Here is a 57,671-nt window from a genome sequence, read left to right as displayed (position 1 = left end):
CGAGACGCTGGCGTCGGTCAATGGCGTACCTTGCTTGCGGCCGTTGGGCAACGCGCCGGTCAGAATGCCGAAGTAATTGTGGATGGAAAGCGAGAACGCCTCCAGATTGGCGCCGTTGTCGCCGAAAAAATTGTCCTGACCGTCGAGCGAGTGGAAAAGCGTCCACGCATCGTCATATACGCGGCGGATCAGCGCGTCGGTTTCGGCATCGCCATTGCCGTGTTTGGGAGCCTTCAGCAATTTGTTGTGCAACGCGTCGTAGCCCTCGAAATCGGCGGCCAGCGCGGCCAGCAATGCGTCCCATCCGACCTCTTTCTCGTCGTAAATCACCTGTTTGATTGCCGCCAACGAGTTGGCGACATCCACTCCCGCCGTCGAGATGACGAAATAGAGATAATAATCCGCCCCGCCTTTGTAGATGTCCTTGCCGCGCCGGCGGCTGCCTTCGTAAAGCGATGAACGGAACGGCACCGGCACCGTATCGCCCAACGCCTTGTTGGACAGCGATCCCAACGGCCGCACCTGCTGGAAAAGATGCAGAACCTGCTGCGAGTAGGCGGCGTAAAGCTGTTCGAAATCCGCAAAGTTGCGCGGATCGCCGGTTTTCGCGCCGACGGTCAGGCCGGTGGCGGGATCGACGCCGTCGTGCAGCGCCAGCTCCAGCGCCTTGGCCAGATTGAACGAGCCGCCTTCGTGCAGAAACGCCGTTTTGCCGGCGATGCCGGTGGCGACGCAGCTCATGTTGATGCAATTTCTGGCGTCTTCAATGGTGACGCCGACTTTGGCGTAACGGGTCAGCAGGCGTTCGATGACCACGCGGTTGTTCAGCCACTGCGGCTGTCCGAGTCCGGTGCGCTCAAGATCGACCGCCTTGAGCAGAAAATCCTCCGCCAGACCGTCATGGTAAAGGATCGTGATGGTGGGCTGAATGGTCTGCAACTCTATCTGCGTATCGAGCAGAATGTAATCCAGCTCGGTGGTGGCATCCCGGCCGCCGGCGTCCAGCCCGCCCAGATTGATGGTGTGGCCGGTGTGGCCCGATCCCTGTCGGGCGGCGATCACCCCGGAATAGAAACCGTAGGACAAAATCTTGACGAACAGCGCTTTGAGCCAGCTTTTCGCCTGTTCGGCGGTAAGGCCGTTGCGAGCTTTGTCCGCCTGGTAATATTTATCCAGGTACTGTCCCAGCCTGCCGGGGGACGAACCGCAGCCGCTTTGCTCGATCTGGATCCCCAGATGAATAAACCACCAGCTTTGCAGCGCCTCGCGGAAATTTCTGGGCGGATTTTCCGGCACGCGCCGCGCAACCTCGGCGATCTCCAGCAGTTCGGCGCGACGTATGGGATCGTCGGTTTTACCCGCTTCGCGTTCGGCCAGATCGGCGTAGCGGCGCGCCAGGGCGATCACCGCTCTGAAGGTAATCAGGATGGCTTTGTAGTAATCGATTCTGTCCGACTCCGCCGCCGTTCTGGGTACCGCGCGCAGGCGCTCTTCGGTTTCGCGGATGATATCGTTCAGCCCCCGATCGATAAAGCCGGCGTAATCGACGTTGCCGGCGCCGACGGTGTAGCGCGCCGATTCGGTGAACAGACCGGCCGCCACGCCTTCTTTGGGATCAAGTCCCAACAGCTCTCGCGCCAGTTCGCGGGAACGGGCTTCGGCGTTTTTATCTTTGAAATAGTCGGCGGCCGCGGCCAGCAGTTCCCGATCCTTGCTGGAAAGCGAAACCTCGCCGAGATGGGAGACGATCGGCTGGTCGAGCTCTTCGGCGATCCACTCCGAACCGTATTCTGGATAGACATAGACCCCGGCGGGATAAGAGGTAACCGATCCCACCAGCGGGTTGTCGTCGAGAAATAGCGTCTTCTGTTGCAAAACCTGTTCGAACACGCGGGCTCTTAGCAGTATGGCGGGTTCGGTGCCGTATTTCTGATACACATCCAGCAGATGGATCAGGCGTTCGGTATCCACCTTTTGAGGCGAATCCAGTAACTGCTCTTTAATTTTCAGCGCCGCCTGCAAGGCGCGCTCCGCTTTCTCGTCGTAAGTCAGCTTTCCATCCTCCTCGAAAATCGATGGGGAAAGCGCTATATCCTCTTTCAACAACGCGCTGCCGCTTGGTGGCATGATGATCTCCTCCATAATCAGGTAAAGATGTCGCAATATTATTGGCTATTTTGTATACAGATCTTGGATGTAGAGATCCCGACGATAAATATCATTAGGATGGGTTACAAATAAATCATTAACATTAGTATTGTTAATATTAACATTTGTATGCTTTTCAATCAGTTTGGCGTCGGCGCGCTCGGGGATTATGGCGGGAATGTTTAAAAGGTATGGCGCGGTCCGCGGCGGATGGCCATGGTGTTGGGATGAGTTATCCGTCTGAATTCCCCAGGCAGGCTGGGGAATGATTGAATTATTTTTATGCTTTCGCTTGTTATCTGCGCTTGTCGTCGGCTTATAGCGATTTATGCGCCGTTTCTTTGGCGGCCCATACCGCCCAGAGGGTGATAAACAGCGCCAGCGACACATACAGCGATATCGCCAGCGTACCGCCGTAAGCGCTGAACAGCGAGGTGATGATCAACGGCGCAAAACCGCCCCCGACGATCCCCGCCAGCGTATAGGCCAGCGACGACCCCGCATAGCGCACATGGGTGGGAAACTGCTCGGTGACGAATGCCGCCTGCGGCCCGTACATCGCCGCGTGAATCAGCAGCCCGACCACCACCGCGATGCAGATCTGCACCGGCTGCGCGCTGTCCAGCAGCACGAAGAAGACAAACGCCCAGATCACCGCCGCCAGCGCGCCGCCCATATACACCGGCCGACGACCGAAGCGGTCGGAAAGCATGCCGAACAGCGGCACGGCGATGGCGTTGCCGCAGGCCCCCAGCATGGTGGCCGTCAGCGCCAGCGGCCGCGGCAGGTGCAGCACCGTCGTCACGTAGGTCAGGGTAAAGACCACCACCAGCGCGTACAGCACGTCGGAACCGATGCGCGCCCCGCCGGCGATCAGCAGCGAGCGCGGATGCCGGCTGAACACCTCGCGGATCGGCGCCTGAGTAATGTCCTTGTTTTTTTCCAGCTTGAGGAAGGCGGGCGTCTCGCCGACGCCGCGGCGCAGCCACAGGCCGAAGACGACCAGCACCAGGCTCAGCAGGAAGGGAATGCGCCAGCCCCATTGCTGGAAACTGTCCGCCGACATCGACAGCGTAACCAGGGTGATAAAACCGGTGCCGATCAACGTGCCGCAGGACGGCCCGACCTGAGCGAACGAAGCGTTGCGCCCGCGCTGATGCGGCTTGCCGTGTTCCATCGACAACAAGACCGCGCCGGCCCATTCGCCCCCGAGCGCGATGCCTTGTACAAAGCGCAGCGTAACCAGCAGCAACGGACTCCAGATCCCCCAGGTGGCGTAGCCGGGCAGTATCCCCATCAGCGCCGTGGTCACGCCCATGATGATCAGCGTGGCGACCAGCACAAAACGTCGCCCCAGCACATCGCCCAGATGACCGAACACGATGCCGCCGATCGGCCGCGAAACATAGCCGACGGCATAGGTGGAAAACGCCAGAATGGTACCCACCAGCGGGTCGAACGAAGGGAAAAACACATGATTGAAAATCAGCGCCGCCATAATGTTGTAAACGGTAAAGTCGTACCATTCCAGCGCGGTGCCGATGGAACTGGCCGCGGCCAGCTTACCGGTATTCGGCGTCCCGACGTCCTGTTCCTGCGGCGTCACCCCTTGCGCCGTGTCGTTGGTAGCGGTATTCATCATTATCTCAGCTCCTGTTAACTCAAAGAAGACGGCGATGCCGCCGGAAAATTAGGCGTCGGCAAGACAACGCTCAATCGACAGCGCCCACCCCAGCAACGCGTCGTCGTGCAGCGGCAATCCCGCCGCCATCAGCCCGACCGGCGCATCGCCCGGCGGCTGACACGGCAGCGAAAGGGCGCAGCCGTCCAGGAAATTGATTACCGAAGGATTGCGCAGCGCCGCGCCGTTGATGCGGAAATAGGCGTCGTCATCCGCTTCCAGTTCGGCGATGGTCGGGGCGATAAAGGGGACGGTGGGCATCAGCAGCGCATCGTAGTCCTGAACTTCGGCGTTCACCCGCCGTTGCCAGTCGGCGCGCTGCTGCGCCAGCAGCAGCCGATCGTTTTCCCCCAGCGCGGCGCCGCGGCGAATACGCGACAGCACCCGCGGGTCGTACTCGTCCGCATGGCCGGCGATCAGCGGCTGATGCCAGCGCCATGACTCCAGCGCGGTGAAGCCGCCGGCGGCGTTGATGGCGGCCAGTTCGGCGAACGCCGCGCAGGGCAGGGCTTCAATGCGCGCTCCCGCCTGCGCCAGACGCCGCAGAGTCAGCTCGAAGGCCGCGGCGACCGCGTCGTCCAGTTCGTCCAGCACCAGCGTTTGCGGCACGCCAAAGCGCGCCTGCGCCAACGGCCTTGCCTGCGGCGTCAGCGGTTGCGCGGCGATTAGTCCGTCCAGCGCGATACAGTCGGCGACGCCGTGCGCGATAACGCCGATGGAGTCCAGCGACGGCGACAGCGGCAGCAGTCCTGTATCATCAATGCGGCGGGCGGTGGGCTTATAGCCGGTCAGGCCGCAGAATGCCGCCGGAATGCGCACCGAGCCGCCGGTATCGCTGCCGACCGCGCCGAAACACATGCCGTCCGCCACCGCCACCGCGGCGCCGGAAGACGAGCCGCCCGGAATCCGCCGCGCGTCGCGATCCCACGGATTGACCGGCGTGCCGTAGTGTGGATTGATCCCCAGACCGGAATAGGCGAATTCGGTCATATTGGTCTTGCCCACCACTACGGCGCCGGCCTGCAAGAGCCGCGTGACCACGGCGGCGTGATTCGAGGCGGGCGGAGCGGCCGCCAGCGCGCGGGATCCGGCGGCGGTCGGCTCGCCGGCGACATCAAACAGGTCTTTGATGGAAACCGGCACGCCGTCCAACGCCGAGAGCGGACGCCCCGCCGCGCGCCGCCGGTCGGCCGCCTGCGCCTGTTGTCTGGCCGTATCGGCGTATAGCCGGGTAAAGGTGCGCGCCCCTTCGCCCAGTGGGTCGGCGATGCGCGCCAGCGCGGACTCGGTCAGATCCATGCTGGTGAACGCGCCCGTCGCCAGCCCGGCGGCGGCCTGCTCTAAAGTGAGTCTTGCCATCACGCCACCACCGGCAGTTCAATGCTGCGATAGCTGTGGCTGAGGGTGCGGCCCAGTCGTTCGTCCACCAGCGCCATACGGAACTCCGCCGCCGGGCGAATGCCGCCAATCGCCGCCATGGTGCCGCAGGTCATGGCCAGACCGTCAGCCTGCGCCGCGCTGGGCGCGTCCGTCGCCAGATAGCGTTGCAGCAGCGTCATCGGCGGTTGCAGGCTGGCCAGCGTACCCTCCTGATAGAGACGGAAGTCGCCGTCCTCCTTGATCCACGAGCGCAGAATCAGGCTGTCCCAGTGCTCGATGACTTCGCGCAGCGACCAGGCGTCCCGCGCCACCGGCTTGACGCACAGCTGTTTCGACAGCGCGACGCTGTGCGCTTCCAGCCGACGATCGGTATGATCCGACGCCAGCGAAACATAGAGTTCGCCGCCGTGGGAGAAGATTAACGGTTCGGCCTCGCCGGAACTGGCGTCGCCGATCACTTCAACCACCGGGGATTGCGTGAGCTGATTCGCCGCCACGCGATAGAACAGCGGAATTGCACTAGGCTGAGGCACGCCGATCGCTTCCAACTCCCGAATATGGTGCAAAACCGCCTGACGATCGCGCCCGGTCCAGCCGGCGATCACCAGACGATCGATATCAACCTCCAGCGCCGTCGCGCCGCTTTTTTCCGCTAAGTTAAAGGCCAGTTTCATAAAATCCCCGCTCCAACTAAAATTACTGTGAAATTTCACACGACTTTCATTACGGTATTAAGCGATTTTCGTGCCATGTTTTGTGTACTATGTGTCTAAAGATTTTTTCGTTGCAGGAGCTATGGGTGAAGAGCGTGGAGGAGCGGCGTCAGGCATTGCCGACGGTGGAGGAGAGCGGACTGTCGCAAAACGAACTGGCCTACCGGCGATTTAAACAATCGCTGGTGACCTTGAATTACAAGCCCGGAGAGTATTTGAATACCGCGCAGGTGATGAATGACCTGGATATGGGCCGGACGCCGGTCAACCAGGCTATCCATCGTCTGGCGAACGAGGGGTTACTCCAGGTGATCCCGCGTAAGGGCGTGATGGTGTCTCCGCTGTCCATTAACGATGCGCTGGAGCTGATCGACGTGCGCCTCACCAATGAACGGCTGTGCATACGGCTGGCCAGCCAGCGCGTGACGCAGGCGCATATCGCCGAACTGCGCGATCTGAATCAGCAGATTGCCGAGGCCAGTCAGGCCCGCGACCGGATATTGATGATGACGCTGGATCATGAATTCCATCAGATGCTGGCGCAGATCGCCGGCAACAGCACGCTGAGCGATATCCTCAGCGTGCTGCACGCCCGTTCGCAGCGCTTTTGGGCCAGCACGCTCTCCCGGGAAGAACACCGGCAGGAGGTGGTGGAAGAGCATCGCGCCGTGATAGACGCCCTGGCGCAGCAGGATGCCGCCGCCGCGGAGGCCGCGGTGGAAGCCCATATCCTGTCGTTTCGTCACGCGCTGCTGCACGCTTACTGAGAGGCCGGGCGCGCCTTACCCCGTCTGACAAAATTGCAGGATAGCCCGGCCGACCTGCTGCGGGGCTTCCCGTTGCGGAAAATGGCCGATGCCTTCCAGCACCTGCCGCTGGTATCTGCCCTGAAAAAAATGCTCGCGGCCGCGTGAGCTATCGGGATGGTTGCAGGTATCGGCTTCGCCGTGCAGCACCAGGGTCGGCACCGACAGCACGGGCGCCGGATTCAGGCGGGCCTCGTCCTGCTCGTAGGCCCGATCGCCGGCGACAAAACCCCAGCGGTGACGATACGAATGCAGCACGACCTCGGCCCAGTCGTCGCCCTGAAACGCCTGCGCGGCCTCGTCGAAGTCGGCGTCCGTATACCAGCCCGCCGGCGCCCAGGTATCCCACATCTGGCGCGCAAAGGCTTCGCGTTCCTCCCGCACCACGCGCGCGCCGCGCGGCGTGGCCATCAGCCAGTGATACCAGTAGTTGCGCGCTTGCTGAAGACCGATCGTCTGATTCGGATCGTTGGTGCCGTAGCCGACGGACAGCATCACCAGATGCGAAGCGACGCCGTCGCGCAGACCGCAGGCGTTGGCGGCGGCCCGCGCGCCCCAGTCATGACCCACCAGCAGCGGGCGCGTCAGCCCCAACGCGTCGATGAACTCCAGCAGGTCGCGGCCGAGCGCCGACAATTGTCCGCTGCGCGGCGTCGCCGTGTCCCTGAAGCGCGTGGGCGCGAATCCGCGCAGCGCGGGGGCCAGCACGCGGTAGCCCGCGTCGGCCAGTATCGGCGCCACCGTCTTCCAACTGGCCGGGCTATCCGGCCAGCCGTGCAACAGCACTGCCGACCGTTCGCCGTGCGGGTTCAGTTCCAGATAGGCAATATCGAGCCGGGAGGTGGTGGCGATGTGTTGAGTTGGCATAGCGTCGTCTCCTGTGGGTTGCTCTGTCCCCTTGAGTCTGGCTGGATTATTCATCGCGATTGACGAATAATGTCGTTTAATTAGTGATTTTTTACGTTGAATGGAGCCGCCATGGAAATCTTACCCGCCGCCGAAGGCCAGCCGCTGGATATAGCGCTGCTGCGCACCTTCCTTGAAGTGGTGAACAGCGGGAGTTTTGCCGCGGCGGCCGAACGGCTGGCGCTGACGCCTTCGGCGGTCAGCGGACATATCAAGCGCCTGGAACTGATGACGGGGTCGACTTTGCTGGCGCGCACCACCCGCCGTCTGGAACTGACTTTAGCCGGCGAAACCTTGTGTACCTACGGCCGCAATATCCTGGATCTGGAACGCGAGGCGAGGGCGAAACTGCGCGGCGCGCCGCTGCGTGGACGCTTGCGGGTCGGCGCATCGGAGGACTTTGCCGCCGCCTGGCTGCCCCTGGCGTTACAGCGCTTTCGCGTTAGTCACCCGCAGGCGGAAATTGAGCTTCAGGTCGGCATCACCGCCGATCTGCTGCGTCAGCAGGAACATGGCCGCATCGATCTGGTCTTCGGCAAACAGTGCAGCCGCGTGGACGGAGTGGGCGAACTGCTGTGGGAGGAACCGCTGGTCTGGGCCTACGCCGCCGACCAGACGCCGGAGAACGCGGCGGCGCTGCCGCTGGCGCTGTTTCCCGAGCCGTGCATCTACCGGGAGTCGGCCATCGCCGCGCTGGGCAAGGCGGAACGGGCATGGCGCATCGTGTTCGAGAGCGGCAGCATGGCGGGCTGTCTGTCGGCCGCCTTGTCGGGCTTTGCCGTCACCGTTATCGCCCGCAGCCAGCTACGTGAAGGTCTGCGGGAATTGGGGCCGGACGAACAATGGCCGGCGCTGCCCGCGGCGCGCTTCTATGCGTTTGCCCGCGAGGAAACGCCCGCCGTCGCCGCTCTGATCGACGCCGCCCGCCGCATCGGCCGGCAGCGCCAATTTGGTGGGAAACCCTACTTACAGCGCTCATTTTAGCTCGCCGGGAAATTATGAGTGCCACCTGCCACTCCGTGCATATGTCGAGCATATTCCTATACTGAACGCCTCTATGAGGTAAGCCATATGTTTATCTCATAGGACTGGTTTGGCGCGAGGAGTATAACCATGCGAATTGTATCGATATTTAAAAACGGCAATAACCGTGCTACCCGCGTGCCGGGGCTGACGTTGCAAGACTGGATAAAATAAGCCAATTGTTCGGTTTCTATATAAGATATTGACGTCAACGCTTGCCGGCCAACGCCCGATTCATGGCGAACACCGTACCCAGCAGAGCGGCCGCGAGAATGACGATGACAACCCACGCGAAGGACGCCGGGCCGGGCCGTTGCAGCAAGATGCCTCCGGCAACGCCGCCGGCGGCGACGGCCATATTCCAGCCCGTGACGTACATGGATTGCGCCACATCAACCGACTCGCCGGCGAAGCGGGACAGGGCCGTCTGGGTGAGGGTGGCGAAGCCGCCGAAGGCGAGGCCCCAGATCAGCACGGAGGGATAGACCATCTGCGGCAGACGACTCCAAACGCCAAGCAGCAAAGCCGCGCAGGCAAAGACGACAATGCTTGCCGCCGCGAGGGATCGCAGCCGCCGATCGACCGTCGCGCCAACGAACCACAGGCCGATAATCGCACCCAGTCCGAAGACGAACAGCACGATATCCACCTGCGCCGACAGGCCCGAAAGGGCGAGGAAAGGCTCAATATAGATGTAGAAGATGTTGTGGGCGACGATAAAGGAAAACACCACAAACAGCACGGAACGAATGCCCGTCAGCAAAAAGATGCTGATGAGAGACCGGCGCTGTTCTTTGGCCTGACCGGGGAAATCCGGCACGATAGCGATTACCCATAGCATGAGCAGCAGCGCCAGCGCGCTCAACAGGCCGAAAGCGCCCTGCCAGCCGACGGCCCGCCCCAGCAGCGCCCCGAGCGGCACGCCCAGCACCAGTGCGATTGTCGCGCCGGCGCCGGAGATAGCGATGGCTCGTCCGCTGAGATGCGCCGGGGACATGCGCACCGCATAGCCGGCCAGCAGCGACCAGACGATGCCGCCGAACACGCCGGCAAAGAAGCGCGTGACCAGAGAGAGGGTATAGTTGCCGGAAATCGCGGTAATCAGATTGACCAGCGCAAACCCGAAGATCGCCGTCAACAGCAGCGGCCGCCGCCGCATGCCTTGCGTCAGTTTCGTCACGGGAATGGCTGCCGCCAGCGCGCCCGCCGCGTAGGCGGTGATGAACTGTCCCGCCAGACTTTCAGAGACATCCAGTCCTTGCGCGATGGAGGAGAGCATTCCCGCCGGCATAATTTCGGTCAGCAGCGTGAGAAAGGCCGCCATCGCCAGGGCAAGCAGTCCCGCCAGCGGCAGGCGTTCGCTGTTGTTGCGCAGATCCGCGCGCGTCGTTTCGTTCATTAATCGCATTTCTCCGGTTTGACGCTATCCAGCCTGTTGCTGAACGCTATTTCGTTATGCTGCCCATTCATGCACCGAAGAAAAATAGGCTACAGTGAATAACACTTATGACAAATATGTCAGCATTAAGGTGCTTTAGATGGACAGTATTGGCTCACTCCAGCTCTTCGTTCGGGTCGGCGACGCCCGCAGCTTCACCGCGGTTGGCCGGCAATTGGGCATCTCCGCGTCGGCGGTGAGCAAAGCCATTGCGCGGCTGGAAGAACGGTTGGGGGTGCGCCTGTTTCACCGTTCAACCCGCACCGTCAGCCTGACGTCGGAAGGCGCGCTGTTTCTGGAACGCTGTCGGCACATACTGAGCGAGGTGGAATCCGCCGAAGCCGAACTTTTGCAAACCAAAGAAAAGCCGCAGGGCAAGCTGCGCATCAGTCTGCCCTCGGTCGGTACGCTTTTTATGTCGCGGCTGGGGGAGTTCAAGCGGCGCTATCCCGATATTGAACTTGATATCGATTATTCAGATCGCCTGGTGGACGTTATCGAGGAAGGTTTTGATGCCGTCGTCCGCACCGGAACGCCCAGCGATTCCCGGCTTACCGCGCGTCGTCTGGGGGCTTGCCGCAAGCCGATCGTGGGGGCGCCCGCCTACTTCGACAAGGTGGGTATCCCGCTTACGCCGGAAGATTTGGCAAGCCATGCCTGCCTGATCTATCGCTTTCCCAGCACCGGCAAACTGGATGTCTGGCCCTTGCCGCGCCCGGACGGCATGCCCGCCATCGAACTGCCCGCCAGCATGGTGACCAATAGCCTTGACCCACAGGTCTGTTTCGCGGAGCAGGGGCTGGGCATCGCCTGTGTGCCGGAAATCGCGGTGCGCTCGCAGCTGCGGCAGGGCAGCCTGATAACGGTATTGGACGACTACAACCGGCAGGAGATGGTTTTCCATGTGCTTTGGCCGTCGGGCCGTCACTTGTCGCCCAAGATTCGGGTATTCGTTGACTTTATCGCAGCGAAGCTTTTTCCGCTTTAGCGGTGCGGTATGCACCGCTAAAGCGCCGGTTTCCCGGCGACTTAATTACCATTCCAGCGCGCCTTCGTCATTGGCGAATGAACCCGTCGGCCCGCTATCGTCCAGCAACGCAAACCTGATCGCCACTTGCGCCGCCATCTCAGGCGTTCTGTCGCCGTAATGATTGGTTGCGTCGGTCGCGGTCAAACCCGGACAGATCGCGTTTACCTTGATATTGCGATCGGCCAGCTGTCTGGCATAGCTGAGGGTCAGGGAATTCAGCGCCGCTTTGGATGCCTGATAGCTCGGCATGTAAACGTCGGCATAAATCCAGTCGGGCTGAGTGCGTTTGGTGAAAGAGGCCAGAATCGAAGAGACGTTGACGATGCGCGCCCGCTCAGACTTCTCCAGCAACGGGATCATCGCGTCCGTCAATGCGGCGGTGCCTACCACGTTGGTTTCGAAGGTGCGCGACAATTTCTCCCGAATAGGGGGCTCAGGGGAGAAATCCATACTGATGCCCGCGTTGTTGACAAGAATATCCAGACGGCCATATTTCTGCCGAATCAGCGCGGCCAGATTATCGATGGTCGTCTGATCGGTGGTGTCCAATTCGACGGCTTCTACCGATACATGCTGCGTAGCGATGCGCTCGGCAACCTCGCGTCCCGCCTGTAAGTTCCGTGCGCCCAGCAGGACTTTGACTCCCTGTTGAGCCAGTCCCTGCGCTATTGCTTTGCCAATACCTCTGGTCGCGCCGCTAACGAGCGCAATCGGCTGACTATTACTCATGATATCTCCATCTGATTATTGTGTGGCAAACAGTTAGTACATGCTGATGATGCGTAGATCCGTCACTTCCTGTGAAGATAAACGGAGAGAAGCAATAAGATGAGAACGACGCACGGGGCGATCGCATGCGTGTATTCTCCGTGGTAAATCACGGTGGCGACGGCTGAAGACATGATGCCGATGGCGATTACGCTGCCTGCCAGCCGACTGGTTTTTCTTGCAATCAGAAAAGCCGCGATCAACTCGAAACAGCCTGTCACATAGTGAAACCAATGGGGATAGCCCCACCTGGCGTAATCATCCGCAATAGGTTGCGGCGCGATGATGTTGCCGATGCCGCCGACCACGAAAAACGCGACTAATGCATAAGCAAGCCACTGCTTTGCGCTAATCTTACTCATTGTCTATATCCTTACTTGTTGCAGCCAGAAAGAGCGTAATGCTCATGGCGATCGTATTATCGTCCTGTTCCTCGGTTGTTTCCTGTCCGCCGGTCAGCATCTGCATCTGTGTTTCCGCGGTCACCATATGAATGAACGCATATGACAGCGCAGAGGCGTTCAGGCTCTCCCTTAATTTGCCTTGATCCTGTTGGCGCTGAATCCATGTCTCAAGTATCGACTTGGCATTCTGATGACCGGCGAGCCAGATCGCGCGCGACAGATGCGGAAAGCGTTTACCTTCGGCAATCATGAGGCGGTGTAATTCGAGCGTGCGGGGCTGTTTAATAATATGAAGCAGTTCCTTGCCGAATTTCTCCAGGGTTGGCCTGATAGCGGTATCAGACAGCGCCAGCGACTCCAGCGGGGCGGCCAGCTTCTTGCATTCTTCCGTGATAACCGCGGTAAACAGTCCCTCTTTCCCGCCGAAATGCTCATAAATATTGCGTCGCGATCCGCCGGCCTGCTGGATGAGTCTGTCCATGGAAGCCGCTTCATATCCCTGTGCAAGAAAAAGTTCGGTTGCTGAATCGGTGAGGTTTTTGAGTCGTTCCGCGCCTTTGGGTCGAAGTGTTTTGCCTGGCGAACCAGGACGTGTTGTTTCAATATCCATCATAATCAAACAGAACCCTTACATCTGTTACGGTACGGTAACGTACCATACCATAATTTTTTTCAAGGTGTTCACTCCCGGCAAAAAAATAACAGGCGATTTAGTTGCGGATAGCATTCATTGCCCCTTTTGTATTATTTGGTTTTTTCGCTGATTACGGCAGCGGGCGGGGCGGCTATTTTTGGCGCAGGCGCCGTCGGCGGGGGTGAGCACTATTCGGGGTGATTATTCCTTTTCGCTATACAAATAGTATTCAATATTATTATTCAACATTATGCATTTGGTTTAATAGTTGACGCCAGAGAGCCGCCTGATCCGGCGATATCGTCAGGGAGAAATTAGAGTGAAATCTAAAATACGACTGGTTTCGCTGGCGGTGCTGAGCGGCGTCGTCAGCACTCAGGCCGGCGCGACCAATGGCTATTTCATGCACGGCTACGGCATCAAGGCTCAGGGACAGGCGGGGGTCAGCATCGCCCAGCCGCAGGATGCCCTGGCGGCGGCCAATAATCCGGCCGGCACGGTGTGGATCGGCGATCGTCTGGATATCGGGGCAACGTTGTTCGCGCCGGATCGCAGCGCTGAGATCGAAGGGAATGCGGCGGGCGCCAACGGCCGGTACGACGGCAGCGAGCGGAAGTATTTTCTGCTGCCGGAGGTCGGCTATAGCCGGCAACTGAACGATCGCCTGGGCGTCGGCGTCGCCGTGTACGGCAACGGCGGCATGAATACCGACTATAAAGAAAACCCCTACGCCGCCTTTGGCGGCAACGGCAGCGCGGGCGTCAATCTGAGCCAGCTGTTTATCACCCCGTCGCTGGCCTACAAGTTTACCGAACGGCAGTCTTTCGGCGTCGGTCTGAATTTCGTCTATCAGCGCTTCTCCGCCAAGGGATTGAACGCGTTTTCCGGTTTTTCCAGCGATTCCGGCAATTTCAACGATCGCGGCAACGACACCTCCACCGGCTGGGGGCTGCGTCTGGGTTGGCAGGGCCGGTTGACCGACGACCTGACGCTGGGTCTGACCTGGGCGTCGAAGATCAAGGCCGAAGAGTTCGACCGCTATGCCGGGCTGTTTGCCGACGGCGGCAGTTTCGATATTCCGGAAAACTACGGCGTGGGGCTGGCGTACAAGGTGACGCCGGCGCTGACGGTGTCCGCCGACGTGCAGGAGATCAAATACGGCAGCGTGCGTTCCATTTCCAATGCGTTCAACGTGCAGTCGGTATTCGCGGGCGATAATTTCGGCTCGAAGAACGGCCCCGGTTTCGGCTGGCAGGACGTGACGGTGTATAAATTGGCCGTCAGCTATGCGCTGAGTCCGCAACTGACGCTGCGCGGCGGCTTCAGCCATGCCGACCAGCCGGTGCAAAAGAGCCAGACCTTCCTCAATGTGCTTGCCCCGGGGGTGATTCGCAACCACCTGAGCGTCGGCCTGACGTGGGCGCCTTCGCCTGACGGCGAGCTGAGCCTGGCCTATACCCACGGCTTCAGGGAGACCGTCAACGGCAACGGCTCCATTCCGGCGGCCTTTGGCGGCGGCGAAGCCAACGTGAAGATGAGCCAGGATATTCTCGGCATCGCCTACGCCTGGAAGTTCTAGCGGCGGGCGATCGCCATCATTCCTTGTCCGGCGCTTTGACCGCGGAAAGCAGGTTCAGAACCTCGTCGTAGCTGCCGTTGGCTTCGGCGTCACGCAGGAATCTGGCTGATTCCACAATGACTTCTCGCGGTTCCGGGTCGCGATACAGCAGATCCAGGGTTTCGGTAAGGAAATCGTCCAGCGGCATAGAGCGTTCGTTGTTCTGCTGACCGAACAGCGTGGTGCGCACGCCCGGCGGCGCGATCTCTATTACGCTGACCGCGGTGTCGGCAAGCTGAACGCGCAGACTTTCGCTGAACGAGTGCAGCGCCGCCTTGGTGGCGTTATAGGTGGGAACGGCCGGTAGCGGGACGAACGCCAGCGCGGAGGTGACGTTGAGGATCGCGGCGTCGTCTTTACTTACCAACTGCGGCAAAAAGGCATACGTCATACGGATGGCGCCGAGCAGGTTGATGGCGACGGTCTCTTCGGCGATTTTTAGATCGTCCGGATTGCGCAGGTCTTCCCCCAGCATGATACCGGCATTATTGACTAACACGTTCAGTTCAGGGTAGCGGGCCGCCGCCGTTTCGCGTGCGCGATTGACTGATGCGGGGTCGGTCACGTCAAGCTCGATCGCTGCAATGCCCGGATGCGCGGCGACGATCTGGTCGAGCAGCTTTTTACGTCGCCCGGCGACGATCACTTTGTTGCCGGCCTGATGAAAGCGCAATGCCAGCCCAAGCCCGATGCCCGAGGTGCCGCCGGTGATGAGAATCGTGTTGCCTGTCGTTTTCATCGAATATTCCCTATAATTGCCTGTATAGTTAAAACGGACAGCTGTCCGTTTCCCATGAGTCAGCATAGCGGACAGCTGTCCGCTTGACAAGATATCCTTTGCGGAGAGAAAAAACGTGTCGCAGCAGACGGATACACCGTTGCGTTCAGACGCATTACAGAATCGCCAACGCATCGTGGAGGTGGCGGTGGCCGAACTGACGCGTTCGGCGGACGTCCCCTTAAGCGCCATCGCTCGAAAGGCGGGGGTCGGGCAAGCGACGTTCTACCGTAATTTTCCCAACCGGGAAGCGCTGGTGATGGAAGTCTACCGTTATGAAATGGAGCAGGTCGCCGACTTCGCCGACCGCCTGCTTGAGAGCAATCCGCCGGACCGCGCCCTGCGGGCATGGATGGATCGTCTGGCCCGCTATGCCATGACCAAGGCCGGTCTGGCCGACGCCATCCGTCAGGTGGCGCACGCCCGCGACTGCCCGGGCAAAGCGGGATATGCGCCAGTGGCCGCCGCGGCCCAGCGTTTGCTCGACGCCAACCAGGCAGCCGGCGCCATCCGACCGGGCGTGACCGTGGACGACTTCTTTCTGGCCATCGCCGGCATCTGGCAGATCGATGCCGGCGAGGACTGGCAACGTCGTCTCACCCGGCTGATGGATCTGGTGATGGACGGACTGCGCGCCGGCGCGCCGGGCAGCGATTAGTTTCCGCTTTTCAACGGCAGCCGTCGGGGCCGCAGACCGCGCCCGTCGATCCCTGCTCGCGCTGGGAAGGTTGAACCTGCCATGCCTGCTCCAGCGCGGCAAGAAACGTCGGGGCCGACTGCGCGCCGGAGATTGCCTGCTGACCATCGATCAGGAAGAACGGCACGCCGCCGCCGCCGCGGGCTTGTGCGGCGCGCAGGTCTTCATCGACGGCGGACGCATAGGCGTCTGCGTCAAGCACCGCCGCGCAGGCGTCCCGATCGAGGCCGATATCGGCCATCAACCGTAGCTGGGTCTGACGTTCGAACAACGCCGCGTTCTCGGTGAAACCGGCCCGATAGAACCGCTCGACGGCCTGATCCTGCAACCCTTTTTCCGCGGCGAACTTTACCAAACGATGGATATCGCGCGTATCGCCGACAAACGACGCGGCGAGGCGGTACTCCAGGTTTTCGCCGGCCGCTTCATTCTCCACGTGCGCCAGCATGGCGGCAACCCGCTCGGCGGAGCCAAGCCGCTGGATAAGCACGTTCTGCGCGCGTTGCGGCGCGAGGCCGGGCATCAGTCGAAACGCGCGCTGTACCACCTTGACGCGCTCGCGCTGAGGGAAATCGGCCAGCGCGCGCTCGAAGCGGCGTTTGCCGATCCAGCACCAGGGACAGATAAGATCCGACCAGATTTCCACGCTGATAGTCTGGGCCATCGTTATTCCTCCGTTTTCGCCAGCGTCGGATAGTCAATATAGCCGTTTTCGTCTTTTTCCGCGGCGTAGAACGTCGCATAGTCGGGCGTATTGAGCGGGGCGCGGCGGCGGAATCTTTCCGCCAGATCCGGGTTGGTCAGGAAAGGCACGCCGTAGGCCACCAGTTCGGCTTCTCCCGCCGCCAGCGCGTTCTCGCCGGATGCGGCATCGTAGCCGCCGTTGACGATCAGCGTGCCGTCAAAGGCTTTACGCAGGAGCGGAGTGAGCCGTTCGGCGGAAGCCGGTGCCGCCGCCGGGCCGGCGATCGCTTCGCTGACGTGCAGATAGGCGATGCCCAGCGCGCTCAACCGGCCGGCGAGATAGCCGAAGGTCGCCGCCGGATTGCTGTCCGACATGGAGTGCAGCGGCAGGCTCGGCGTAATCTTGTAGCCCACGCGCTGCGCGCCGAACACCTCGACGGCGGCGGCGGCGACTTCCAGCGGGAAGCGGGCGCGGTTCTCGATGCTGCCGCCATAACGGTCGGTGCGGATATTCGAACCGTCGCGCAGGAACTGGTCGAGCAGATAGCCGGTCGCGCCATGGATCTCCACGCCGTCGAAACCGGCGTTTTTGGTGTTGACCGCCGCCTGGCGATACTGCTCGACAATGGCGGGGATTTCATCCGTTTCCAGCGCCCGCGGCGTCACCATCGGCGTCTTGCCGTTGGGCGTAAAGACTTCGCCCTCGGCCAGCAGCGCGGAGGGCGCGACGGGAAGTTCGCCGTCGTGGAAATCAGGATGGGAGACGCGGCCCACATGCCATAGCTGGGCGAAGATCAGGCCGCCCGCATCGTGTACCGCGTCGGTTACGCGCCGCCAGCCGGCGACCTGTTCGGGGGAGTGAATGCCCGGCGTGCGGATATAGCCGACGCCCTGCGGGCTTATCTGCGTGGCTTCGGAGACGATCAGCCCGGCGGTGGCGCGCTGGGCGTAGTAAGTCGCCGCCAGCGGGTTGGGAACGTTATTCCGCACGGCGCGGCTGCGCGTCATCGGCGCCATGACCAGCCGGTTCTTAAGGGTCAGATCGCCGAGGCGATAAGGTGAAAACAGCGTGCTGAAATCGGATTGCGACATATGTAAAGCTCCCTTGAAAGGTTAAGAAAGAACGCAAACATCAGTGGAACGCGGCCGCGTCGGCGAAACCGACTTGGGCCGGACAAGCAAGCTGGCGGAATCGGCGCCCGTACCCGCCGTACTCAGGGATCAAGCGCGTCTCTGGCCGCCAGCAGGGCATCGCGGTTGTCGACCAGGAAGTCATACAGGCTGCGCGGCGGCTCGCCGGTCAGTCGTTGCACGGCATCGCCGACCACATCGACGCCGCCCTGGCGCGTATTGATATCGATCGCCGTCAGCAATTCGACCAGCCCCGCAGGCAATTTGGCCGCCGTCAGTCCATTACGCAAATCCGCGTCGCTGACGGGAATAAGCTCAACGCGGGTATCGAATACGCGGTTAACGATGTCGACGATCTCCGCCGGCGTCAGAGCCTGCGGCCCGGTGACCGCAAGGCGGCGGCTTTCCTGCGTCGCGGAAACCAGCGCCGCGGCGGCGGTTTTCGCCAGATCGTCGCGCCAGACGTGGGCGGTTCGCCCGTCGCCGGCGGCCGAGTACCACTGTCCGGCGGCCAGCACCGGCGGCAGCCACAGGAATACGCTGTCGGCATACCAACTGGGGCGCAGGATGGTGAACGGAATGCCGCTTTTCTCGATGGCCTGCTCGGTGCCGTAATGATCGGGCGCAAAAGGAATCGGCGATCCGGGCTCGGGATTCAACATCGAGGTGTAGACGATGTGCCGCACCCCGGCTTTGAGCGCGGCATCCACCGCGGCCAGATGCTGGCGCAGGCGGCGGGACGGATCGTCCGGCGTATCCGGCGCCGACACGATAAGCAGGCGATCGACGCCGCTAAAGGCCGATTGCAGCGTGGCCGGATCGTCGAAGTCCGCCTTACGCGCTTCGGCGCCGCGTGCCGCCAGGTCGGCGAGGCCGTCGGGGTTGCGGGTCGCGGCGACGACGTTCGCTGCGCCGCCGTCCAGCAGGTATTCAACCACGCGGCGTCCCAAGCGGCCGCTTGCGCCGGTGACCAGCAGGGTAGGTGACGTCAATGAGGGCATTGGCTTTTCCTTTTTGAGGTGTATTATTAGTCCAGGTCTACTTTAGAGACCTGATATGCGACTGTAAAGGAGGCAGGTTTGACAGACCAGGTAACAAAAAAGGAACCTAGTGCGGCGCAGCGCTCGAAGATAGCCGAGGCTTTTCAGGCGCTGGAGTCATGGGGCGAACATAAAGTGGAGTGTCCGGTGCGCGACGTGCTGGACCGCATCGGCGACAAGTGGAGCACGCTGCTGATCGTGGCGCTGGCCGCGGGGCCGCGGCGTTTCAACAATCTGCGGCGGCTGGTGCCCGATATTTCTAAGCGAATGCTGACCCAGACATTGCGCGATCTGGAACGGGACGGCTTGATTACCCGCCACGTTTTCGCCACCAAACCGCCGAGCGTCGAGTATCGCTTATCCGAGTTGGGACGCTCGCTGCTCGATCCGCTGGATGTATTGATCGCCTGGGCGGACGAACGCCATGAGGAGATCCGTCTGGCGCGGCAGCGGTTCGACGCGCTTGCGGCGCAGCCCGGCGGCGAAGTTTAGCTAAGTTGCCGCGGCGATGCCGCCGGCTTGAGCGATTTGCTTTTTGCCGCCGTCCCGTTTTGACGCATCATCGGCGCGCCAGCCACGCCAATGCATCTCTGGCAAACGCTATCCGCTGATCTTCGATGGCGGTGTTGTAAGTCACCTCTTCAGCGGTGCCGTCATTTTCATACGTCGTGCGGGTATTCAGGTTGCGGCGAAAGTCGTCGCTTAATGCATCGCGTATTGACGCAGGCAAGGCGTTAAAAACCCCGCGTGATGTCGTCAGCCGGTAAAAGTCCGCCGGCAGGACATGATCGAATTCCCGTTTGGCCAGACTGTCCGCATCATCGGCGTCATATTCATCATCTTCATCTATTCTTTGATAATTTTGTTGATGCACGCGTTCAATGGCGCGTTCATTATCCGCCATCGCTTTGGCATCGTGCAGCGCAAAAATTTTACAGCCGGACAGCGTTTTCTGCGCGCCGGTGTACAGTACCGTCAGCGCGGCATTATCACCGGTAAGGTGGCCGGCGATATCCGTATCGGTAAACGCTGAAAGCCGGGCATCCACCGCCACCAGCGAAATTTTCCCGTCTCTTTTCTCCGCTTCCAGCGCCACGCTATGGGGCGTTTCGTCGGGTTCATCATCGTTGGCGATATTCACGATCGTCCGCCAACGGGTGCCGTTTTCCATATGTCTTAGCGCATATTTCAACTCATGGCCGTTATTTTCAGAAATGTTGATCAAACCGATTTGCAAATGGTGTTTGTCGTTTTGCGCCCTGATCAAATAGCTCTGTAGCCGCATTTCCTCTTTTTTGACATCAGGCTGAATGGCGCTATTTCTGCTGCTTTCCAGTTTCTGCAAATAGTCGTTCATCTGGCCTTTTACCGCGCGAGGATTATAGCTTTCAGCGGTATTTGGCACTGCGGGATAAACCATTCTGGCAGCCCGCGAGGAAGACTCTCCGGCGCTTTCTGCATAAAAGGATGAATGTTGCGTATAAACGGAAGTTACTGAGGGGATTCGCATGGCGGTGACCTTTCATCTGGACATGGATCATCTGTGTGTATGGAACCGACTTTTTGTTCCGCCGGTCGGGATTGACGCCAGCGTCGCTGCCTGACTCGTCTCTCGCTCTCAGGCGATCGCACCTGGTAACGGTCTCCGTTTCGTATCGCATCGATGACCAGCGCTTGGCGATATGGTTATTCACCGGTAGTTTTCCGCCGTTACTTCTTTACCTTCAAATTTAACAAATAATCTATTTTTAGCTCATATCATTCACTTCGATATGATTATTCCTTTATTTTTAAAATAAAGCAAAAAATATTATCCGTGTCTCATTATTATGATGATGTCTGGTTTATTAATATATATGCCGCTTGGTAACAAGCAGACGCTGAAATTAAACTTCATCTCCGTTAGAGATATAACGTCAGGTAAATAAACGCGTTATGAGTTCAATGAATATTTTGCGTCTGACGTTATATAAACCTGTAACGCGAATTGATTTTTTTAATTACATGAAGCGGTAATGAGAAATGATTTATGTCGTTATATAAACCAGTAATGAAAAGTTATTAATATCGTTATATGTACAAGTTACTGAAACATATTACCTGTATTTTACAGGCCGATTTTTTATTATCCGGAATCCGACCTGCAAAGTTAATGTGTCGCGGTATTGTTTAAACCTATTTTATAAAACGTCTAATTATAATTAAGAGAGGAAAAAATGATCACGCCTGAACGTCAAATCAAGCTCGGCATGCACACCTATACACTTCACCTCAGCGGTCTGGGCGAGAGCTGGGGATTTCAGGATGTCCATGCATTTGAGAAAACGATCAACTTGCTACAGTTGATGGATTTGGCTGTGGATTGGGGACTGGACGGGCTGCATATCACCAATGTGGATCTGGAGACGCTGGATGCCGCGCGTCTGGCGGAAGTAAAAGCCGCCGCCGAAGCGCACGGCCTTTATCTGGAGTACAACGTCTCTTTTAATGCGCCATGCGACCCCCGGGTCAACTCAACCGTTAAGGATGCGCTGATAAACGGTAAGGCCATGGGGGCCGACCTGGTCAAGTTCAGTCTGGATATTGAGCGCCCGCGCCCGCTGTACGGTTCCTGTTTTCACCCCGATGTCATGCGCCAACTGAGCGATCGCTACGACGAATTCAAAGCCAACCTTCATCTGCTGGACGAGCTGGGATTGAGCCTTTCGATTGAAAATCATTGCGACGCTTACGCGGACGAAGTCATCTGGCTGGTCAGACAGTTGAATCATCCAAAGGTCGGGGCGTGTCTCGATACCATGAACTCAATGAATGTTCTTGAAGGGCCGGAGGCTTGCGTTGAGAAGATGGCGCCTTACGCAAACTGCTGCCATTTCTGCGATATCAAACTGGTTGTCGACCCGGACGGCATACACTCCATCGGCGCGCCTATCGGTCAGGGAGATATCGACTGCAAAAAAGTTTTGCGCACTTTGCGGGAAAAGGCTCCGTTGGATCGCATTACCTTTGAAGTTGAATATGAGATCGGCGACGACACGATTGAAGTGGCCCGGCAGAAAGAAATCGAAGCCTGTAAGCAAAGCATCGACTACCTGCGTAATACGCTGAAAGTCGGCGTGCGCAACAGATAATCGTCAAAAACGATCAGAAATAAATGGAGGTTTTTATGTCTGCGAAATATATGAATCGTATCGATGCTTTGAGAGAGCAATATTTGAATACGCGGGTGGATATGGATGTTTATAACGCCAAATATTTAACGGAAGCGTTTAAAGAGACTGAGGGACAGCCCTGGATTATCCAAAAGGCCACCGGTTTCCGGCATCAGTGCCGCAATAAAAATATCTATATTCTGGACAATGAGCTGCTGGTAGGCGGTGCGGGATTTAAACCGCGTTGCGGCATTTTATGCGCGGACAGTTCCTGTTCCATTCTGGATCGTGAACTGGATACCATCAGTACGCGTAAATTTGATCCTTTCTTCCTGAGTGAAGAGGGCAAAAAGGTATTTAAAGAAGAAGTTTCCGATTACTGGAAGAATAAATGCATGCTGGACCGCTGGCGGGCCATGGCGCCGAAGGATATGGAGACGCTGCGCGACAACGGCATGATCTATATCGACCGCAAGGCGGTGCGCGGATACGGCGAAACGACGCCCGCCTGGGATTATCTGCTGTCCGTCGGCATCGCCGGCATCCGCAAAAAAGCGCAAGACGCTTTGGCGAAGCTGGATGACGCCCATGTCGGCGACCTGGAAAAAATGCATTTCCTGCAATCGGAACTGCTGGTTTGCGACGGCATCATTACGCTGGCCAACCGGCATGCGGATTTGGCGGAAGAAAAGGCGGCAAAATGCGCTGACCCCGTGCGTAAGGCCGAGTTGGAAAAGATCGCCGCCGTGTGCCGTCGTGTTCCCGAGCATCCCGCCACTTCCTACCATGAAGCCTTACAGAGCGTGCTGTTCTACGAATACGCCATCTACATGGAACAGAATGCCTCATCCTACAACCTCGGCCGCATCGATCAGTACCTGTATCCCTTCTATAAAGCTGATATCGAAAACGGCGTCATCACCAAAGATGAAGCGCAGGAACTGCTGGATTGCCTGTGGATCAAGATCGCCGAACTCAGTTTGTTCCAGGACGAGGTCACCGCCCAGTTCGCCGCCGGTTACTGCATTACGGTGCAGGTGACGGCGGGCGGCATCGATCGGTACGGCAACGACGCCGTCAACGATCTCTCCTATATGGTTATCCAGGCGACCATGGATGTCAGGCTCAAAGAGCCGAACATGACCGTGCGCTACAGTATGGCCAAAAACCCCGACGCCTTTTTGCAAAAGGCCTGCGAAGCCAACAGATTGGGGCTCACCATGCCGGCGATTTACCATGACGACGCCGGTATCCGCATGATGCTCAACAAAGGCGTGCCGCTGAGCGAAGCCTGGGACTGGAATCCCTGCGGCTGCGTCGAAACCAACCTGTCCGGCCGCATGAAGCAGTACACCGATATGGCCGACGTCAATATGGGCGGCATTATCGATATGGCGTTGAACGACGGCGTCAGCCGCAAGACGGGGCAAAGGGTATCCGTTTCCACCGGCGATCCGCGCGACTTTAAAACCTTCGATGATTTCTTTGCCGCCGTCAAAACCCACATCCGCTATTTTGTCGACGTCATCGTGTCGGGCAATCAGCTGCTGGATTATCTGAGCATGAACTGTCGTCCGGTGCCTTGTCTGTCTCTCGGTTTTCCGGATTGCATCGAATCCGGCACCGACTACAGCATGGGGGGCGCAAAATACAATTGCGGCGGCGGGGTGATCACCGTTGGTCAGGCGGATATCATCAACTCCCTGGCCGCTGTCCGCCATCTGGTCTTTGACGAGAAAAAAGTCTCCATGGACAGTCTGTGCAAGGCGCTGGACGCAAACTTCGACGGTTATGAGCACATCCAGAAGCAGTGTCTGGAGGCGCCCAAATACGGCAACGATGACGAGCGCGCGGACTGGATCGTCGGCGAACTGTTTACCTATGTTGTTGATCAGTTTGAAAAATACAACACGAAATTCGGTAAAATGACCACCGGTATGCTGCCGGTTTCCGGCAACACGCCTATCGGCAAATGGGTCGGCGCGCTGCCTTCAGGCCGTAAAGCGTGGACGCCGTTGACCGATGGCATCGGCGCCACCGGCGGCACCGACATGAACGGCCCGACCGCTTTGCTCAAATCGGTCAGCCACATCCCGCATGCCCGCTATACCCAGGGTACCCAGCTCAATATGAAACTTGAGCCGTCCATCCTTGAGGGGCGGCAAGGCATCGCCCATATGATGAACCTGCTCAAGACGCTGTGCGCGCTGGATGTTTATCACGTGCAGTTCAACGTGGTGGATCGCAATGTGCTTATCGACGCGCAACAACATCCTGAGCGGCACAGAGGTCTGCTTATTCGCGTTGCCGGTTACACCGCGTTTTTCTCGGAGCTTGGCAAAGAGGTACAGGACGAAATCATCGGCCGTACTTCCATCTGCGAATGGGCGGCCTAGATTCTGCGACGTGGGGCAAAAGACAACCGCCTGTTTATTGAGTTGAGGCGGCGGCGAGCCATGACGACCGAATAAGCAAAAATTTATTTCTTTTGCTGCCGTAATTCAGGCGGGTGATGGCTCGTCGGTCAGTCGTTTTGACAAAATAATTGCTGATGGAAAGGTAAAAGCGACCATGTGCGAGCAGTACGACCCGAAGGCCGAAATGAAACAAAGCGAAACCCGCGGCATGGTGTTGCGGGTTGAACACGGTTCCGTTTATGACGGCGAAGGTTTTCGCACCGTTATTTTTTTAAAGGGATGCCCGCTGCGCTGTCTATGGTGCTCTACTCCTGAAAGTCAGTCTTTTGAAGTCGAGCGCGCCGAGGATAAAACCTATGGCGAGGTCATGACCGTCGCAGACGTCATGAAAATAATCAGGAAGGATTCCTGCTGCTATTTTGTCTCGGGCGGGGGCGTAACATTATCCGGCGGTGAAATTTTGGCTCAGCCGAAATTTACCCTGGCCTTGTTAAAAGCAATCTGGAACGAATGCTTTGATGTGGCGATTGAAACCTCCTTCTTTGCGCCGTGGAAGGTTGTCAATTCCATTCTCCCCTATGTGAATACCGCGTTTGTGGATATTAAATTTTTCAACGCAGAGTTGCACGGTAAATATGCCGGCCGCGATAACAGACTCATCCTTGAAAATTTATTGAACACCAATGAGCTGGAAAAAGCGCCTCGGTTGATTATCCGAATTCCCGTTATTCCGGGAATTAATGATGCGCAGCAAGAGCTGGAAAGCATTGGGGCGTTTTGTTCAACGCTGCGCCATCTTCATCAGGTGCAGTTGCTTCCTTACCACCGTTTAGGCACCGAAACATATAAAAGACTGGGCCGGGAATACCCGCTAGCCGATGTCATGTCACCCTCCCCGGAGCAGATGTCGCGCTATCGAGCGATTCTCCGGAAATACATCGAACAGGTAATATAAATATCCAGTGAAGGTGAAATATGAGCGCCAATGAAATAACAATAAATAAAATAACAATAGATGAAGCACCGTTTAATAAATATCATTTAAAACTGGTGGCTTATTGCGCTGGGTGTCCGTTTGTCGCGGGCTACGTGCTTGGAACGGTTGCGATATCGCTTTCGGTCATGAATACCCGGATACCGATGTCTCCGGCTCTGTCCGGACTTATTGGCATGGGAACGCTGCTGGGGATGATGTTCGGCAGCTTGTTTGGGGGCTACGCAACCGACCTGCTGGGTCGCAAGAAAATGTATATTCTGGATTTTCTCTTTCTCGGCATCGTGAGCGTCTTGCAATATTTCATAACGGATCCGCTGGTTGTTTTTCTTCTGCGGATGCTTCTAGGCGTTGGTTTGGGCGCGACATTCACCATTTCCGGCCCGTATATCGCGGAGTTCTCTCCGCAAAAGAACCGGGGCGCAATGCTCGGCATTCTCAACGCGCTCTGGTTTATCGGCTACGCGGCCTCCAATGTGGTCTGCTATCTTTTGCTGAATTTTGGCGACGACAGTTGGAAATGGATGGTCGTCAGCGGCGCGGTCCCGTGTTTTCTATGGCTTATCAGCATACGTAATATGCCGGAATCCCCCCGTTGGCTGATCGGCAAAGGCCGGGGAAACGAAGTCGCGGCAATACTCAAAAAGATTGGCGATAATATCGTCCTGTCCCGGGAGACCGAACCCGAACCGGAGGGGAAAGCATCCTTTCATGAGCTTTTCAACAGCGGCTATGGAAAATGGCTCTTTTTCGTGGCGTTTTTCTGGACCATGCAAATTATACCGGTCTTTGCCCTGGGAACCTACCTTCCCACAATTATGGAACAGTTCGGTTTCGCCGACGGGAATAGGCAATATCTGGGATCGGCGATTATCAACTCTCTTTATCTCATCGGATTAATTTTCATTTTCTTTTTCATGGATAAATCAGGCAGACGGCCTACGCTGCTGATATCGTTTTTTATATGCTTTATTGCATTATTTATATTAGCGTTTACCGCCGATATGAATCTGCCGTTTATTCTGGTTTTAGCGTTATTTGTCCTGTTCGGCGCCAGCAACACCGCCGGCGGCTCCCACCAATTTGTTTATCCGAACGAGCTTTTCCCCACGCATATCCGGGCGACGGCAGTGGGCGTCATGACGTCAATTACCCGCATTATCGCAGCGATTGCCACTTTTTTTACGCCGATTATCTTATCCCGTTTCGGACTGGAGGCCACATTGTATATCTGTGCGGGATTAACGTTGGCCGGATTGGTGGTTTCCATCATCATGGCGCCGGAAACAAAAGATATGAGCCTGACGGAGGCTTCCAGTCTGCGTACTCCCCGTAAAGCCGAGAATACCGGCAGTTCAGTGATACGCAACAGATAACAACACGATAAAGAGGATTTGTAACTATGAGCACAAGCATTGGATGTATCGGTGGCGGTAATATCATCAGGGCGATTTTATCCGGCGTGGATATCAGCAAGGGATATGACAGGAAGGAGATCGGCGTCTATGACATCTCCCCCGCGGTGCGTGAAGAGTATGCGGCGAAAGGCTACGTTGTTTACCCCTCTATCGAGGAACTGGTGAAAAATAGCAGGATTGTCGTCGTTGCGGTGCTTCCTCAGATTGTCCGCTCCATTATTCCTCAGATTAAAAGCGTTTTTTCTGATAACAACATCTTTATTTCCCTTCCCGCAGGCATAAGCAATCAATGGTTTTACGATAACCTGGGGAAAAACGCCAGGGTGGTTCAGTGTGTGCCGACGCTGCCCGCACAGGTGGGGATGGGCGCTTATTCCGTCGCCCGGGCCGAGAGCGTTTCCGACGAGGAGTACAACGAGGTCCACCGTTTCCTGACGCACAGCGGAATTGTCGTGGAAATTCCGGAAACTTCGATGGATGACGTGGTGCCTTTCGCCGGCGCGGCGCCGGCTTACTTTTACCATATGGCGGATGTGGTGGTGAAAGAAGCCGTTGCGATGGGTCTTGAGGACAAGGCGGCGTTGCGGCTGTTCGCGCAAACGATGAAAGGCAGCGCGGAAATGCTGTTAACTGCGGACGAAACCCCGAAAGAACTGGAAAAGAAACTTCTTTTGCCAGGCGCCGCAACTCTGGCCGCAATCACCAAAATGGAAGCGCTGGGTTTTGACGAATGCCTGACGGAAGGCATTAAGGCGTGCGTGGCGCAGTGCAAAAATCTCGGGAAAATGTAAATCGGCCGCCATGCAGTCCGTTTGGCGGTTGGACTGCATGGCATCGGGTCGGCGCCGCTCAGGCCGTTCGCATGGCGTTTTCGCCAGGTCATGGCAAAAGGACGCGCCGGCAGTCGTCTTCCATCGCGAGCCAATCCGTTGCGAGGGCGGAAACATTGCCCGCCGGGGATGATCAATGTTCAGCTCGCGCCGTCTGTGATCAACCTTGCCCGCAAAGACTTTCTGTCATGAGCCTGCCGCCGCAGACAGCCGGAAGGCGGGAAAGCCGGGCCGTCTCCGTCATCTGCATATCGCGGAAAAAATCGTGCGGGAGCATGGGGAATGCCGCGTCGGGGCATCCTCACGGAGCCGTTCCTGTCGTTCGGCGTCAGGCGGCGCGCTGACGGGGACAGCGCCTGAGCGGCAGGAAAAGCTGGTGAAAACAGGGGACGTTCAGCGGCCTGTTCGATATTTCTTTCGCAAGGAAATCGATAATGACAACAACAAATGATTTGTCCATTGAGGATGTTCCCCTTAATGGATTTCACCGCTTGTTAAGCATACGTTCCGGCGGCGGCTGGCTAATGGACGGCTACATATTAAGCATCATCGGCGTGGCGCTGGTACAGCTTTCGGCCGAACTGAACCTTGACGATTTTTGGCAAGGCATGGTCGCGGCTTCAGCCCTGATCGGTATCTTCGTCGGCGGATTTCTGGGCGGTTGTCTGACCGGGCAACTGGGTCGCCAAAAGCTGTATTTCTTCGGCCCGATCATCTTTATCTTATGTTCTCTGGGCGCGTATTGGACGGAATCGGGCCTGTCGCTGTTTATCTACCGGTTCCTAATCGGGATTGGCGTGGGGTTCGAGTATCCCGTCGCCGGGGCGTTGCTCGTAGAGTTTTTGCCCAGAAAACACCGCGGCCCTCGCCTGGCGGCGATGACGATCCTGTGGTTTGTCGGCGCGGCGCTGGCGTACATCGTCGGCAACCTGATCCTGATGCGCTATGGGGATGACGCATGGCGTTGGGTTATCGCCAGTCCGGTGGCGATCGGCGCGTTTCTGGCGATCATCCGGCTGGGTACGCCGGAGTCGCCGCGCTGGCTGGTGAGCAAAGGGCGCATGGCTGAAGCCGAGCGCGTCATCAGGAAGGTGTATGGCCCCTCGTTCTCGCTACGCAACCTGCCCGAATCGCCGCCGGACACGCAAGGATCGTTGAGCAGTCTGCTGCACTCGGGTTATGGCGCGCGTATGTTGTTCGTCGCCGTATTCTGGACGTGCTCCGTGATCCCGGTTTTTGCCGTGTATGCGTTTGCGCCCAAAGTGCTTCAGGCGCTGAATCTGACCGGGAATTGGGCGGCCTACGGTTCCGTCGCCATCACAATGTTGTTCGCGGTGGGCTGCGTTATCGCCACGCGTCTGATCGATGTCATCGGCCGACGTTCGCTGGTGATCCACAGTTTTCTGTGGTCAGGACTGGCGCTCCTGGGACTGGGTTTTTTCTCCGATGGCGCGGAATGGCTGGTATTGGCGTTGTTTGGCGCTTATGCGGTGTTCATCGGTGGCGCTCAGGTGCTGCAATTAGTGTATCCGAACGAAATTTTTCCGACCGGGATTCGTTCGGTTGCGGTCGGCACGGGCGCTTCACTGTCGCGCATCGGCGCGGCGGTCGGAACCTGGTTGGTGCCTGTTTCGCTGCAAACCATCGGCATCGGCAACACCATGTATGCGGCCGCGGGCGTGACGCTGCTGGGCTTGTTGGTATCGTTGGCCCTCGCGCCCGAGACTCGTTCGCTGAGTTTGCAGGAAGCGGCCTCCCTCGATCATTGAAGATACGACCGCGGCGCTAAGTCGCGGGGGCGGGCGGGGTGAGTGCGGAGTCGGGGGCATCGGCGGCGCAGGGAGGCGTTATCGGCTAACTCAGCATTTATAGGGCGCGCCTAGCGAAACATTGCATGGCGCGCCGTGACCCTGAGGGCTGGGAAAGCTGTTATCGCAGGTCTTGTCGAACAGTTTACGCCAGTCGGACCCGCCGTCTCGTCCGCCCTTTGACGGTCGTAACCTGGATATTGTCCGTCTGGCGCCGCTGCTTAAAATCAATCCCGCGCACAGTAAATTTATTCTTTCACAATACTGAATTTATCCACCAGAAATACCCGTCTGGCTTCGCCCTTCGATAAATCGCCGGAGACCTGGTAGACCGCTCCCGTCAGCTTATTTCCCTCGATGGTGTAGGTGGCGAAATTCTGCTCGGAGCTGTCACGATAATTCTCATGTTTATTTTTGAATCTGGCGGAGCGTTGCGGCTGATAGCCGATTTCAAACAGATTGTTGTAATGCTCTACCTGTTGTTGCGTCAGCCAATTAAGTTTGGGACGCACTTTGTGGATATGCTCCAGGGATTCGTTGAATAACGAATCATACGCTTTGGTTCCGCCGGTATTGGGAATGACGAAAGTGGTTCCCTTAGGCGATCGCAATATTTTGTGATTGTTTTCATCATAGCTGAAATCAGCGTGATCGATTTTGGCGTTCACAAAACTGTCCGTTTTGGACGCATACTGCAACGATTTGGTTCTGGAGAAAACATGATCGTGTCCCTGCAAGGCAAGATCGATATCCAGGTCATCGATGGCCTTCATAAAGTCATCGCGCACATTTTGCACGTCTTCATCTTCCAGGGAGTGATAAGACTTGGAGAAAAGCGGCTTGTGGTAACTGAGAATAATCCATTTAGCGCCGTTCTTTCTGGCTTTTTGTACATCTTCTCTCAACCAGGTTAGCTGCTGCTCGCCTAATGCTTTTTTGTCTTTATTTTTGTAATCATTGGTGTTCAGTACAATAAAGTGCGCATTGTTGTAGTCGAAGGAATAATACGATCCCCCGTCGATTTTTCCGGCGCTATCCAGATTGAAATGCTCGTTGAATTTTTTGGGGAACAGCTCTTTCTTGTTCAGGCCGTATTCGTCATGATTGCCGGGAACCACGGCCAGGCTCATTTGTAAAAAGCCCTTTTGCGAGCGGTTCATGAGATCAAGCCACTCATCTTCCGCTTCGGCAATTTCAACGAAATCCCCCGTATGCAGGACGAAATCGGCATGCGGCGCGACTTTTTGCGCCTGAAAGAGCGTATCGGCGCCGAATTGCGCTTCATTTCTCTTGTGCTCATTCCAGTAGGCATTCTGCGTGTCGGTATACTGAATAAATGTTACCGCTTTATCGGCGCCGCCGGCGGTTTTAAATTTTCCGATATCGCTTAATGCGCCATTTTTCGCCCCGACCTGATAATAATAAAGCGTACCGGGTTGTAAACCGGCGGCATCGGCGTCATAAATCGTTTCCTTTACCGCGGTAATATCGATGCCTACGCTTTCATCCGGGTTTTTTGCTTCGTCTTCCGGCTCCCATTTTACGTCCGTTTTGTTTTTATCGGTGAAGTAACCGATGACTGCATTGTTATTATTTATCTTTTTTGTCTTCTTATAAATAAAATAGCCTTCCGCGTCTCTTTGCAGATAATGGCTGTTGACCTCTCGCGCGGTGGCCTGAAACGTCAGCGGCTGGCTCATATCGGCCTTTGTTGATACCAGAACCAGCGGATTATCCACGGGATCTGAAGTGAACCAATGAAACGCTCTGCCGGTTTGCGTATTATTTTTTAATGTCGATGTAATGCGGTTGGGCTGATTGTTTTTTTTGATTTCAGCTACTTTAGGTTTGGTAATATTGCCGTTGTCGGATTCCACCTTCTGTATGGCGTCTGTTCTGTGCAAGACGGTATTTTCTACCAGCGTATTTTTCACCACATCGCCTGACGCGTCGGCGGCCTGAGCTATATTGACGTTTATCCCGCTCAATAATATTGCAAAGATAAATGCCTTTGGTAAGGCGTTTGCTGATTTATGCCTATTTTCCATAAGAGTTAACCTTATATTATCGCTAATTCCCAGACTATGGCTTGTGCCGTTTTCCAGCCGACCAGATAAATGGTTGGCGCCATCCCACGGCTATTCCTTAGCCATTTGTGTGATGTTATAACAGTCGTTTGTGACATAATCATGACCGTCTATTTGGGCGCTGATTCCGCCGCTTGCGTAATTTACTGGGTGCTTTGGGTTTGCAATGTCCGTGCATGCAGTCGGCGGAAAGCCGCAGGGTGGGACGATAGCAGCGTGGCGTGGTTTCAGATCGGCGCGGGGAGTAGGGAGGCCGGCGGCCTCCCTGGGGATGTTATCGTTAACTCAGAATTTATAAGACGCGCTTAGCGAGAAATTGCGTGGTTCGCCGTAAACATAGGTACTGGAAAGGCTGTCATCGTAGGTCTTGTCGAGCAGATTGTGAATGTTCGCCTGTACCGACAGGTTTTTGGTTACCTGGTAGCGGCTGAACAGGTCAACCACGGCATAACTGCCCTGTTCCGCACGCCAGGTGCCATTGGCGGTAGTGACATCCGTATATACGCGATTCTGCCAGCTTACTCCGCCGCCGACGGTCAATTCCGGTATCACCGGCAGACGATAGCTGGTGAACAATTTCACCGTCGTGCGCGGCAGTTGCGGGTTTACGGCTTTGTCGTCGCTATCCCTGGCGACATAACGGGTGGCGCCGAAAGTCATTTGCCAATTATCCGTCAATGCGCCGTTGACCTCGAATTCCACGCCTTTGCTCACGGTGCCGTCGACGCCCCGGTAGGCGGTATCTGTGCTGCCGGGGATGGGGATGCCGGTGCTCTGCGCAACGTTATCCTGTTCAATGCGGAATACGCTAAACGTGGTGGTCAGACGGCTGTTCATCCAGTCGGACTTCACTCCCGCCTCATAGTTGTTGCCGGTGATCGGCGCGAGGTATTTGCCCGAGATATCGCGGTAATTCTGCGGCTGGAAGATAGAGGTATAGCTGGCGTATGCCGACCAGTTTTCATCAATGTCGTACACCAGGCCGGCGTAAGGCGTGGTGTGGTTTTTCTCCATGCTGTACGTCATGGTATCGGTACGCCAGTTAGTGTACCGGGCGCCGATAATCAGGTTCAGAGGATCGGCCAGTGAAATGCGGGTCGCTGCGTAGAGCGATTTCATGACCGTTTTATCATCCTGGGCGACGGTCTGTTGACCCCAGTCTGTTTCCGGGAAATTACCGTTGTAGTCGGGGAAATTCGCCAATTCGTCAGGGTAAATGTTCGCCCAGTTGCTCAGGTAACGGTTGGTTTGCCGACTGTAACTGCCTCCCAGCATCAGGGTGTGCTGGCGGCCGAACAGCGCGTAATTTCCGTCAGTGAAAAGATCTATCGCATCCACCTTACGCTTGCCGCTATTCCACCCCGTACCGCCGACATAATCATAGCCGGCGCCATAACTGGCATACGGCCCCACCAATGCTCCGGTATCCTGGTCGACTATCGCATCCAGATACATCATCTTGCTGTCGAATTTGGCTTCAGAGTGGGTGGCGTTCAGGGTTGTTTGCCAGTTATCGGCAAATTGATGTTTCAGGGTGACGAAGACTTTATTGAATTCTTTATCGTTGTAAGCCCAATCCGGCGCAGTGCTGCGCGCCCGGTCATAATGTCGCAGGCTGCCATCGGTATTCCAGCGCGGCAGACCGCCCCAGGTCGGGCTATTCACATCAATACGCTGATATTCGTATCCCGCCGAGAGACTGGTGGCGTCGCCCAGGTCGGCATCAATAATGCCGGAGAAGAAGGTTTTGTTGCTGTTGTAGCGGTCAAGCCAGGAGTCGTTATCCTGATACCCGGCCACGATACGGGCGCGGACATTGCCGTCTTCCGTGAGCGGACTTTGCAGATCGGCCACATAGCGCTGTTTGTTCCAGCGACCGTATTCCGCGGTGAGATCGCCTTTAAACTCACGACTGGTGGCATGTTTTCGCACCATGTTGATGGCCGCGGAGGGGTTGCCGGTTCCCGTCATCAAGCCATTAGCGCCTCGCACCACTTCTACCCGATCATACAATGCGGTATCCGAGAGGGCGTCGCCCAGATTCCAGCGCGATTCAAAATAGGTAGGAATGCCATCAATCATGTAGTTATCAATTTGAAAACCACGCGAATAATAGAGACTGCGTTCGGAGTCAGAGGTGTTTTTGCTAACCCCGGTGGTGTATTCCATCACCTCTCCCAGCGTCTGGAGTTGCTGATCGTCTATGCGCTGCTGGCTGATGATGCTGACCGACTGGGGAATATCGCGCTGAACCAACGTCATCTTGGCGCCGGCGGATGTGGTTTTAACGCTGTAATCCTGCTCCGGACTATCAACGGCATCATCCGTCGTCCCTTCAACAATCAGGGTGTCATCGGCGTTATTGGTTGCGGCGAAGCCGGCGGAAGGCAGCAGTGCCAGAAGAATGCAGGAGGCCAGCAATGACGGCGCAGCGGCAGGCTGGCGTTGCCTGACCTTAAGACGTTTGGTGGAAGACATCATTTACCCTTTATCAAAAGCTTGAGGAGATTTCAGTGTCGATGCGATGCCGGTACTGAAATGATGAGATTTGGTTATCTGGCTTATAATTGCGTTTGCAAGTGCAAATGAGAAATATACGTATTAACTTTACGTATGTAAACCGATGTTTCGGATGCCGTTGAAATCGTGTTTTAGATTGGGAGAACCGCTGGGAGGGAGGTAAATCGCCATACCTTTGAGCATGCGGCGGCCGCTCAGCGAGCCGGTCTGGGCAAAACGCCGCTCACGAGACAGTCGCGGGCCGTTTAGCCTGCGCAGAGCCGGCGAGGGCGGTTTTGTTTCAAAGGCGCACGATGGGGATTCGCTTGCTATTGCGCAGCAATCAATCTCTTCAATTGGCGACTGTGAATTTGGGCTTTATCTCTGATTTCTGATTCGCTATGACCGGTCACGGTAGAGATATCATATAAAATAACGGGATCGAGATAGTTCATTTTCGCATATTCCGCTGATTTTTTTATCGGCATCAATAAGCTGTCTATCAATGGAATGCCGCCTTGATGTTTAAAGTTATGCTCAGGTTGACCAACAGTAAGGCTTGGCAGTAATTGTTTATTTTTGAGCTTGTCTCCTGTCGAACCCTTCAGCTAAAGAAACTTGAAAAGGACGGCCTCATCACGCGGGAGGTTTTTGGCGAAAAGCCACCCCTTAAAGTTGTTTATGCGCTTTCGGATTTTGGGCAATCGTTTAAACCGGTATTGGACGCGCTTTCTTTGTGGGCGAATAATGCAATAACGGAAGTTTAATATAGCCGTACAATTTGTCATATTATCGTCCGTTCCGTGTTAGCTATTGTTTTTATGTCAAGGAGTCTGTTTAAAAATTTTTAATCCGCTGAAGTGCCAGCAGGTTCTTGCGGGTGAGAGCGTGAATGCATTAATGGCAAATGCAGAGCTTTCTGCTTTTTAAGTCTGATACTACGCTGTATTTTTTCCCGTATATCGGTCAAATAGAGAGTAAGAGTGTGATGAAATCAATCAGAAGCGAAGTGAGCGCCGTTGGCTTGGCCATGTTTATGGCGGCCGGCTATGTTAATGCGGCAAGCTTGCAGGATTCGCTTTCCAGCGCGGTTAGTCAATTAGGTCAGAATCGTTCCTCATCCGAAGGCGCGGGTGGGTTGACGGGCTTGCTCAATAGCGGCAATCAGACGCTGAGCGCCGGCAATATGAACAACGCCGCCGGGATTCTGCAATACTGTGTGAAACAAAAGCTGGTTTCAGCCACCAACACAGAAAACGTCAAAAACCAACTGCTGGACAAACTTGGCCTTGCTTCCCAGCAGGAGCAACAACAACAGACCGACTATACGCAAGGGTTGGCCGGCCTTCTGAACACCAGCGACGGGAAACAGCTGAACCTGAATAATATCGGCAATACGCCATTGGCTGAAAAGGTTAAAACCAAGGCCTGCGATCTGGTGTTAGAACAGGGAAAGAACTTTATTTCCTGATGATGAACTTATGTATAAGGGCCGATAATTGGCCCTTATATTTTGGTTTTCTCTCGTGCTATTACGAAGATTAGATTTCAAAATCTTCCAGCGTCTTACCGCTTTCAAGGGCGGCTGTTATGGCTTTAGGCGTCCGGCCCTGGCCGGTCCAGGTTTTCTCATCGCCATTTTCATCAATATATTTGTATTTGGCCGGACGAGGTTCACGTTTCGCTTTGGCGGATTTTGGTGATATCCCTGCAAGAAGTTCGGCAGGATCGATGCCATCTTCCAGTAGTTTGGCGCGTAAGGCTTCGATTTTTGCCTGACGTTCAGCCTGCTCTTTTTGGATTGTGGCTTCTTCTTCACGGCGATCTTCAACAATGGCGGTCAGCTTTTCCAGCATCTCTTCCAGAGTTTCCAGATCGATTTCACGCGCCTGAGCGCGTAGTGTACGAATGTTATTTAATACTTTGAGGGCTTCACTCATTTGTTTCCATCCTAATGGTTAAGAAGACGGGGATAGCATACAAGATATTTTTTTGTAAAACGAGATTAAATTATCCGTCTGTACAAAAATTTTACGATTAATGTAATCGTAAGGGGCGATCAGGCCGATTTTAATTATCCCTTGCGCTATCTTGCGCCGTTTTTTATTTTTGCCAATTGGTTAATCTGTGAAATAACAAGCATGAGAAGTGATTAAAGATAAAAGGTTTTCTTTATCGTCGATTATTGGGGGAAATGTATCGGTACGGCATTCGGGTTTGTGATATTTCAGGATATGAAAAAACCATCTGGAAACAATTATAGTCAATATCATGCGAGAATCAATGCGGCGGGGCGGTTGACTTATCATATAGGCTATGATGGCGCGGTGTTTTCGGCCTATCCACATCGGGATGAACTATGGGATAACATCGAGAGCATTCTGGCCGACCGCTTTAAACTCACCTTGCCGATGTCAGGTATATGTTGCGTTACGCGGTTCGGCATACCCGTTTCCAGTTAGCGAACTGCCTACCGTTTGGTAATAGTGACGATCGAAAATATTATTGACGTCCAGGGCAACCGACCCGTTTTTTATCATCATGCTTTCTTTAAAATGAAAGGATTCAGATTCAGCGTCCCGCCGAGGCCGGCGACGAGGATCATCACGCCTCCCGCGATTTGTAAGGTAGAGAAAACGTGATCAAAAGCGACGTAATCAATAATGACTGCGGCGACGGGGTAGATATAGGAGAGAATGGCGATGGCGGCTGTCTGTAATTTTCTATACGCAGCATAAATCAGGATGTACATGAAAGCGCTATGGACGATGCCGAGTATAATAAGGCAATTCCAGCGCCATAACGTGTCAGGCAATTGGCTGAAATCCGTTAATGGCAATAAGAACGCGACGCCAATCAACATCTGAGATAGCGCGATAATATGCGGCGGTATGTTATTGATAAATTTACTGGCGAGAGTGGCTATTGCATATAATACTGCGGCAATAAGAGCCAGCCCGCAGCCAAGAAGGTATGAATTGCCGACGGCGATAGTTTGATTGTCCGGGGCGCCAATCAGCACGACGCCCAGAAAAGCGATGAGCAGCCATACGAGCCTGGATTTACTCACGCCTTCTTTGAAAAGAAACGCGCCGGCGAAAAAAACAATGAATGGAGCCATATGGTATAGGGTCGTCGTGACGCCTATAGACGCATATTGATATGAACTGAATAGCGCGAGCCAGTTAAGGACGACCGATAATCCCACGATAATCATCAACCCTATATTCCTGATAGTAAGATAGGTCGTAGTAAATAACCTGGCATAAAGGCAATAAATAACCAGACACAGACTACCTACCAGACATCGGGCGAAGACCACGTTAATAGGGGACTGACCGGACTCGATGACGAAATACCCGATGGTGCCGGATAGAACCATGGCGATGGTCAACTGAATTGTACCGGATTGTTTTTCTGTCGTGTTCACGAGAATATTTCCTTAGCATGGCTTGCGTATCCCAGGCTAACCTTGCCTGGAAAATCGTCGCTTTCGTATTGTCTTTAATCATCGCCTCTTCTCCCTCTTGGATATTTATCTGTGATAAGAAGGAGCCGGATTGAGCTGTCAGGTGTAGTGTTGAAGATATTTCGGCATCTGTGAATAGACATATTCGAACAGGAGTTTTGCACCGTGCGCATAAATAACATCGAGGGACTCCTGCCGAATCTGGTGACCTTTACCCAGGTAGTGGCGGGCGGCAGTTTTTCTGCGGCGGGAAGAGCCATGTCGTTGAGCCCTTCGTCCGTCGCCAGACAGATCGATCGTCTGGAGAAAGATCTGAATGTTGTGCTGTTGCAAAGGTCGACAAGATATTTGCAGGTGACGGAAGCCGGGCGGGAAATTTACCAGATGGCCTGTGCGATTATTGAGCAGGCGAATGAATTGCTGGCAAGAGCGCAAACTTACAGTGAAGTCCCGCAGGGATTACTTCGCATTACGGCGCCCGTTACGCTCGGCAAAATGGTTCTTTCACCGCTGCTGCCGCACTTTCTGGCGCAGTATCCGGATATACGGGTGGATATGGATCTGTCGGACAATCTTGCTGACCTGCTCCGGGAGCGTTATGACCTTGCGATTAGAATTACCCATCGCCCGCCCGAAGATTGGGTCGCCAGGGTGCTGATTCCGGTGAATTATGTTCTGGTCTGCGCCCAAAAATATGACCGGGAACGACCGGACACGCTGGATGAGCTTAAACAGCATGCTGTCTTTATGCCTAAAGACCGAGGGTTTGGATCAATCTGTCGCTTCGCCAGGGGCGATCAGGAATACCCGCTTTTAATACAGCCCCGGTTGCTCACCAATAACGGCGATGCGATGCTGGACGCTTTGCTGCAAGGCCGCGGTATCGGTATCTTGCCCAACTTTGTGGCGCAGAAACTGATTGAGTCCGGCGAACTGGTCGTCGTTCTGCCTGAATATGAAATTATACCGCCACAACAAGATGTCGCTTATATCATATCGCCGGCCAATTATCTTACCCCGCCTAAAGCCAGAGTATTTATTGATTTCTTAATCAAGAATGTGAGGTTGATGGTTCCTCATGCCTGACGGGCGAGAATAACGTGGTTAAGTCAATAAACGCGCGATTGCGATAAGTTCTGATGTAGATAACCTCTTCTGGAGTCGGCATATTATTCGACGCCAAAGATAAATAACTAATAAGAGAATAAATTATAGTCATTTGACCGTTGTCGACCGAGCTGCTGTAGTAGATGTCTTCCTATTGCCGGGCTCATTGGCTTTGGTCGGCGACGAGCGAAAATCATAAGGCAATCGTTTATGTCCACACCGGGTATTATTGATTTTCACTGCCACCATGTCGGTGCGCAATGGTCCGCCCTGCGCCCGAATTTTGCTGCGTCCCAGCAGGCGCGCTGGGAAGAGAATTATCGCTATCTGCATAGTATCGACGCCTTGTTGGAACAGGTGGATAAGGGCGATCTGGAGGCGAGGGTGATTAATACGCCTCTGGCGTTCGCGGGCGGCGAGGAACGGCGTGTTCCGACGAAAATCATTCAGGACATTAACGATTATCTCGCCGAACTGACCCTACGCCACCACGGTAAACTTTACGCCTTGGCCAGCGTCGACGCCTTTAATGGCGAAGCGGGCGCGCGCGAAGCTGAACGGGCGATCCGGGAACTGGGGTTATCGGGATTATTCATTGAGAGCGCCAGCGGGGATCTTTTACTGGATGCGGCGGAGGCTCGGCCTACTTTACAATTGGCCTCCGAGCTGAAAATACCTGTTTTTATCCATCCGGTGAATCCGCCGGTATTGACCGAACGCCTGGCCGATTATGACCATCAAGGCATTCTATTGGCGCGGGGAACCATCAATGCGGCCGCGCTCATCTCGTTATTGCATAACGACTTGCTGGCGACGTTGCCGGGCTTACAGATCGTTATCGCCACTATCGGCATTGCCGGTCTGACCCTAAGCGCCGCTTTTGATCATACCGCGCGCTTTCTGGCGGGAACCCCGGCAGAATTACGCCAGCATATCTATATCGACACCATGGGGTTTAGCCCGCAAACCATTGCCCATGCCATCGATCTGCTAGGCAGCGATCATGTTATTACCGGCAGCGACTGGCCAATCATCAACCGGGGAGCGATCCGCGAGCCGTTGAACCGGGTATTCGATAGTCTGGGTCTGGATGACGATGCGCGCCGCAACATCGCCAGCGGAAACCTAAAACGTTTATTGAAATTGCCCGTGGCCCGGGATACTGGCGTTGCCCAGACCCAGCGACGCCGACAGTGATAAGCCTCAAATGTATCAGCCCAAGTCTGAGATTTTTACATCCAAACGGCGAACGGTTTAAAATCTATTTTTAATGTCGAGCCAGTCCAGATGAACGCGATAGTCGGTTTCATGCTCAGTCCTATAATATTACAGGCAGGAATGAAGATGAGTTTTTGTCAAAAGCAAAGCCGCGAGATTGTATTTTTATGAAAATGTTGCTGTATTTTAATGACTACTCGTACAAATAAGAGACATTTCATACAGCAACATGAAAAACAGGCGTTAATTAGTTAAATCTGGAAATCGTCCAATTTCTTACCGTTATCCAGCGCCGTTTTGATGGCTTTAGGCGTCCGGCCCTGACCGGTCCAGGTTTGCTCATCGCCATTTTCATCAATATATTTGTATTTGGCTGGACGAGGCGCACGTTTAGCCTTGGCTGCTTTTGGCGGTATCCCGGCAAGGAGTTCGGTAGGATCAATGCCATCTTCCAGCAGTTTGGCGCGTAAGGCTTCGATTTTGGCCTGACGTTCAGCCTGTTCTTTTTGGATTGCAGATTCTTCTTCACGGCGATCTTCAACAATGGCGGTCAACTTTTCCAGCATCTCTTCCAGTGTTTCCAGATCGATTTCACGCGCCTGCGCACGCAGTATACGAATGTTATTTAATATTTTGAGGGCTTCACTCATTTGTTTCCGTCCTGATGGTTAAGAAGATATAGATAGCATACAATATATTTTATAGTAAAACGAGAAAGTGACATTACTATATGCATGAAAATATACGATGACAAGTAAATACTATTACATCAGAAAACCATTTTCAAATGCTAGTCAACCTATTTACCGACAGTGATATTTATATTGGCGTGATAAGGTTTTTTTAGTTTTATAAATCTTAATAAAGGGCAACGGCATGATCCTTTACTTTTTATACGGACGCTATATATCAAACATCCATTGGCGGAAGAATGTAAATATTTTTTACAATTAATTATTCACGATTAGTTGATTATCATTTAATCACGCGAGTGATAATTGTATCCAGTGCCTTATCAGAGTAATGGCGCCGTATCATGGGAGGCAGTGCATACTGCGCAGGTTTGACGACGCATGTGTATTGCTTGAGCTGAATTCATTTAAAACCTGATGTCCTGACGTGGCAATCAAGATTTGATGCGGGTTTCTCCTGCGCGGCTGTCGTTCTAAAACTCGCTTGCGTTTATGGCAATGTTGTCGCCGATTAGCGGGATTATTTATTAACTAGGCTTATCATTCAATTATTAATAATTATTTTATTAGGTAATTATTCTGTTTTTTTATGCGTTTATATATCTGAGTGATTTTAAATGAAATTTTCCATTGGATAAATTAATCGAGCCGGAAATCTGTTTTTTTATGAATGAAAATGGGATTTTCGGGTTGCAGAGGAACTATATCCATGTTTTACTCTGGCCTGATTTTCAGGGATGGGAGTAATCAACTTTATGGCGTATTGAAGTTAATTTTCTATATTCAATTTATATTAATGCACTGTTGTTTCACTTGTGAGAAGTGAATATTTTTTCTTTATGTTTTCTATTATTTCGTTGCTACCAATATAGTCAGTTGTCACTCTTTTCAGGTTAAGGTGGTATTATGTCTCTATCACATGGAATTAACTCTCCTCAGTTTTATTTCGATTCATTGATGTCCTCTGTTGATTCTTGCTATCAATGCAGTGACGATAAACAGGTGATCTATCTGGAAGCAGGTCATTTTAACAGTCGATTCGGCGTAGACGACTTCGCGTTAAATTCGCTTAAAGATGCGGTTGATTTTGGTTCTCGGCTGATCAAAGCCTACCAGAAAAACGTCAAGCTGGTTTATGGCATTCTGGTTGATGATTTGGGGATGGCCTGTTCTGAAGAAAGCTGTACATTAACCCCGCCTCCCGAGCCTGACAGACTGGACTCAGTGGGATTACCCGATGAACTGGAAGCGTTCATTGCCGCCAGTCCGCATATCAAACGCGATAAATTAATGATTTTCTCTGAACGCACCTGCAAAAACCGTGCGATTAGAAATATTAAGAAAAAAATTAAGCAGGGCGCCGAAGGATTGGTGATTACTGAAGATGGAGAATACAGCGAAATTAAAATAGCGCCGGCCGGGGAGACGCCTTTCCTGCTCGCTCGGCGTCAAGGTAGTGTATATACGGCGAAATGTCCGGCTATTATCGCACAGCATTACGACGATGTATTGATGAAATTAAAACAGCAGTTCTTTGGCGTGAACAAGTTTATGATCATTGACTGGTGCGAAATGTCAGACCGCATCAAAGTGATTCAGGGTAAATCCGCGTTTTCCATTCTTCAGGATGAGGATTGCCTTAATGCCGCGATTGTGAATATTTTCTTTGGCGATGAAGAAGGGAGAATTGCCGAGGTCAAACACAGTATAGCGCTGAATCATACCCGCGCAGAAATTTGCCGGGATAGCGATATAACCGCAGGGACACAGGGTTAACGAACATGATTTATCTGGACAATAATGCAACCACGGTTATGGCGCCGGAAGTCCGTGAGGCCGTTATCTATTGCGTTGATGAATATTACGCCAATACTGCTTCCATCAGCCATTATGAAGGCATACGAGCCAACTGCTATCTGGAGGAGTGTCGCGCCATCGTCGCACAGTTGATCGATGCCGAACCGAGACATCTCTCTTTCAATTCCGGCGCTTCCGAAGCTAACAATACCGTGATCAGAGCGGTCGCCGATTATTACCTGCCTCATGGCAGGGTGCATATCATCACCAGCGCCATTGAGCATAAGTGCCTGCTGAATATTTGCCAGCATCTCGATCGCTACGGCGTCGAGGTCACTTATCTGCCGGTCGATAGCCAGGGAAGGGTGTGCCTGACCTCGCTACAGGCCGCGATACGTCCCGATACCCGCCTGATCTCCATTATGGCGGCCAATAATGAAACCGGCGTTTTGCAGCCGCTGGACGAGATTGGCGCCATCGCTCGCCGGCACAATATCCTGTTTCACACCGATGCGGCGCAGTGGGTGGGGAAACTGCCGTTTTCGGTGGCGCAGTTCAGGCCGGATTTTGTCAGCCTGTCGGCGCATAAATTTTATGGTCCCAAGGGCATCGGCGCACTCTATTGTTCACGACCGGAGGTTCTGCTTAACTCGCCGCTGATCCACGGCGGCGGCCAGGAGTCGGGGCTGCGCAGCGGTACGGTCAACCTTCCCGGGGCGGCAGGCATGGCCAAGGCCGCGGAACTGTTTATTGCGTCGCATCAGCAGCGCGTAAGTCGCCAGCAAAAGATGAAGCAGCATTTTATCGATCGTCTGCTGGCGCATATTCCTGATGCCGTGATTAACGGTTGCCGCCGGCAAAGCCTACCGAATACGGTGAACTTTTCTGTGCCGGGAGTTAAGGCCGGCACTTTATTGAAGAAGTTAAAAATGAAGGTGGCATTGAGCAGCGCTTCGGCCTGCCACTCCGCCGAGCAAAAACCGAGCCATGTGCTGAGTGCGATGGGGCTGGATGACGCCGTTATCCAGAGTGCTATTCGATTAAGTTTCGGCTATGCCACTGAGATTGAGGAACTGGACTCCGCTCTGGATCTATTGGTTTTCGCAGCACAGAGGCTGAGAGGAATAGCATGAGCGGAATTACGCCCAAACGCTGGGTCGCCGAGCTGTTGCTGGCGTGCGTGGCGGCAGGGTGGGGCATCGGTTTTCCAGTGATGAAGCAGGCGGTTAGCGCACATCCGGTGTTGATGGTGTTGGGATTGCGCTTTATGTTATCCGCGCTGTTGTTGTTGCCGTTCAGCGCCGGGGGGCTGCGAGCGATGTCGTTGAAAACGCTGTCGGCGGGTCTCCTGTTGGGCCTGCTGCTTGGGGCGGGGTTCGTCTTTCTTATCTTCGGCCTGCAAATGACTACAGCGTCAAACACCGGATTCCTTGCCGGGCTCAGCGTTATCTGGGTGCTGCTGCTCTCCGGGCCGCTGTCGGGCAATTTGCCGTCATTTGAAGCGGCGCTGGCGACGCTGTTTGGCGTCGCCGGCCTGTATCTGATGTCGGATATTCGCGGCTGGCAGCTACAGTGGGGCGATACGCTGGTGGTCATTGGCTCGTTGTTCACCGCCCTACATATTATGGCGCTCGACAGACTTAGCGCCCGTCACGACAATATGACGCTGACGTTTTTACAGATCGTCTCAATGGCGGCGGCGATCATGCTGATTCAGCATTTCCGAGGAGATGCGGTGTTACCGACGGTATGGGACAGCGGGCTGGTGCTGGCTCTGCTGGTGACGGCGATCTTCTCCACGGTGATCGCCTTCTGGGTTCAGACCCGCTATCAGCGTTACACCACGCCGACCCGCGCCATCCTGATTTACAATCTTGAACCGGTATTCTCTGCGCTGTTCGCCGTCTGGCTACTGCACGAAACCCTGTCGGGCAATGTGCTGCTGGGCGGCGGCCTGATCCTGCTGGGGATGTGCCTGCCGGGTATTATCGCCACGTTCGTCCGGCATTATCGCAAGGCGAATGACGCGGTGAATCCGTCGTGACGCTTATCCTTCATGCGCCTGTGTTGCAGGCGCGTATTGAACACGCGCGGACTGGTTCAATCGTTTCCCTCGCCAATGTTTTTCGTGCGGTTATTGTTTATGAAAAACAAGTTTGGGCGGATAACCGAAAAACTTATTAAATGCCACGCTAAAATTATTAGGGTGGCTATACCCTACGCTCCAGGCGGTTTGAGCGACCTGATACCCTGACTCCAACAATAGATAGGCTTTGCGCATGCGCATTTCTAATAGCATTTTATAGGGCGTGGAATTAAACAGATAACGAAACCCTTCTCTGAGCTTACACTTGCTCATACCGAGAGTCGCACACAGGTACTCCTCGGTTATGGACTCTCCCATTCGCTGTTGCATAATATTCTGCGCCTGTTCTAACTTTTGAATTTCATCGGGAGAGAATTTTTTTCTACTTTCTTTAGTTTGTGGCAGTAAACGTTCGAGTTGTTCAGACAATAAACAGAGACTGTGAGTATGTAATATTAACTTATTTTCGCTGACTGAATCATGATTAATGTGGCGCGTGAGTATCGAAGCATGAGAGAGACTGGTGAGTGGTGTTTTATGATAAGATAATTGGCTTAATTTTCCATTTCCTAATAATAAGTCGGCGCGTTCTTTGCCAATATATTGGCGCAATAAATTCCCCCCAATAACCAGACGTAATTGTGATGTTGTTTCACCGGATTTATAGCGACGCTGGCCGGTACAGTGGTGAAATGCATTAATCGTAGTGTATCCCGCAGTGAAATTAACCGTCGGAACGGATTGTGTTGCCTGGTAACAAGACTTTCCATGTAGCCCGAAGGTAATGACTAAAACATGATTTTTATGTGGATTATCTGATGCTTTGATGACCAGATCGCATATTGGGCTGTAGTGTAAATGGACTAATGTTAAATCAGGGGCAAGTTCAAAGTGGTCTGAATAGCATTTTCCATAATTTTCAACTGGTTGAAGATGAGTGGCGCCGGACTTTTCATCGTTGCGCAGGAGGAAATGTTCATGGCTAAGCCGATATTCCTTTTTTAATAGCATACTGATTACCTTCCATTTTCCTGGCGCAGACGCAATGCCGGATTTTTCATACGAATATCGAGTCAAATGATAATGGATGTCATTTAGGCTTTATAACATAACTGTTTTTGACGCGCAAGAAACGTACAAAGCTGGTGATGAGCCGCGGCGCGGTGAATATGATGATCATCACCTGCTGTCAATGGGTCGTCGCTGGCAGATGCTTTATTTTATCGAAATAAAAAATAATCCATACGGAATAGATCTTATCTCATAGTAATCAAAACTGTATTGATAATTTTTATCAAATAAAATTAGGGGGCTCTGCTTTCGTACATCAGTCGTTAGCTCATGAAATAACTTATTTACTTGACGTTGTTAACTCTATGAATTTTTAGTGCCAGAGAATAATGCTATGAATAAACTTAAAATAAAAAAACATCTCTTTTATCAAGCGATCTGTATTGGTTTTTCCGGGGCGGCGTGTTCACTCAGTTATGGTGAGGAGTCCGTTATTATGGTTACTGCCGATAAAACGGAACAGCAGGCAGAGGAGGTACCCATCAGCCTTTCTACTTTTTTTGACGATGATCTGCATCGTCAGGGGATAGAAGATTTAGAAACGCTGGCGCGTAAAACGCCCAGCTTTAGCTTTCAGAGCACGGGTCAGTCCGGTTTTAATCCTCCGGTGGTTCGCGGTCTGACCTCCTATGCAACCACATTTTCTTCTTCAATGTTAATGATGGTGGATGGGGTACCCACCATCGCCAATCAGGGGTTTGAAAATAGTTTAGTGGGCGTTGAGCGGGTTGAGGTTCTACGCGGTCCGCAATCTGCGTTGTACGGTAAAAATGCGGAAGGCGGGGTATTGAATATTTATACGCGTCAGCCTGATGATACCCCCTATGCCCGAGTCGACGGCGAGTTGGGCAGCCGTGATAAGCATGTTTTACGGTTGGATATTGCGCATCCCCTTATTGAGGATACGCTTTATGTCGGTATCGCCGGTCAGCTTCGCGAACAGGATGGATTTATCCACAATCGTTACAGCGGTGGCTGGGCCGATGATCGTAAAAGCTACGATGGGCGGGCCGTTATTCGCTGGACGCCTGATGAAAACAGCGACATCTCATTACGTTATAGCCATCTGAACTATCGTGATGGCGGATCATTATGGGGGAGCGTGACCGCACCGCGCTATGAGGTTCGTTCTGGAACTTCGAGTTGGAATCATTCAGAGGGAGAGACCTTCTCTTTGGATGTCGCACACCAGTTTGATTCCGGCGTATCGCTCCGTTCAATCACGGCCAAAACCGACTATTATGACAAACTCAGGCAAGACACCGACTTTATGCCCGCCGAGCGTTTTTTTATGCAACGGGATTTTCATCTTAGCAATTTATCCCAGGAGCTGAGGTTATCAGGCGAGCATAAGGGGGCAAAGTGGCTGGTTGGCGCCTATGCCGATAAAACTGACAACGATTTATCTTTTACTAATAAAACGCCGCTGAGGTTCCAGACGATCGACCCAACGCTGGAGGGGCGTTCAGTCTCATTGTTTGGTCAATGGTTACAGCCGATAACCTCTCAGTGGTCTTTCACATTAGGGGGGCGTATTGAGCAGGATCGGGCTGAAATTAAACCGGAAAACGCCTCGACACAGAGTCGGCATTGGCAGCAATTCTCCCCAAAAGCCTCGCTTCAGTACCAATGGCGCCCGGAACAAAATCTGTATCTGAGCTATTCGGAAGGCGTTAGAGCCGGGGGATTCAATCCGTTTTTACCCTCGGTTAACTATCCTGCTTATTCACCAGAAAAAGTACGTTCTTACGAGGCGGGTGTTAAAGGATCTGTCAAAAATCTGCGATATTCGGTCGCGGCTTATTACATGCAGATTAATGATATGCAGGTTCAGCAATATATCGGGCCGGGCGTGACCTCCATTACGAATGCCGCAACGGCATATTCCAGCGGCCTTGAAGCCTCCTTTGATTATTGGCTGAATGAACAGTGGAGCGTTGATGGCGCAGTTGGCCTGAATAGAACTCGCTTTAAACACTATCAGGACGGCGATAATAATTACGATGGTAATAAAAATCCTTATGCGCCGGACCTGACCTGGCATATTGGCGTTCGCTATGACGCGGATAGCTGGTATGCCGATGCCTCTCTGGATGGCGTAGGGGATATCTATCTGGACCCTGCTAATCAGTATCGCCGCGCAAGCTATCAACTCCTGAATCTTTCAGCAAGCTATCCGGTTAACCAACACCTCACATTGAGCGCTTATGGCCAAAATGTGACCGACAAGCATTACGACGCGGTTGGATATATGAATGGCAATGTAACGGTCTACAACCCGCCTCGAGAATTGGGAATGAGGGTAAGCTATGAATTCTGAACATAGGACGGCACTACAACCTTATTGGGATTTAGTCCTGGCGAATGTCAGTGCTGACGCAATGCGTGTGGCAATCGAATGGGATTTATTTCGTCATCTTGATAGGCCAAGGGACGCTGCCGATATCGCAATGCAGCTTCAATTAGATCCGGTTAATACGGGTTATCTCTTGGATATGCTCTGGAGTATGGCGTTATTGTCCCGCGAAGCAGGCAATCCCCCCCGTTATGCTAATCAAGAGATCGCGCGTAGATATTTTTGCTCCGACGCGGCTCAGTATCTGGGGGATGCTTTCCTTTTTCGACTGAAGGGGTTACGCCGCGTTGGCAACCAGCTTGGGGAGCAGGTTCGATCCGGCATGATTCACAGCCCGGCGGTGGATGCGCGCACGATGCAAGAAAATTGGGCGAAAGCGGCCGGTTTACAAATTGCGCAGGAGCAACGGGCCGTCACGGCGGATGTCGTGACGGCGTTAATGCCGAATATTCCAGAATTTGAGTCCGGTGGCCGGTTGCTGGATTTAGGTTGCGGGCCGGGATTGATCGCAATTGCCATGCTTCAGGCCTGCCCGGCGCTTTCTGGAGAATTGTTTGATTTTCCTGAGACGGTAAAGGTGGCGCAAGGCAACATTAGTCAGGCAGGGTTGAGCGATCGTTTAAAGGTCAAAGGTGGCGATCTGGTTATTGACCCGATTGGTAAAAACTTTGATTTAATTTGGTGCTCTTCCGTATTGCACTTTGTACCGGATATCAATGCCATTTTAGCCAAAATATGGACAGCGTTAAAACCTGGCGGCGTGCTCATTAGCGCACATGCGGAGGTGCCTTTAACCGCCGCAGAGGCAAGAAAAGTCCTTCCCTATTACCTCTCAATACAGATGAAACAGTGCCATGTCACACAGAAGGGCGAGCTGTCTTTGGCTATGGCCGCATCCGGCTTTGTTCATATCGAACAATATGACGATATCGCATTTCCCGTTGCGCCGGTTTCCGTTATCGTTGGCAGAAAAGAGGCCGTATGAATCAGATCCCTTCCCAACGATTTGGTCTATATCAAGTGATTTTCGGCTGGATGAATTTTGTTTTAGTTGTTCCTGGTATTTATTTGTTACTCGGACTGCCATTGACTATGCGCGAATACGGTTGGTCTGGCACTGACATCGGCTTTTTCCAGTTGGCGGGATTACCGGCCGTATTTAAATTATTGCTCGCTCTGCCGGTTCAACGTTTTCGTCTCGGAACTCGTCATTATAGCTATTGGGTATCACTGCTGGTGCTGGCATTAGCAGGATTACTCTATCTGATTAGCGATCCGGGTATGCTGGCGCGCCGAATGCCGTTATTCCTGCTCGCGTTGGCTATCAGCTTGCTCTCGACCTGGGCGGATATTCCGCTTAATGCGCTTACGATTAAACTGCTTCCTCGTTCAGAACAGATGCGAGCCGGTAGTATCCGGGCAATGGCGTTGTTCCTGGGCGCGATTGTCGGCAGTGGTTTTATGTTGGTTCTTCAGGGACTGTGGGGCTGGCAGGCTCCATTCTATATTATGTTGGTCAGCTTATTGATTGGTCTGCTACTCATGAGGATGCTTCAGGAAGAGAGTCAGAATAGTAAATCTGCGCTTCAACCCAGTAAACAGCCAATAATGGATTTGTCCGGTTATTTTCGCCAACCAGCCGCTAAACTTTGGACTTGCTTGCTGATGACCAGTTTTCCTTTTATTGGCGCTGCATGGCTATATCTCAAACCAATGCTACTCGATTTAGGTGTAGCGGCTCAGCACGTCGCCTGGATTGTCGGCGTCGGAGGGGGGATGGTTGGCGCAGTTTCCAGTCTGTTGAGTGGTCGACTTGTCCAATATCTGGGCGTGGCTAAAGCCATTCCCTGCTATTTATTTTGCGCATTGCTGACGCTTATTGCTTTGACGCTATCTGTTTCACTTAAGCTGGACCAGACATGGGTTATTATCAGCATCTTATTAGTGGCGATTTCGATGGGGGCCATCTCCTCTCTGATGTTTGGTTTAATGATGTTTTTTACCCGCCATCAGCGCAGAGCCTCGGATTACGGTTTGCAGGCAAGCCTTTTTGTCATCACTCGCCTGACGTTTCCCCTCGGGGCTGGATTATTGTTAGATACAGGAGGGTACTCTTTGATGTTAAGCGGGCTTACTTGTGGAGTATTGGCCGTCTTTGTGTTTGCTTTATTGGCCGGGCGTCACATTCACCGTATGGTTGAGTATTTATCGCAATTGTCCCAGGAAGAAGATTAGCTCATCCGGTTTTTTCTCAAAAGATTATGTAATTGAGAAACTCCGTCTGGTCCACCTGCGCCAGCGTAGCCAGTTCCACCGCTGACCGGATTTTCCGCTTTTACGGTGTATCACCTCCGCTTTGTAAAGCCCGTTGATGCTTTTCCGCCATTGCGTTGTCGTATGAGTCGAAAAAATCTACGTATTATCTCTGTGCGCGACGTTTTTCCACTATTGTTTCGTCCAACGATAACGGTAGTCTGTTTTTCTAATATGAGTTCTATATCAGCGAATCGGAAACGTTGAAGGGATTAGCGGATGATTTTAACTTGCGGATTTTTGAGTCGTTAAGAGACATTTGGGGGTCACTTCATTATCGAACCAACCTGACCCCAAATCTGACCACCATTTTTTCCCGATGCGGAGGGAAAACTAGAAACGCATCGGGAAGGATTTTCACGCTAACCTGTTGAATCAATGTACAAATTGGGGTTCGCAAGGATGCATGAAAACAAGTAAATGGCTCCTCTGACTGGATGCGGTATTTCATGTATATTGTTGAGTTTAAATAAATTTAATTTTTAAAATTAAAATGAGGCCCTCATTAAGGCCCCAAATACCACGATACATTAAAAATGTGATCTATCGTTTGTTTTATAGGGATAACACGACTAGATAGGCTGGATTTTCGTTTCATGTAAAGCATAATCATGCTGGGAGTGACAAAGCTTGTCAGAGCTATATTTGTCGGATACTAAAAACACATTTAAGACCTTTCTGTAGGCAGAGTAATTTTAAGGGGTTATATTGAATCTAATAAGCAAACTGTATGCTTGCTTATTAGATTTGTAGTTAAAAAACTAGGGAACTATAGATTGGATGATTTTTTTCATACAAACACGTTAACAATTCGTGAAGTTTTTCTGTAAAAATATTACTATCTTTACTAAGATCGTCGTACAGAACAGAATCTAATCTATTTGCTTTCATTTTTATACCTTCAAGTTCCTTTCTTTTCTCATGGTCGCATATTGATGAAAGAAAAATTTCATATTTCGAAAATATCTCGCTCACTAAGTCTAAACATTGATGAGGTGATTTTTTTTTCGTTATTTCAAATATGCGTTCTAAAGCAGGTTTGTTAAAATGGTTTGATATGCTTTTCAATCTTTCAGAGTGAATCTCATCTGAAATAACTTCAGCAACGGTAAGTATTCCTGCAAAATATAGAAGTTTCCTTGAGAATCTTAATTTTATATTTCTTAATCCCCATGACTTACCATCTTCCTCAACCTTGTATTGAAAGTCAGTTGTAATTGTTCTGTAATATCGAATTATATCATTAAGAAGAAATTTATCGATTCTATTGCTACCCTCTGAGGTTGAATCAATATATTTATTTATCAACATATTTCTATATTTTTCAAATACAGTTTCATCATAAAGTGGATACCCCTCTAAGAGAAGGAGCATTCTTCTAGTTAAGCTTTCATTCTTATCCTGAGTTCCACCAATGTTTTTTAGAACATTGTCAAATATTTCAATGGCATCAGAGCCAAATGTTCCTGTGCTACCACTTTCTTTTGTTACATGTTTATTTATCAACTGTGTTAAATTATCTTTTTTTGACTCAATAAACTCTTTTGATGCCTGAGTACTGCAAAAAATAAAAAGGTCTAAATCAGACTCATCTGATGCCTCTCTTCTTCCAAACGATCCAGTTGTTATAATGGTGAATTCAAATTCATTAAAACCTTCAAATAATGACATAATATCTTGTTTTATAGAAGATATTTTATTATTGCTGTAATCAATGCAGTTTTTTATAGACGTGTAATCTTTTAAGAAATCAAGATATTCCATATTAAAATTCCTGTATTTTTAACTGAATATAATAGTTATTATCTAAAAATTTATTTATATCTACTGTCTTAATGTTTTTAGTATTTCTATATCTTTTATTTAAATCTAATTCATTATCCATGATGTAGTATGTCCTAGATACCATCTCAAGGTCGTATTCTTTCATGCATTCAGGGATTGAATTATGCTTAAGATCCTTTAACCAAGAAAATAAGGTGGAGTATTTCTTTTCCCAATCATCTTCTTTTAAAAATAGATCTTGCTCGCATATGGATTTTTCTTCCATAAAAAATAACTGACTTACTTTATCAGAAATAAATGCATAATCTTTGTTTATAAAATGATGATAAACAAAATGTTTTGACTGCCAGAAATGATCTAGATTTCTATATTTTTCTTCTTCACACGCAGTCGTTAAGAAAGCACTCTTTGCTATTTCAAGCCTATTTAATCTATTTGTTTTGTTTTTTCCTTTGTATTCAAGGCTTCTAATTATACCATCGATAGTATCTATGTTTATTTGACTGCTAAATAAATCCCCGCCATTTTCACTCATTTTATTATTGAGTAATGACTTTATAAATACAGAATCAAAATTATTTCTTAAAATTCTATTAAGTTCGAGCCCAATATTACCCTCACCGTCGATGATTTGTTCACCTATCTCATGATGTCCATATCCGAGTTTACTTTTTATATATGGTTCGGCACTATGCGATAATGGCATGTGACCTATATCATGAATCAAAGCCGCTGCTATGAGATTATTTTTTAAATCTTCATTATAACCTCTACATGTTGATATATAATTTGCTAAGGCTGCAACATATAATGAGTGTGTTGCTCTACTTCTATTTTCTTTTGATAAATTATTATTTTCACTATAATCAATTGCGCCAAGAAATGAAATGTGTTTTAGCCTTTGGAAAGCCTTACTCTGAATTATGCTTCTTAATTTCTGATTTCTCTTTATACTATCAATCCAAAAAGATATATCATCAGCACGGCTTTCGCAATCAATCAGTAAATTAAGTGTGTATTTATCTTTCATTATCTCTTTGCCTGATTTGATTAGTTCTTACTCACATCTTAGCATCAACTGCGTTGATAAGAAAAACATACTGAAATTATCTTATCGTCAGTTTGTCCTCACGTAAGGCTCAGCAAACTAGCAAGTTGCTTAGCCAAGGTAACAGACCTGAGAATCGCAGTCACCAAAACCTATTTTATCAGTGTAGCGTTGTTATGCACATTCTTTCAAGATTCTGTTCCCTGATCGGCTATCAGTGACCACTGCTAGTGGTTATAGATTGGTTTTCTCAGTGCAATAAGGTAAAGAAGATAGAGCCCATTTAAGGATCTTATTACGCTATTCCTTCACTTGTCCATAAACCTGCGCCACATACCGCCCACGCCCGTCGCCATGCCCCAGATCCATCGCCACCATTGCCAGCGTCTCTTTCCTACTAAACCCCTGCGCCAGATAATGACGAATGGCATCCTGCGCCCATGCGTAGCGTAGAGAATGCGGGGAATATGCGCCGGTCAAGCCGATACGCGACGCCTGACCGTGCCAGTAGTTCATCGCGCTTTTCAGATCTGGTTTGTCAATCAGCCTGTTGTTACGGCTTTCTACCACCGCTAACGCATTATCAAGCGCCTTTCTGACTGCGCCAACATCCAGAATCACTGTTTCGCGGGGCCGTCCGCCTTTGGTACCGAAAACCACGGTTAAGCGTGTGTCGCCACGTTCAACGGCCTGTTTCCACGTTTTCAGCGACTGAACGCTTTGCACCGCTTCCTGTGAACGCAGGCCCATTACTCGCGCCAGTTCCAGAACTGCCGCCAGCCCCGGATCTTTCATTCGGGCAGTTTCCAGCACATGCCGGTAATGATCCGGCGTAATCGCCTGTCGCGTGCCGTTGCGTGATGCGCCGGACAGTCCCAATGCGTTGTTGGTTAGCCGCTCATGCTCTGCCAGTTGCCTGCGCCTGGCCTGTTGCAGCACGGCACGCAGCGAGGCCATTTCATTCTGTAGCGTGCGTTTGCCGATCCCCTGCGCCAGCCTTTCATGAATATAGCTTTCAATGTGGCGAACCTTAATCTGCGCCACCCGCTGGATCTGGATATTTAGCGCCCGTAAATGGTAGCTGAAACGCTGCACGATATGAATGCGATCGTTCACCGTTTTATGGCGACCGCCGCCGTTTCTCGCCAATGCCTTCATCTCTCCGCCTAATTTGCTCATACATCCCCCATGATTAAAAAACAAACGGTCTCCGGCGTATGCTTTTTGGCTGCGCCAGAACGATACCTTCACGCCGGAGTGAGAGCTTGTTGAGGTATAGGGAGTTTCAGCCAGTACGCGGTACGGGCTGCCTGCCGAAGTAGGAATTCTCCGGGGCGTCATGCCCCCTCGGTATCGATCTTTTTCTCCTCTTTTCTTGCCGACAGCGGCCCCAAAAAGGCATGTCGGATTGGGGAATAGGTGCAGAAGCCGCGAAAATAAGGGCATGGCGCGGTGTGGTGGTGGTGCGGCACATTGTCGCGTTGCGCGCCCAAAGTGACGCCCCCACAGGTTGCGGGGTGGCAGATATGGCAGATTCTGGCGCAGTTTTGCGGTCACGCGGCAGCAAAGCCTGGCGTCAATGCAGGCCGCAGTCCGTAAAAGTTAAAGGCGCTGATCGTCAGCAGGAGTGAGTTAGCCGGATATTTTCGGCAATGTTGAGGCATCAGCCAGTAAAGGCCGGCGCGTGAGGTGGTGGCTGTGAATTTGTCTCGTGTATATCTTTCAGCCTCAGACGCAGAGGATTTTGCGTCCCGGTATTGCAGAGGTACGTACCGCTAAAAGGGCTGGTCATCCTGTTAACAGGCGCTTCTTTCAGACCGTGAAGCATGGGCGTTGTCTACGACAACAAGTTGCAGGAAGGAGATTACGCCGTTATTTATGGCGCAGAAAGGGGAAACTCGTTTTTTTGGAAAAAGAGTTTCCCCTTGAATTTATCGTGAATTTGTGAATGAGAGACTGCCGCATTAGCCAGCTATTCTTCGCTTTGCATGTTATCCCGACGGTGGCGCAGTGGATGGATAGCAGGACGGGGCTGCTGCAAAGCCTGCCAGAGGGCATATTCAGACTGCATATCCGCCCACATTTCAGCACTGGTATTCACCAGCGCGCCCAGACGCAGCGCCATATCTGCCGTAATGGGGGCATGACCGTTGAGGATACGGGATAACCGTGAACGTGATATTTGCAGCGCGAAAGCTGCCTGTGTGATGCTCACGCCTTCAAGATAATCGCGGAGTACTTCACCCGGATGGGGTGGATTAAATATTTGCATAAAACGTCTCAGAAAGTAACATCACGCTGCCGCGCTGCGCTTGTCGTCTCCCGATCTTCCGCCAGCAAAGCTGACGGAAGATCGGGAGAGCCGGTTTAGCTTTAGCGATGTTCCGGCTTACGGTAACGGGATGGCCAGATTTGCTCGGGCGTAACGCCCAACTCTTCGGCAATCAGCTTTTCCCCTTTGGGCCAGTGTCTTGTTAATGCATTTGCCAATGTAGATGACGCCAGCCCCGCCTGACGGGAAACAGCGGCAAGCGTTGTGCCTTTCTTTCTTAACCCGGCGATGATATCTGCCGGGTGCCAGTCCAGACCCTTTTCTTTCAGTTGCATAATATCCCTCTCCATATTTAACCGCGAAAAATTCTGTAATTCCTTAATATTGATTATTTATAGAACAAAATTCAAGCATTACATGATTAATTAAGGTAAAGCATGAAGAGAGCCTTCGCCCATAAGAGCGATAATTCGCATATCTAAGGAAAACGGCGGGTGTCCAATCATGATTGGGAAAAGGCTAAAAATTGCCAGAGTCAATGCCGGTCTGACTCAAACAGAATTGGGCGTTCGCGCAGGTCTTGATGAAGAATCGGCAAGCTCTCGAATCAGTTCCTATGAAAACGAGGTTCATGCACCAGATTTTGGGTTAGTGTGTAAATTTGCGGCAGTGCTCGATATACCAGAGGCGTACTTTTACGCTGTGGATGATGATCTGGCGACAATGATCCTTCAATATCACCAGTACAGAAAGAATCATTCCGGCTCAATTGTATTTGTGAAACCACAGTGATATGAGTCATGTAATTAACTTTGCCCCTGTGCAGGGGCAAAGGGCAGGTTTCCCATTTATTATCAGGAAAACAAAGGACTCTATTTTTATTACGATGCATTTTTCAGGGGCGCGGCGTACTGATAGGGTGAAATATACCCGTCGAGATTCGCATCCAGATAATCCGCCCACCACTGCACCATCTTGATCCGCTCTTCCAGATACTCAGCTTTGTGAACATAGGCTGCTCGGACGCTGTTTCTTTCCTGATGGCTCATTTGCTTCTCAATGGCTTCTTTGCTCAACAAGCCCGACTCACTCAGCGCAGCACACGCCATCGCCCGGAAACCGTGGCCGCAGACGTCTTTTTGGATGTCGTAGCCCATTACGCGCAACGCCTTGTTAACGGTATTGTCGCTCATGCATTTATCCTGATCGTATTCGCCGGGGAAAATAAACGCCAGATGACCGGAAAGCGGTTCAATTTGCTTTAAGATCGCGATGGCCTGTTCGGATAAAGGAACGATGTGCTGCGTTTTCATTTTTGTGCCACGATGAGAAAAACGCACGTTTTCGATCGGTTCCCGCGTTTCCGGGATTATCCATAATTTCTGCTGCCAGTCGATTTCACTCCAGCGTGCAAAGCGCAATTCGCTGGATCGTACAAAAAACAACAGTGATAGTTTAAGAGCATATTTGGTCAGCAACCTGCCGGAGTAACTGTCCGTCCGGGATAACAATTCAGGCAGCTTCTCAAGCGGCAGGGCAGGGTAATGGTTGGTTTCCGGCGGCGTAAACTCACCATCCAGATCCAGCGCCGGGTTCGACTTGATTAACTGCTTTTTCACCGCATAGCGCATGATCTCATTTACGTAGTTTTTTAGCCGTGCTGTGATTTCCAGAAAGCCTTTACTCTCCACCTTACGCAACGTGAATAACAGATCCGCTGTTGTGATCTGATCGATAAGGCTGTCTCCGATATCCGGGAAAACATACATTTCCAGCCTGCGCTGGATGGTTTTTGCGTAATGCGCAGACCAGCGACGGTGATCGGCGTGCCAGTTCATGGCGATCTGGCGAAATGTCTGCCCGTTTTTCCTTTTCTGCTGCGCGATTTTCTTATCAACAGCAGGATCGGCACCTTCACGCACTTTAGCGCGTGCGGCATCGCGTAGCTGACGCGCCTTAAACAGGGAAACATCCGGGTAGGGACCAAAGGCCAGCTTTTTTTCTTTGCCATAGATGCGGTACTTCATGTACCAGAGTTTTGAGCCGTTGGGTTTGATCAGCAGGTACAGTCCTGAACTGTCTGCCAGCTTGAAGGATTTATCGGAGGGTTTGATCTTGCGGATAGAGGTATCGGTTAATGCCATAGCGGGGGCTCCATTTTCTCAACGAACCGTGAGGCCCCCGATTAAGCCCCCAAAAACTATGGATGTCAAGAAACCCGGTAGTCCTTCTCAGGATAACCGGGTAAAGATAACTTCTTGTTTTTTAAACGCTTCAGGACTTATAGGAACGTCATGAAACTAAAATCTGGCTCCTCTGACTGGACTCGAACCAGTGACATACGGATTAACAGTCCGCCGTTCTACCGACTGA

At 52.9% G+C, this 57,671-nt stretch carries 51 protein-coding genes and 1 tRNA gene (2 of these 52 running past the window's edge); 23 read left to right on the top strand and 29 right to left on the bottom strand.

From position 1 onward, the window contains the following. The 4 genes from ABRZ26_RS06030 to ABRZ26_RS06015 all read right to left on the bottom strand — a co-directional run. Positions 1-2,127, bottom strand: partial view of a pyruvate formate lyase family protein gene (locus ABRZ26_RS06030; RefSeq protein WP_319603344.1) — the 5' portion only. 354 nt of this gene lie to the left of the window's left edge; the window shows 2,127 of its 2,481 coding nt (coding positions 1-2,127); it begins with the start codon at positions 2,125-2,127; the stop codon falls past the left edge of the window. A gap of 337 nt (positions 2,128-2,464) precedes the next feature. After that, positions 2,465-3,787 carry an MFS transporter gene (locus ABRZ26_RS06025; RefSeq protein WP_413556118.1) on the bottom strand — a complete coding sequence of 441 codons (1,323 nt, stop codon included), beginning with the start codon at positions 3,785-3,787 and terminating at the stop codon, positions 2,465-2,467. A 51-nt stretch (positions 3,788-3,838) separates the two neighbouring features. After that, a complete protein-coding gene (locus ABRZ26_RS06020; protein WP_319603342.1) occupies positions 3,839-5,188 on the bottom strand; it encodes an amidase in 1,350 nt (449 codons plus the stop codon). Beyond that, complete coding sequence (locus tag ABRZ26_RS06015) at positions 5,188-5,883, bottom strand: DUF2848 domain-containing protein (RefSeq protein WP_319603341.1); 696 nt, start codon at positions 5,881-5,883, stop codon at positions 5,188-5,190. The genes ABRZ26_RS06020 and ABRZ26_RS06015 overlap by 1 nt, the downstream gene beginning before the upstream one ends. 89 nt (positions 5,884-5,972) lie before the next feature. On the opposite strand from ABRZ26_RS06015, the gene ABRZ26_RS06010 reads away from it, so the two are divergent. Next, positions 5,973-6,689, top strand: a complete 717-nt coding sequence (locus tag ABRZ26_RS06010; RefSeq protein WP_413556088.1) for a GntR family transcriptional regulator — start codon at positions 5,973-5,975, stop codon at positions 6,687-6,689. Between the two features lie 15 nt (positions 6,690-6,704). Here the strand turns inward: ABRZ26_RS06010 and ABRZ26_RS06005 are convergent, their stop codons facing one another. Further along, positions 6,705-7,595, bottom strand: a complete 891-nt coding sequence (locus tag ABRZ26_RS06005) for an alpha/beta fold hydrolase (protein WP_319603339.1) — start codon at positions 7,593-7,595, stop codon at positions 6,705-6,707. Positions 7,596-7,706: 111 nt separating this feature from the next. On the opposite strand from ABRZ26_RS06005, the gene ABRZ26_RS06000 reads away from it, so the two are divergent. Continuing rightward, the gene (locus tag ABRZ26_RS06000; protein WP_319603338.1) at positions 7,707-8,618 is read left to right on the top strand and encodes a LysR family transcriptional regulator; all 912 of its coding nucleotides are present in this window, start codon (positions 7,707-7,709) and stop codon (positions 8,616-8,618) included. A 247-nt stretch (positions 8,619-8,865) separates the two neighbouring features. Here ABRZ26_RS06000 and ABRZ26_RS05995 read toward each other — a convergent pair whose 3' ends face one another. After that, the gene (locus ABRZ26_RS05995) at positions 8,866-10,056 is read right to left on the bottom strand and encodes an MFS transporter (protein WP_319603337.1); all 1,191 of its coding nucleotides are present in this window, start codon (positions 10,054-10,056) and stop codon (positions 8,866-8,868) included. Positions 10,057-10,195: 139 nt separating this feature from the next. On the opposite strand from ABRZ26_RS05995, the gene ABRZ26_RS05990 reads away from it, so the two are divergent. Further along, entirely contained in the window at positions 10,196-11,083 is an 888-nt protein-coding gene (locus ABRZ26_RS05990) for a LysR family transcriptional regulator (protein ID WP_319603336.1), read from the top strand. A 45-nt stretch (positions 11,084-11,128) separates the two neighbouring features. Here ABRZ26_RS05990 and ABRZ26_RS05985 read toward each other — a convergent pair whose 3' ends face one another. The 3 genes from ABRZ26_RS05985 to ABRZ26_RS05975 all read right to left on the bottom strand — a co-directional run bounded on the left by ABRZ26_RS05985 (position 11,129) and on the right by ABRZ26_RS05975 (position 12,910). Further along, positions 11,129-11,854, bottom strand: a complete 726-nt coding sequence (locus ABRZ26_RS05985; protein ID WP_319603335.1) for an SDR family oxidoreductase — start codon at positions 11,852-11,854, stop codon at positions 11,129-11,131. 62 nt (positions 11,855-11,916) lie between these two features. After that, positions 11,917-12,255, bottom strand: coding sequence for a DoxX family protein (locus tag ABRZ26_RS05980; protein WP_319603334.1), 339 nt, complete (start codon positions 12,253-12,255; stop codon positions 11,917-11,919). Beyond that, on the bottom strand, positions 12,248-12,910 hold the full coding sequence (locus tag ABRZ26_RS05975; protein WP_319603333.1) for a TetR/AcrR family transcriptional regulator: 663 nt from the start codon (positions 12,908-12,910) through the stop codon (positions 12,248-12,250). Before ABRZ26_RS05975 ends, ABRZ26_RS05980 begins: the two co-directional genes overlap by 8 nt. A gap of 340 nt (positions 12,911-13,250) precedes the next feature. Between ABRZ26_RS05975 and ABRZ26_RS05970 the strand changes: the two genes are divergently transcribed. Beyond that, a complete protein-coding gene (locus ABRZ26_RS05970) occupies positions 13,251-14,510 on the top strand; it encodes an OmpP1/FadL family transporter (RefSeq protein ID WP_319603332.1) in 1,260 nt (419 codons plus the stop codon). A gap of 16 nt (positions 14,511-14,526) precedes the next feature. Here the strand turns inward: ABRZ26_RS05970 and ABRZ26_RS05965 are convergent, their stop codons facing one another. Then, entirely contained in the window at positions 14,527-15,288 is a 762-nt protein-coding gene (locus ABRZ26_RS05965) for an SDR family oxidoreductase (RefSeq protein WP_319603331.1), read from the bottom strand. A 115-nt stretch (positions 15,289-15,403) separates the two neighbouring features. On the opposite strand from ABRZ26_RS05965, the gene ABRZ26_RS05960 reads away from it, so the two are divergent. Continuing rightward, positions 15,404-15,985 carry a TetR/AcrR family transcriptional regulator gene (locus tag ABRZ26_RS05960; protein WP_319603330.1) on the top strand — a complete coding sequence of 194 codons (582 nt, stop codon included), beginning with the start codon at positions 15,404-15,406 and terminating at the stop codon, positions 15,983-15,985. A 10-nt stretch (positions 15,986-15,995) separates the two neighbouring features. Here ABRZ26_RS05960 and ABRZ26_RS05955 read toward each other — a convergent pair whose 3' ends face one another. From ABRZ26_RS05955 to ABRZ26_RS05945, 3 genes are all read right to left on the bottom strand, one after another. Then, a complete protein-coding gene (locus ABRZ26_RS05955) occupies positions 15,996-16,688 on the bottom strand; it encodes a DsbA family oxidoreductase (protein ID WP_319603329.1) in 693 nt (230 codons plus the stop codon). Positions 16,689-16,690: 2 nt separating this feature from the next. After that, positions 16,691-17,800: an alkene reductase gene (locus ABRZ26_RS05950; protein WP_319603328.1), complete on the bottom strand. Its 1,110-nt coding sequence runs from the start codon at positions 17,798-17,800 to the stop codon at positions 16,691-16,693. A gap of 122 nt (positions 17,801-17,922) precedes the next feature. After that, positions 17,923-18,840, bottom strand: a complete 918-nt coding sequence (locus tag ABRZ26_RS05945) for an SDR family oxidoreductase (protein WP_319603327.1) — start codon at positions 18,838-18,840, stop codon at positions 17,923-17,925. Positions 18,841-18,918: 78 nt separating this feature from the next. Here ABRZ26_RS05945 and ABRZ26_RS05940 point away from each other — a divergent pair, with 78 nt between their 5' ends. Then, complete coding sequence (locus ABRZ26_RS05940) at positions 18,919-19,371, top strand: winged helix-turn-helix transcriptional regulator (RefSeq protein ID WP_319603326.1); 453 nt, start codon at positions 18,919-18,921, stop codon at positions 19,369-19,371. 67 nt (positions 19,372-19,438) lie between these two features. Here ABRZ26_RS05940 and ABRZ26_RS05935 read toward each other — a convergent pair whose 3' ends face one another. Next, the gene (locus ABRZ26_RS05935) at positions 19,439-20,284 is read right to left on the bottom strand and encodes a YopJ family acetyltransferase (RefSeq protein WP_319603325.1); all 846 of its coding nucleotides are present in this window, start codon (positions 20,282-20,284) and stop codon (positions 19,439-19,441) included. Between the two features lie 811 nt (positions 20,285-21,095). Between ABRZ26_RS05935 and ABRZ26_RS05930 the strand changes: the two genes are divergently transcribed. From ABRZ26_RS05930 to ABRZ26_RS05905, 6 genes are all read left to right on the top strand, one after another. Further along, positions 21,096-22,010, top strand: coding sequence for a sugar phosphate isomerase/epimerase family protein (locus ABRZ26_RS05930; protein ID WP_319603324.1), 915 nt, complete (start codon positions 21,096-21,098; stop codon positions 22,008-22,010). Between the two features lie 35 nt (positions 22,011-22,045). Beyond that, on the top strand, positions 22,046-24,427 hold the full coding sequence (locus ABRZ26_RS05925) for a glycyl radical protein (RefSeq protein WP_319603323.1): 2,382 nt from the start codon (positions 22,046-22,048) through the stop codon (positions 24,425-24,427). A 175-nt stretch (positions 24,428-24,602) separates the two neighbouring features. Beyond that, the gene (locus ABRZ26_RS05920) at positions 24,603-25,403 is read left to right on the top strand and encodes a glycyl-radical enzyme activating protein (protein WP_319603322.1); all 801 of its coding nucleotides are present in this window, start codon (positions 24,603-24,605) and stop codon (positions 25,401-25,403) included. Between the two features lie 20 nt (positions 25,404-25,423). Further along, positions 25,424-26,818: an MFS transporter gene (locus tag ABRZ26_RS05915; protein WP_319603321.1), complete on the top strand. Its 1,395-nt coding sequence runs from the start codon at positions 25,424-25,426 to the stop codon at positions 26,816-26,818. A gap of 26 nt (positions 26,819-26,844) precedes the next feature. Then, positions 26,845-27,651 (top strand): pyrroline-5-carboxylate reductase family protein, encoded by an 807-nt coding sequence (locus tag ABRZ26_RS05910; RefSeq protein WP_319603320.1) that lies wholly within the window; start codon positions 26,845-26,847, stop codon positions 27,649-27,651. A 473-nt stretch (positions 27,652-28,124) separates the two neighbouring features. Further along, positions 28,125-29,459, top strand: a complete 1,335-nt coding sequence (locus tag ABRZ26_RS05905) for an MFS transporter (protein ID WP_319603319.1) — start codon at positions 28,125-28,127, stop codon at positions 29,457-29,459. A 287-nt stretch (positions 29,460-29,746) separates the two neighbouring features. Here the strand turns inward: ABRZ26_RS05905 and ABRZ26_RS05900 are convergent, their stop codons facing one another. The 3 genes from ABRZ26_RS05900 to ABRZ26_RS05890 all read right to left on the bottom strand — a co-directional run bounded on the left by ABRZ26_RS05900 (position 29,747) and on the right by ABRZ26_RS05890 (position 34,692). Then, positions 29,747-31,546, bottom strand: a complete 1,800-nt coding sequence (locus ABRZ26_RS05900; protein WP_319603318.1) for a purple acid phosphatase family protein — start codon at positions 31,544-31,546, stop codon at positions 29,747-29,749. A 324-nt stretch (positions 31,547-31,870) separates the two neighbouring features. Beyond that, positions 31,871-34,063, bottom strand: a complete 2,193-nt coding sequence (gene fhuE / locus ABRZ26_RS05895; protein ID WP_319603317.1) for a ferric-rhodotorulic acid/ferric-coprogen receptor FhuE — start codon at positions 34,061-34,063, stop codon at positions 31,871-31,873. Positions 34,064-34,413: 350 nt separating this feature from the next. Then, on the bottom strand, positions 34,414-34,692 hold the full coding sequence (locus tag ABRZ26_RS05890) for an NAD(P)H-dependent oxidoreductase (protein WP_349830374.1): 279 nt from the start codon (positions 34,690-34,692) through the stop codon (positions 34,414-34,416). Here ABRZ26_RS05890 and ABRZ26_RS05885 point away from each other — a divergent pair. Both ABRZ26_RS05885 and ABRZ26_RS05880 read left to right on the top strand, forming a co-directional pair. Then, complete coding sequence (locus ABRZ26_RS05885) at positions 34,654-34,851, top strand: winged helix-turn-helix transcriptional regulator (protein ID WP_319603316.1); 198 nt, start codon at positions 34,654-34,656, stop codon at positions 34,849-34,851. The two genes, ABRZ26_RS05890 and ABRZ26_RS05885, sit on opposite strands and share 39 nt — an antisense overlap. Positions 34,852-35,072: 221 nt before the next feature. After that, positions 35,073-35,555 (top strand): YjjA family protein, encoded by a 483-nt coding sequence (locus ABRZ26_RS05880; RefSeq protein WP_413556092.1) that lies wholly within the window; start codon positions 35,073-35,075, stop codon positions 35,553-35,555. A gap of 70 nt (positions 35,556-35,625) precedes the next feature. On the opposite strand, the gene ABRZ26_RS05875 is transcribed toward ABRZ26_RS05880, so the two are convergent. Both ABRZ26_RS05875 and ABRZ26_RS05870 read right to left on the bottom strand, forming a co-directional pair. Beyond that, complete coding sequence (locus tag ABRZ26_RS05875; protein WP_319603315.1) at positions 35,626-36,024, bottom strand: H-NS family histone-like protein; 399 nt, start codon at positions 36,022-36,024, stop codon at positions 35,626-35,628. Between the two features lie 599 nt (positions 36,025-36,623). Next, positions 36,624-37,514, bottom strand: coding sequence for a DMT family transporter (locus tag ABRZ26_RS05870; protein WP_319603314.1), 891 nt, complete (start codon positions 37,512-37,514; stop codon positions 36,624-36,626). A 204-nt stretch (positions 37,515-37,718) separates the two neighbouring features. Here ABRZ26_RS05870 and ABRZ26_RS05865 point away from each other — a divergent pair, with 204 nt between their 5' ends. Together ABRZ26_RS05865 and ABRZ26_RS05860 are read left to right on the top strand one after the other, a co-directional pair. Continuing rightward, on the top strand, positions 37,719-38,639 hold the full coding sequence (locus ABRZ26_RS05865; protein ID WP_319603313.1) for a LysR family transcriptional regulator: 921 nt from the start codon (positions 37,719-37,721) through the stop codon (positions 38,637-38,639). A 231-nt stretch (positions 38,640-38,870) separates the two neighbouring features. Continuing rightward, positions 38,871-39,857: an amidohydrolase family protein gene (locus ABRZ26_RS05860; RefSeq protein ID WP_319603312.1), complete on the top strand. Its 987-nt coding sequence runs from the start codon at positions 38,871-38,873 to the stop codon at positions 39,855-39,857. A gap of 272 nt (positions 39,858-40,129) precedes the next feature. Here ABRZ26_RS05860 and ABRZ26_RS05855 read toward each other — a convergent pair whose 3' ends face one another. Beyond that, a complete protein-coding gene (locus ABRZ26_RS05855; protein WP_319603311.1) occupies positions 40,130-40,528 on the bottom strand; it encodes an H-NS family histone-like protein in 399 nt (132 codons plus the stop codon). A 948-nt stretch (positions 40,529-41,476) separates the two neighbouring features. On the opposite strand from ABRZ26_RS05855, the gene ABRZ26_RS05850 reads away from it, so the two are divergent. The 3 genes from ABRZ26_RS05850 to ABRZ26_RS05840 are packed head-to-tail and all read left to right on the top strand — an operon-like array spanning position 41,477 to position 44,411. Further along, complete coding sequence (locus ABRZ26_RS05850) at positions 41,477-42,346, top strand: hypothetical protein (protein ID WP_319603310.1); 870 nt, start codon at positions 41,477-41,479, stop codon at positions 42,344-42,346. A gap of 5 nt (positions 42,347-42,351) precedes the next feature. Next, positions 42,352-43,500 carry a cysteine desulfurase family protein gene (locus tag ABRZ26_RS05845; RefSeq protein ID WP_319603309.1) on the top strand — a complete coding sequence of 383 codons (1,149 nt, stop codon included), beginning with the start codon at positions 42,352-42,354 and terminating at the stop codon, positions 43,498-43,500. Then, entirely contained in the window at positions 43,497-44,411 is a 915-nt protein-coding gene (locus tag ABRZ26_RS05840; RefSeq protein ID WP_319603308.1) for a DMT family transporter, read from the top strand. Before ABRZ26_RS05845 ends, ABRZ26_RS05840 begins: the two co-directional genes overlap by 4 nt. A 90-nt stretch (positions 44,412-44,501) precedes the next feature. Here the strand turns inward: ABRZ26_RS05840 and ABRZ26_RS05835 are convergent, their stop codons facing one another. After that, complete coding sequence (locus tag ABRZ26_RS05835; protein ID WP_319603307.1) at positions 44,502-45,464, bottom strand: helix-turn-helix domain-containing protein; 963 nt, start codon at positions 45,462-45,464, stop codon at positions 44,502-44,504. Between the two features lie 394 nt (positions 45,465-45,858). Between ABRZ26_RS05835 and ABRZ26_RS05830 the strand changes: the two genes are divergently transcribed. From ABRZ26_RS05830 to ABRZ26_RS05820, 3 genes are read left to right on the top strand one after another with little or no spacing between them, the layout of a single operon-like run. After that, the gene (locus ABRZ26_RS05830; protein ID WP_319603306.1) at positions 45,859-47,844 is read left to right on the top strand and encodes a TonB-dependent receptor; all 1,986 of its coding nucleotides are present in this window, start codon (positions 45,859-45,861) and stop codon (positions 47,842-47,844) included. Further along, a complete protein-coding gene (locus ABRZ26_RS05825) occupies positions 47,834-48,865 on the top strand; it encodes a methyltransferase domain-containing protein (protein ID WP_319603305.1) in 1,032 nt (343 codons plus the stop codon). Before ABRZ26_RS05830 ends, ABRZ26_RS05825 begins: the two co-directional genes overlap by 11 nt. After that, a complete protein-coding gene (locus tag ABRZ26_RS05820; RefSeq protein WP_319603304.1) occupies positions 48,862-50,115 on the top strand; it encodes an MFS transporter in 1,254 nt (417 codons plus the stop codon). The genes ABRZ26_RS05825 and ABRZ26_RS05820 overlap by 4 nt, the downstream gene beginning before the upstream one ends. A 110-nt stretch (positions 50,116-50,225) precedes the next feature. Here ABRZ26_RS05820 and ABRZ26_RS05815 read toward each other — a convergent pair whose 3' ends face one another. From ABRZ26_RS05815 to ABRZ26_RS05790, 6 genes are all read right to left on the bottom strand, one after another. Further along, positions 50,226-50,345 carry a hypothetical protein gene (locus tag ABRZ26_RS05815; RefSeq protein WP_319603387.1) on the bottom strand — a complete coding sequence of 40 codons (120 nt, stop codon included), beginning with the start codon at positions 50,343-50,345 and terminating at the stop codon, positions 50,226-50,228. Between the two features lie 601 nt (positions 50,346-50,946). Then, complete coding sequence (locus ABRZ26_RS05810) at positions 50,947-51,957, bottom strand: hypothetical protein (protein ID WP_319603303.1); 1,011 nt, start codon at positions 51,955-51,957, stop codon at positions 50,947-50,949. Between the two features lies 1 nt (position 51,958). Next, positions 51,959-53,008 (bottom strand): HD domain-containing protein, encoded by a 1,050-nt coding sequence (locus tag ABRZ26_RS05805; protein ID WP_319603302.1) that lies wholly within the window; start codon positions 53,006-53,008, stop codon positions 51,959-51,961. A gap of 318 nt (positions 53,009-53,326) precedes the next feature. Continuing rightward, entirely contained in the window at positions 53,327-54,205 is an 879-nt protein-coding gene (locus ABRZ26_RS05800; protein WP_319603301.1) for an integrase domain-containing protein, read from the bottom strand. 793 nt (positions 54,206-54,998) lie between these two features. After that, positions 54,999-55,298: a HigA family addiction module antitoxin gene (locus ABRZ26_RS05795; RefSeq protein ID WP_319603300.1), complete on the bottom strand. Its 300-nt coding sequence runs from the start codon at positions 55,296-55,298 to the stop codon at positions 54,999-55,001. A 101-nt stretch (positions 55,299-55,399) separates the two neighbouring features. Then, the gene (locus ABRZ26_RS05790) at positions 55,400-55,633 is read right to left on the bottom strand and encodes a helix-turn-helix domain-containing protein (RefSeq protein ID WP_010308638.1); all 234 of its coding nucleotides are present in this window, start codon (positions 55,631-55,633) and stop codon (positions 55,400-55,402) included. 169 nt (positions 55,634-55,802) lie between these two features. On the opposite strand from ABRZ26_RS05790, the gene ABRZ26_RS05785 reads away from it, so the two are divergent. Next, entirely contained in the window at positions 55,803-56,090 is a 288-nt protein-coding gene (locus ABRZ26_RS05785; protein ID WP_049776295.1) for a helix-turn-helix domain-containing protein, read from the top strand. A gap of 89 nt (positions 56,091-56,179) precedes the next feature. Here ABRZ26_RS05785 and ABRZ26_RS05780 read toward each other — a convergent pair whose 3' ends face one another. After that, positions 56,180-57,442 (bottom strand): tyrosine-type recombinase/integrase, encoded by a 1,263-nt coding sequence (locus ABRZ26_RS05780; RefSeq protein ID WP_319603299.1) that lies wholly within the window; start codon positions 57,440-57,442, stop codon positions 56,180-56,182. Positions 57,443-57,606: 164 nt separating this feature from the next. Next, a tRNA-Asn gene (locus ABRZ26_RS05775) sits at positions 57,607-57,671 on the bottom strand (it continues 11 nt past the right edge of the window).

The sequence above is a fragment of the Brenneria sp. L4-2C genome (assembly GCF_040240335.1).
Taxonomy (GTDB): Bacteria; Pseudomonadota; Gammaproteobacteria; order Enterobacterales; family Enterobacteriaceae; genus Brenneria.
The sequence above is the reverse complement of the archived record's forward strand: the minus strand, read 5'-3'. Positions and strand labels throughout refer to the sequence as shown.

Bases quoted from the DNA above. Each gene is read 5' to 3' on its own strand.
- ABRZ26_RS06025 (WP_413556118.1), bottom strand. From the start codon at position 3,787: ATGAATACCGCTACCAACGACACGGCGCAAGGGGTGACGCCGCAGGAA.
- ABRZ26_RS06020 (WP_319603342.1), bottom strand. From the start codon at position 5,188: ATGGCAAGACTCACTTTAGAGCAGGCCGCCGCCGGGCTGGCGACGGGC.
- ABRZ26_RS06015 (WP_319603341.1), bottom strand. From the start codon at position 5,883: ATGAAACTGGCCTTTAACTTAGCGGAAAAAAGCGGCGCGACGGCGCTG.
- ABRZ26_RS06010 (WP_413556088.1), top strand. From the start codon at position 5,973: ATGTGTCTAAAGATTTTTTCGTTGCAGGAGCTATGGGTGAAGAGCGTG.
- ABRZ26_RS06005 (WP_319603339.1), bottom strand. From the start codon at position 7,595: ATGCCAACTCAACACATCGCCACCACCTCCCGGCTCGATATTGCCTAT.
- ABRZ26_RS06000 (WP_319603338.1), top strand. From the start codon at position 7,707: ATGGAAATCTTACCCGCCGCCGAAGGCCAGCCGCTGGATATAGCGCTG.
- ABRZ26_RS05995 (WP_319603337.1), bottom strand. From the start codon at position 10,056: ATGAACGAAACGACGCGCGCGGATCTGCGCAACAACAGCGAACGCCTG.
- ABRZ26_RS05990 (WP_319603336.1), top strand. From the start codon at position 10,196: ATGGACAGTATTGGCTCACTCCAGCTCTTCGTTCGGGTCGGCGACGCC.
- ABRZ26_RS05985 (WP_319603335.1), bottom strand. From the start codon at position 11,854: ATGAGTAATAGTCAGCCGATTGCGCTCGTTAGCGGCGCGACCAGAGGT.
- ABRZ26_RS05980 (WP_319603334.1), bottom strand. From the start codon at position 12,255: ATGAGTAAGATTAGCGCAAAGCAGTGGCTTGCTTATGCATTAGTCGCG.
- ABRZ26_RS05975 (WP_319603333.1), bottom strand. From the start codon at position 12,910: ATGATGGATATTGAAACAACACGTCCTGGTTCGCCAGGCAAAACACTT.
- ABRZ26_RS05965 (WP_319603331.1), bottom strand. From the start codon at position 15,288: ATGAAAACGACAGGCAACACGATTCTCATCACCGGCGGCACCTCGGGC.
- ABRZ26_RS05955 (WP_319603329.1), bottom strand. From the start codon at position 16,688: ATGGCCCAGACTATCAGCGTGGAAATCTGGTCGGATCTTATCTGTCCC.
- ABRZ26_RS05950 (WP_319603328.1), bottom strand. From the start codon at position 17,800: ATGTCGCAATCCGATTTCAGCACGCTGTTTTCACCTTATCGCCTCGGC.
- ABRZ26_RS05945 (WP_319603327.1), bottom strand. From the start codon at position 18,840: ATGCCCTCATTGACGTCACCTACCCTGCTGGTCACCGGCGCAAGCGGC.
- ABRZ26_RS05930 (WP_319603324.1), top strand. From the start codon at position 21,096: ATGATCACGCCTGAACGTCAAATCAAGCTCGGCATGCACACCTATACA.
- ABRZ26_RS05925 (WP_319603323.1), top strand. From the start codon at position 22,046: ATGTCTGCGAAATATATGAATCGTATCGATGCTTTGAGAGAGCAATAT.
- ABRZ26_RS05920 (WP_319603322.1), top strand. From the start codon at position 24,603: ATGTGCGAGCAGTACGACCCGAAGGCCGAAATGAAACAAAGCGAAACC.
- ABRZ26_RS05915 (WP_319603321.1), top strand. From the start codon at position 25,424: ATGAGCGCCAATGAAATAACAATAAATAAAATAACAATAGATGAAGCA.
- ABRZ26_RS05910 (WP_319603320.1), top strand. From the start codon at position 26,845: ATGAGCACAAGCATTGGATGTATCGGTGGCGGTAATATCATCAGGGCG.
- ABRZ26_RS05905 (WP_319603319.1), top strand. From the start codon at position 28,125: ATGACAACAACAAATGATTTGTCCATTGAGGATGTTCCCCTTAATGGA.
- ABRZ26_RS05900 (WP_319603318.1), bottom strand. From the start codon at position 31,546: ATGGAAAATAGGCATAAATCAGCAAACGCCTTACCAAAGGCATTTATC.
- fhuE (WP_319603317.1), bottom strand. From the start codon at position 34,063: ATGTCTTCCACCAAACGTCTTAAGGTCAGGCAACGCCAGCCTGCCGCT.
- ABRZ26_RS05880 (WP_413556092.1), top strand. From the start codon at position 35,073: ATGAAATCAATCAGAAGCGAAGTGAGCGCCGTTGGCTTGGCCATGTTT.
- ABRZ26_RS05875 (WP_319603315.1), bottom strand. From the start codon at position 36,024: ATGAGTGAAGCCCTCAAAGTATTAAATAACATTCGTACACTACGCGCT.
- ABRZ26_RS05860 (WP_319603312.1), top strand. From the start codon at position 38,871: ATGTCCACACCGGGTATTATTGATTTTCACTGCCACCATGTCGGTGCG.
- ABRZ26_RS05855 (WP_319603311.1), bottom strand. From the start codon at position 40,528: ATGAGTGAAGCCCTCAAAATATTAAATAACATTCGTATACTGCGTGCG.
- ABRZ26_RS05850 (WP_319603310.1), top strand. From the start codon at position 41,477: ATGTCTCTATCACATGGAATTAACTCTCCTCAGTTTTATTTCGATTCA.
- ABRZ26_RS05845 (WP_319603309.1), top strand. From the start codon at position 42,352: ATGATTTATCTGGACAATAATGCAACCACGGTTATGGCGCCGGAAGTC.
- ABRZ26_RS05840 (WP_319603308.1), top strand. From the start codon at position 43,497: ATGAGCGGAATTACGCCCAAACGCTGGGTCGCCGAGCTGTTGCTGGCG.
- ABRZ26_RS05835 (WP_319603307.1), bottom strand. From the start codon at position 45,464: ATGCTATTAAAAAAGGAATATCGGCTTAGCCATGAACATTTCCTCCTG.
- ABRZ26_RS05830 (WP_319603306.1), top strand. From the start codon at position 45,859: ATGAATAAACTTAAAATAAAAAAACATCTCTTTTATCAAGCGATCTGT.
- ABRZ26_RS05825 (WP_319603305.1), top strand. From the start codon at position 47,834: ATGAATTCTGAACATAGGACGGCACTACAACCTTATTGGGATTTAGTC.
- ABRZ26_RS05820 (WP_319603304.1), top strand. From the start codon at position 48,862: ATGAATCAGATCCCTTCCCAACGATTTGGTCTATATCAAGTGATTTTC.
- ABRZ26_RS05810 (WP_319603303.1), bottom strand. From the start codon at position 51,957: ATGGAATATCTTGATTTCTTAAAAGATTACACGTCTATAAAAAACTGC.
- ABRZ26_RS05805 (WP_319603302.1), bottom strand. From the start codon at position 53,008: ATGAAAGATAAATACACACTTAATTTACTGATTGATTGCGAAAGCCGT.
- ABRZ26_RS05800 (WP_319603301.1), bottom strand. From the start codon at position 54,205: ATGAGCAAATTAGGCGGAGAGATGAAGGCATTGGCGAGAAACGGCGGC.
- ABRZ26_RS05795 (WP_319603300.1), bottom strand. From the start codon at position 55,298: ATGCAAATATTTAATCCACCCCATCCGGGTGAAGTACTCCGCGATTAT.
- ABRZ26_RS05790 (WP_010308638.1), bottom strand. From the start codon at position 55,633: ATGCAACTGAAAGAAAAGGGTCTGGACTGGCACCCGGCAGATATCATC.
- ABRZ26_RS05785 (WP_049776295.1), top strand. From the start codon at position 55,803: ATGATTGGGAAAAGGCTAAAAATTGCCAGAGTCAATGCCGGTCTGACT.
- ABRZ26_RS05780 (WP_319603299.1), bottom strand. From the start codon at position 57,442: ATGGCATTAACCGATACCTCTATCCGCAAGATCAAACCCTCCGATAAA.